Genomic DNA, 56,515 nt, shown 5'->3' with positions numbered 1-56,515 from the left:
GATCAGCCTGCGGTTGGTGAACAGCATCGCGTCGCGCACCAGGATGAAGGCCGAATAGACCTGCTCACCCTGGCCGAACAGCTTGGCGTACTCCTGCTGGGCGGCGGCCGGGTCGATCCGGCCCGCGTTGCCCATCATCCCGTCGAGTAGTCCCATGCCGTGCTCCCCTCGCGCGTTCCCCGGCCGCCGGGGACCCAGCATCATTGTCCCCCAAGCGAACCCGCTGTGGGTGGCGTGTGCGAGTGAATTCCCGGTGCCGGGAGCGGGCACGGATGGGCCGTCGCGGTCGGGCGGCCGCCGCCGGATATCCCGACCGGGCAGCAAGCCGGGGCGTGCGAAGTACGCGCGAAGTGCGCGACTAATCTGTCACGCGTGCGCGTACTCGTCATCGGTTCCGGAGCCCGTGAACATGCCCTCGTCCTGGCGCTGCGCCGGGATCCGTCGGTGACGGCGGTGATCGCCGCCCCCGGTAATCCGGGCATCGGCCAGCACGCCCAGCTGCGTCCCGTCGATCCCTGCTCGGCCGAGGCCGTGGTCGCGCTGGCCACCGACGTCGCCGCCGACCTCGTGGTGATCGGGCCCGAGGTGCCGCTGGTGCTCGGGATCGCCGACGCCGTGCGGGCCGCCGGATTCCCGGTGTTCGGCCCGTCCGGTGACGCGGCGCGGATCGAAGGCTCCAAGGCGTTCGCCAAGGACGTGATGGCGGCCGCCGGGGTGCGGACCGCGCACAGCGAGATCGTCGACAACCCGGCCGACCTGGACGCCGCGCTCGACCGCTTCGGCCCCACCTGGGTGGTCAAGGACGACGGCCTCGCCGCCGGCAAGGGCGTCGTGGTGACCGACGACCGCCGCGCGGCCCGCGATCACGGCGCCGAGCTGCTCGAACAGGGGCACCCGGTGCTGCTGGAGTCCTTCCTGGACGGCCCGGAGGTGTCGCTGTTCTGCCTGGTCGACGGCGAGACCGTGGTCCCGCTGCTGCCCGCCCAGGACCACAAGCGCGTCGGCGACGGCGACTCCGGTCCCAACACCGGCGGCATGGGCGCCTACACGCCGCTGCCGTGGCTGCCCGAGGAGACGCTGACCGAGATCGTCGAAGACGTGGTGAAGCCGGTCGCGGCCGAGCTGGTCCGCCGGGGCAGCTCGTTCTCCGGCCTGCTGTACGCGGGCCTGGCCGTCGGCACCAACGGTCCCGCGGTCGTCGAATTCAACTGCCGCTTCGGCGATCCCGAGACTCAGGCCGTGCTGGCGCTGCTGGACAGCCCGTTCGCCGAGCTGCTGCACGCCACCGCCACCGGCCGCCTGGCCGAGGTCGAGCCCCCGCGCTGGAAGGACGGCTCGGCGATCACCGTCGTGCTGGCCGCCGAGAACTACCCGGCCCGCCCGCGCACCGGTGACGTGATCACCGGCGCCGAAGACGGTGCGCTGGAAGGCGACACCCTGGTGCTGCACGCGGGCACCGGGCAGCGCGAGGACAAGGCGCTGGTCTCCGCGGGCGGCCGCGTCCTCAACGTCGTCGGCGTCGGCGCCGACCTCGCCGAGGCCCGCGAACGCGCCTACGCCCGCCTGGCCCAGATCAAGCTGCCCGGCAGCCACTTCCGCACCGACATCGGCGCCACCGAGGTCGTCGTCCCGGAGCGCAAGGGGTAGTACCCCCGGGCTATCGGTCGTTCGGGTTCGGCATCCGGACACGGTCGGACACCGTGCGTGACAACTGGCCCTGGGCGCGGTCGGCTTCGGTGATCCGCGCCTGGGCTACCCGCTGTGCCGCGCGCAGAGCGGCGTAGTGGGTGTCGGCTTGCGCGGCAGCGTTCTGTGCGGCGACCGCGGTCAGTTCGACGATGGTGCGCGCGAGCCACTCCCGATTCGCGCCCGAGGTGGTCGGACCGAGCTTGATGTCGACCAGGACGCCCATCGCGTTGACCCGAACCCGGACAGCGCGGTCGGGCGTCCCTGCTTCCCCGATGATGCGGTCGATCTGCGCGCTCTCGGCTTTGATCTGCGCGAGCCGTGCTTCGAATTCGTCGGCGGCGGCTTCGAGCTCGCCGGAGTTCCACGTCATTCGAGCTGTTCCATCGCTGTGCGGACCCAGGTGCGAACCTGCTCGCTCTCGTCGTCGGCGTAGCGGGCGATGAGCGGCAGTGTGCCGTCGGCTTCCGCGAGGATGAGGGCTTGCACAGCCCACTGGCGGGTGCCGCGATCAGCGAGTGCGTCGACGGCGATCCGGATGGCCTCCGGTGTCTTCGATCGCCCGAGGTAGGGGAGCAGCGCGGCCCGTGGATTGTCGTCGGTGAGCTCGTGGAACAGTGCGAGGATCTCGGCATAGTTCTGCGGGCCCGCGATCTTGTCCAGTGCTTCCGCCGCCCACCACTGCACATCGGACGGCATGGGTGGATTCCGCCGCAGCTGGGCGATCAGTGCCGCGATCGCGTCCTGATCCCCGTACGCGGCCGGATCGGCCAGATTGTGCAGCAGATGAGCCCGAATACCCTCCCGGTGCCGTGATTCGGGTCCCGGAATCTTCTCGTCCAGGTTGGCGAGCCAGTCCGTGTAGACCGGAATCGCCTGCGGATCGGTCCCCGCGTAGTTGTCGAGGTCGGTGAGTCGATAGCAGCGAACTCCGACGGCGGCGAGGTCGTGGGCAAGCCGCAATTCGAAGCCGCCGGTACCGTCCCGATACTGCGCCGGCACGTCGGCCAGCCAGTCGTCCCCCTCGGGCATCCCGGGATAATTCGATCCGGACCAGGTCGGCTTCGCCGGTTCCTCCGCCTCCTGCACACGGGCCTTCGCTCGTGCCGCGGCGGCGGCCTCGGCGATGTCTTCGGTGCCCGACTCGATTCGATTGATCTGCTCGCGGAGCCGTTGCAGATTCAATTCTCTATCGTGGTTTGGCGTCATTGTTGTCGTCGAGCTCCTTTCGCACCAGCTGGATCTGCCCCGTATCGATCATATGCTGAATATCTGGGTCGTTTATCACCGTGCGATGGTCGGTGACCAGGATCATCGTGTAGCCCTGGCTCTGGGCGTACACTGTTTCGAGTTTGATCTGATTCCGTGAACGATCGTCCAAATCGTTCGCGTTCTTGACCTCGACTACCTGCTTATTGGTTACATCTATGTAGTCGGGGTAGATGGTTTCACCGTTGACGTTCACTCCCCTGCGGCCGGCGGGTAATGGGATCCCCGCACGCTCTTCGCCCCGGTCACCGGCCTCGTCGTTATCGTCTCTGTTGCGAAATCGAATCGGCTGGGCGTTGCGAGGCGTACGGTTCAGGATGGGTGCCAGGAACTGGACGTCGCCGTTCGCCGCGGCATAGATGCCCTCGCAGTTCCCGATCGCTTCGTCAACCTTGTCGTTGATCTCTTTCAGCAGTCCATCGATAGCTGTCGCGTAGTCCTTCTTCGTCTTCTCTTCGAGCTTCTCTATTGCTCTCTTGAGCGGGCCCGAGATGAATCCAGGCAAGCGATTGAGGGCGATCTTATCGGCTTCGTAGGAAAGGAGAATCAATCGTAGAAGATTCAGTGAGAAGATGATCATCGATCGGTTGTCTTCGCTTATCTTACCGACCGATTTGCATGCCGTCTCCAGATATGTTCCGAGTTCGCCGGAATCATGCAGCGCGGTGTGCACATTGTTGATCTCGTCGATTATTCCGCTGACCTCGACGTCGGTCTTCTCCGCGTCCGACCACTTCAATACCGCGAAGTTCCGCATCGTATCTGCGGTTCGTTTGGTGGCTCGACCCCAGTCGCCGAAATCCATGCCGGCCTTGGATATTCGTACAGGATCGCTGTCCGCCCACGGGCGGGTGACCAGACCCCGCAACAGATCCCAGTTGGACGGGGTGTCGTGCTGCCCACCTGCCGCGAACTCGCCGGGTTGCAGATTGATCGCGAGGGTGGTGCCTTCCTCGGCCGGTGGCGTCGGCTGGTTCGCGCCGGGGTTGTTCGTGTTTTCGGCGTTCGCGTGGTTGAGGCCCGCCTGGTGTACCTGGTATCCCAGCTCGCGTGCCGCCATCGCGCTGGTCGAGGCGACCTCGAAGATATCCGTGGCGGCCTGGTCGAAATTCTGGCCCCACTTGGTTCCGCCGGAGAAGTAGCTGCCTGCCGAATTGGCGACGGTCAGCTTCGTGTTCAGGGCTCTGAGATCGCGCTCGACGTCTCGGCTGGTGCCGGTGAGCTGGCGTGCCGCGTTGTAGTAGGACTCTGGGTCGAGGTCCGTCATCCGCCGGACCAACCGAACATCTGGCGATTGGCCTCGCGTGCGTCGGCGTAGTTCTGGCGGCAGCGATCGATCTGCTGGCGGAGCTCACGCAACTCGACGAGGTAGGCCGCGGCGGTGGTCTGCCAGGTGGTATGCGCTTCGACGAAAGCGTCCGACGCTTGCCCGGTGAAGTCCTGAGCGAGGGTGTCGGCGGTGGTGCGGGCATCGGCGAGATAGGTTTCCACCGTAGCGATGCGGGTGTCGAGGTCGGTGACGAACTGTGCCATCGCAGTCAGGTCGTAGGAGAACAGTGCCATCGGTGAACCGCCTGTCAGAGGTTCAGCGTGTACGGGCCATAGCCCGCGGCTCCGGTGTCGTCCTGGTCGGTGAAAGCCTGAGCGGCGGTTCGCAGGTCTTGTGCGTAGCCGTCGAGACGGCCCGCATGCGCGGTGACCCGCGAGTTGAGCGACTGCCAGGTAGTGGCGACCAGGTCGGCGGCCGAGCCCCGCCAGCTGTTCTGGAGATCGGTGTGGGCCAGATGAATTCGATTGAGTTCGTACAGCAGATCGCCCTGATGGTTCTGCAACGCGGTCGCCGCTTGCCGTAGCTTCTCCGGGTCGACGCCGAGCGTACTGTCGTCCATAGTTTTCCCTCCCCGTTCCAGACCGTCCCGAATGGAGGAAGCGCACATGAACTGGCGTAGTGCCGCGTCGCAACGAGATCAGGACGACCTGGACAACCTGCTACACGACAGTATAGGTGTCGCTGGTGAAATGCTCGGTGGTGCAGCGGGTTTCGCTCCCTTCATGCTGGTCATCGGCACGGATGGAGAGAGAGCGATGCGTCGGCTGGGCGGAGCGTTCAGCGGTGAGGACTCGATTCTGGACAGCCTCACCTTCGATGACGACCGGCGCGATCTGCGTGCCAGGGCAACGGTGTACGCCGTGACCGTCCGGCAGCCGTTCGTCGGAGACGCGATCAAGGTCGCCGCCGAGCACGCGGGCGGTATCGCGATCGACATTCTCGTTCCATACGCGATGGACGACGAGTCGGTGAACATCGATATGAACGGCGCGAATGCGACAAGGGGCGTGCGGCGACTCTGGTCCTGAGTGGTTTCGGGTCAGGTGAGTTGGAGGCCGTGCATGGCGAGCCAGGCCTGGGGGTCGACGTGGTTGCCGTTCTGGACTATTTCGAAGTGCAGGTGGGGGCCGGTGGAGTCGCCGCGGTTGCCGATGCGGGCGATCTGCATGCCCGCGGGGACGCGTTCGCCGGGGGAGACGAAGAAGTCGTACATGTGGCCGTAGATGCTGATGGTGCCGTCGTCGTGGCGGATGCGGACCCACAGGCCGAAGCCCTGGGCGGGCCCCGCTTCGACGACCGTGCCGTCGGCGACGGCGTAGATGGGGCTGCCGATGGGGGCGGCGATGTCGATGCCGCGGTGCATGGTGCCCCAGCGGGAGCCGAAGCCCGAGGTGAACGCACCCTTCGCGGGCAGGCTGAAGCCGCCGATGGAGGGGGTCGACCCGGGCGTCACGACGCCGGGGACCACCGGCGCCCGCGTCCCCATCCAGTCCTGCCACTCGCCGGAGGCCGCGGCCGCCGCCTCGGCCTTCGCGCGCTCGAGGGTGGCGCGGGCCGCCGCCGCGACCACCGCCGCCTCGCGCCGCTTCTCGCCGTTGGCGATGGCGGCGAGCAGGCGCGTCGTCGACTGCGGATTCGGCGCGAGCTCAGGTACGTAGGCGATCGCGACGCGCTGCGCCTCACCCGGGGCCAGCGGGCCACCTTCGACGTCGCCGCCGATCCGCCCGTCCGCCGCGACGAACACCGCGACGATCGCCACGCCCGCGATCAACACGCGCTGCTCGATCAGTGTCCGCCGCACCAGATCCCGGCTCGGCCGCCGCTCCCACAGCGCCTCGGCCCGCGCCTTGGGGCGCAGCCAGAACACCGTGCGGACATCGCCGTCGCGCAGTTCCCCGGCGATCGCACCGACCGTCGGATGCTCGCCGAGCCAGGTCGTCACGCGCTCGCGCACACCGACTTTCGCCGGCAATTGCGCACGCCAATTCGCCCGCAGCACACGGCCGTTGATGCCGACGACGCGCTTGCTCGCGGTCGTCTCCGAGTTGTCTTCGGCACCAAGGGATTCCGGAGACGCCGAGTCCGTACCGTCGGGTCGGTCGCGGACCGACGGGTCCCCCTCCGGCTCGCGGCTTTCCCCGACCGCGGACCCGGCGCGGTCCGCGGCGGCCCGCTCGCGAGTCCCGCCCGCAGCTGCCTCGGCATCGTCCTCGACCGGCGACGCGGCGGCACGATCGACCGTGTCCGCCTTCGTCCGCCGCACGCGCCCCGCCGTCCTTACCCACTCCATGGTGCCCCCGCGGCCCTGCCCCGACGCGGCCTGACCCGCTGCGCCGGTGGCTGCGTATTCGCTGTCGGAGCCATTGTGCCGACCATATCTGTCAACGCCCGCAATCGGGTGCTCTACCGTCAGTCGGGTGTCCAGAGAATCGCGCCGGTCGACCATTCCCCCCTTCTATGTGATGGATGTGTGGAAGGCGGCCGCGGAACGGGCCAGGTCGCACGGGGACGTGCTGGTGCTGGCGGCGGGGCAGCCATCGACCAAGGCGCCCGCGCCGGTGTTGCGGGCGACCAAGGCGGCGATCGACGACGAGCTGCTGGGGTACACCGAGACGTTCGGGATCCTGCCGCTGCGGGAGGCGATCGCAGAGCACCACCGGCGGACCTACGGGTACGACGTGCACCCGGACGAGGTCGTGGTGACCACGGGCTCGTCGGGGGCGTTCACGCTGATCTTCCTGGCCGCGTTCGACGCGGGCGACACCGTGGTGGTGGCCCGGCCGGGCTACCCCGCCTACCGGAACACGCTCACCGCGCTCGGCTGCGAGGTCGTCGAACTCGACTGCGGCCCGCAGACCCGGTTCCAGCCGACGGTGGCGATGCTCGAGGCTCTGCCCGAGCCGCCCGCCGGCCTGGTGGTGGCGAGCCCGGCCAACCCGACCGGCACGATGATCGATCCGGCCGAGCTGGCCGCGCTGGCGCGCTGGTGCGAGCAGCACGGCACCCTGCTGATCTCCGACGAGATCTACCACGGCATCACCTTCGACGACGCCACGCCGACCGCGTCGGCCTGGGAGACCTCCCGGCAGGCGGTGGTGATCGGCTCGGTGTCGAAGTACTTCTCGATGACCGGCTGGCGGCTGGGCTGGATGCTGGCCCCGGCCGACCTGCGCCCAGCGCTGCAGCGGCTGGCCTCGAACATGACGGTGTGCCCGCCCGCCATCTCCCAGTACGCCGCCGTGCACGCGTTCGGCGCGGAAGCCAAGGATGAGCTGGACGGCCACGTGCGCCGGTACGCGCGCAACCGCGCGCTGCTACTGGAGGGGCTGCCGAGTATCGGCATCACCGAACTCGCCCCCGCCGACGGCGCGTTTTACGCCTATGCCGATATCGGTCATCTGACCAACGATTCCCGGGCCTGGTGCGCCGAGGTACTCGAGCACACCGGCGTCGCGCTGGCACCCGGTCTCGACTTCGACACCGTGCACGGCATTCGCACGGTTCGCTTCTCCTTCGCGGGCTCGGGCGACGACATCGCCGCAGCACTGGACCGGTTGGGAAGGTTCCTGAAGGGTTGATCGGCACCGCTGTCAACAGTGATGTGCGACAACAACTTTGCCTAGTACGAACACTTCCGTGCCGGGATGCGGTAAAACTCAGTTATCCCGATTTCCCGCGTTTCCCCGATGACGATTGCGCACGGTTGAACTGATGATGACTGGCACGATGGCACGGTGACCACCGCGACGACCCCGAAAGGCGAACGGCGTCGCCAGGCCCTGGTGGCGGCGGCGGCTGAACTGTTGCTCGAAGGCGGCTTCGACGCTGTACGACATCGCTCGGTGGCGTCGCGGGCCGATCTTCCGCTCGCCTCGACCACCTACTACTTCGAATCCCTGGAAGATCTGATCGCCAGGGCCGTGGAATTCAGCGGCGCGATCGAGCTCGACGCGATGCGTCGCCGGGTCGGTGAGGTCAGCCATCGCAGGCGCGGTACCGACGCGACCGTCGACCTCGTTCTCGACCTGCTGGTCGGCCCCGACGACAGCGATCTGGACGCGCGCGGTCAGCTGATCGCCCGCTACGAGCGCTCGGTCGCCTCGGCTCGTCATCCCGAGTTACGCGAGGTCCAGCTCCGACTACGCACGCAGCTCGAAGAACTGCTCGCCGACGTGCTGCGCCGCTCCGATCGAGTGGTGCGCCCCGAGCAGTTGCGCAGGCTCGTCGCGGTGGTGGACGGCGCCGTGGTCGCCGCGCTGATCGAGGGTCACCCGGAGCCGAGGCGGCCCGCACGGGCCGGTCTGCTGGAGATGATCGACATCGTCGCCCCGCCGGTGGTGCCCAACATGATGCCCCAGCAGCTGGAACGGGCGCGGCAACTAGACTGAGTGTTCGTGAGCCTTGTCCCGAACGTCCTCGCCACCCGATACGCCAGCCCGGAGCTCGTCGCGCTCTGGTCGCCCGAGAACAAGATCGTGCTCGAGCGCAAGCTGTGGCTCGAGGTGCTGCGGGCGCAGTCGGCACTCGGCATCGATGTCCCCGCGGGTGTGCTCGACGACTACGAGCGCGTGCTCGAGCACGTCGACCTGGCCTCGATCGCCGAGCGTGAGCGGGTCACCCGCCACGACGTGAAGGCGCGCATCGAGGAGTTCAACGCGCTGGCCGGGCACGAGCACGTGCACAAGGGCATGACCAGCCGCGACCTCACCGAGAACGTGGAGCAGCTGCAGATCCGGCTCTCGCTCGAGCACGTCTACGACCACGGTGTCGCCATCGCGGCCCGGCTGGCCGAGCGCGCCGCCGAGTACCAGACGCTGGTGATGGCCGGCCGCTCGCACAATGTCGCCGCGCAGGCCACGACGCTGGGCAAGCGCTTCGCCTCGGCCGCCGACGAGGTGCTCGTCGCGCTGACCCGGCTGCACGAGCTGATCGACCGCTACCCGCTGCGCGGCATCAAGGGCCCGATGGGCACCGCCCAGGACATGCTCGACCTGCTCGACGGTGACGCGGGCAAGCTGGCCGCGCTCGAGCAGCAGGTGGCCACGCACCTGGGCTTCGCGAAGGTCTTCACCAGCGTCGGCCAGGTGTACCCGCGCTCGCTGGACCACGACGTGCTCTCGGCGCTGGTGCAGCTGGGTGCGGGCCCGTCGTCGTTCGCGCACACCATCCGGCTGATGGCGGGCCACGAGCTGGTCACCGAGGGCTTCCAGCCCGGCCAGGTCGGGTCGTCGGCGATGCCGCACAAGATGAACACCCGCTCCTGCGAGCGCGTCAACGGCCTGCAGGTGGTGCTGCGCGGCTACGGCTCGATGGCGGCCGAGCTCGCCGGCGCGCAGTGGAACGAGGGCGATGTGTTCTGCTCGGTGGTGCGCCGCGTCGCGCTGCCGGACGCGTTCTTCGCCATCGACGGCCAGATGGAGACCTTCCTGACCGTGCTCGCCGAGTTCGGCGCCTACCCGGCGGTGGTCGCCCGCGAGCTCGACCGGTACCTGCCGTTCCTGGCCACCACCCGCATCCTGATGGCGGCGGTGCGGGCCGGGGTCGGCCGGGAGACCGCGCACGAGGTCATCAAGGAGCACGCCGTCGCGGTGGCGCTGGCCATGCGCGAGCAGGGCCGCGAACCCGACCTGCTCGACCGGCTCGCCGCCGACGACCGGATGCCGCTGGACCGCGCCGCGCTCGACGCCGCGCTGGCCGACAAGTCCGCGTTCATCGGCGCCGCGTCCGATCAGGTCGCCGAGGTCGTCGCCCAGGTGCAGAAGCTGGTCGAGGCCAATCCGGCGGCCGCGCGCTACACGCCGTCGCCGATTCTCTGAGTCCCGGTGCGGATCAGCCCGCCGCTGTCGCTGTGGCAGCACCGGCGGCGGGCGATCGCACGGCGGGTCCGGGCGGTGTTTCGCTACCGTACTCGGGTGAATCCGTACACGATCTTCGCCGACATCATCGCCGGGCAGGCGCCCGCCTCCAAGGTCTACGAGGACGATGATGTGCTGGCGTTCATGGACATTCGTCCGGTGACGCCGGGACATGTGCTGGTGGTGCCGAAGGCGGCCGCGCCGAGCCTGGCCGAGCTCGATCCCGCCCTCGGCGGCAAGCTGTTCCAGGTCGGGCAGCGGATCGCCGCCGCGTTGCGGTCCAGTGAGGTGGCCGCCGACGGGGTGAATTTCTTTCTCGCCGACGGGGTCACGGCCGGGCAGGAAGTCTTCCACGTGCACCTGCACGTGATCCCGCGGACGCCGGGTGACGGTTTCGGGCTGCGGGCCCGGCCGACCTCGCCCGCCCGTGCCGATCTCGATTACCTGGCCGGCTCGATTCGCGGCGCGCTGTCCCGCTGACCTGCCTTTTCGGGCGAACCGGGCATTGCATACCGGTAAGTTTGCTGAAGAAACGCCCGAAACGCCGAATGCTTCCAGTTCGTTCACCTCTGGGTTACTTTGGACTGTCATTGGCATGCGGTTATGGAGGGTGGATCGTGCGTCGTACAGGTGTTGCTGCTGCAGTGCTGGCTTTCGCCATCGCGGTGATCGGACCCACGGTGGTGCACCCAGCCCCCGCAGCCGCCGCGCAGATCATCGGGGTGAACAACCTCAGCCCCACCCGCACGGCGATCACCGTCGCCTCGCCCGCGATGGGCCGCAACGTCGACCTGCAGGTCCTGCACCCGGCGGGCGGCGGCTCCCGCCCCACGTACTACCTGCTCGACGGCCTCGATCCCGGCGTCGGCCAGAGCACCTGGACCAACGCGACCGACGCCGAGGCCTTCTTCCGGAACAAGAACGTCAACGTGGTGATGCCGACCGGCGGGCAGGCCAGCTACTACTCCGACTGGATCTCCGACGACCCGCGCTTCGGCCGGTACAAGTGGGAGACCTTCCTGACCCAGGAGCTGCCCGGACTGATCGACGCGGAGTTCGGCGGCAACGGCGTCAACGGCATCGGCGGCCTGTCCATGGGCGGTAACGCGGCCTACATCCTGGCCGCGCGGCACCCCGGTCTGTACCGGGCCGTCGCCGGCTACAGCGCGTGTCCCGACAGCGCGATGGCGGCGGGCGCGATCATGTTCTCCATCGCCAACCGCGGCGGCAACCCGCTCAACATGTGGGGCGCGCCCGGCAGCCCCGAATGGGCCTCGCACGACCCGGCCCTGATGCTCGAGGGGCTGCGCGGCAAGGCGCTCTACATGTCCACCGGCACCGGCATTCCCGGCCCGCACGAGGCCGAACTGAAGCCGCAGCTGGCGGAGAACATCTTCCTCGGCGGCCCGATCGAACTGGGCGTCAACACCTGCATGGTCGCCTTCGACCAGCGTCTGCGTGGCGCGGGTATCGGCGCGAAGATCGACTACCACCCGGTCGGCACTCACTCGTGGTCCTACTGGCAGGACGCGCTGCACGCCTCCTGGCCGACCATCGGTCCCGCACTGGGGGCCTGACAGTTCTTCCCAGCGGCCCGGTTCGACGGCTTCCACAGCCCGCGAGCCGGGCCGCGGTGCGTCCGGGGCTACCTGGTCCGGCGCCGGAGTACGACGCCCGCGAGCACACCGATCACCGAGAGCCCGGCGACGAGCAGCACGTAACCCGCGGGGAAGCCCAGGATCTCGACGTACTCCCGGCTCACCACCCGGTCGCGGACGATGTCGTCGTTCGCGGCGGGGCCGAAGGCGAAATCGGTGGTGATGGTCGCGGGCCGGGGGATGGAGACGGCGAGCTCGGTGAGGTAGGTCCGGCCCGCCGCGAGCGCGGTCAGGTCGGGATCGGTGAGTTCGGCGACGGGGGCGGCGAATTCGGTGATGGTGGATTGGGTGGCGGTGTCGGCGTCGGTGCGGGTCACCCGGTGGTCGCTGAAGACGTAGAGGTGCACCGACTGGTGCCCCGTGGCGGCGGCCGACATCCGCATCGGATACACGAGCCGGTCGGAGTCGAAGGTCAACCGGACCGGATCGAGGGCGCCGGAGAGGGGCTTCGCGCTGGTCAGTCGCATGGCGACGAAGGACCAGCCCTCGCGGAGATAGGGGTCGAGGGTGGCGCTGACCTCGGGACGGAGCTGATAGCCGTTGGTATCCAGCCATTCCCGGACGCCGGTGAGGTCGCCGCCGCGCAGGGTGGTCGCCTCCAGCGGGCCGAGCTGCACCTGCCCCAGCACCTCGGGCCCGGCACCGGGCGCGGCGCCCGAGGTGTCGCCGGAGGAGTAGTCGCTGCCGAACCAGTGGTACTCGGTGACGACCTCGGGCGCGGTGAGCCGCGACAGCTCGCTGAACGAGGCCGCGGTGCCCGCCGAGACGGTCGCCGGTGTCGGCGTCGGCACGATCAACGCCGCGTCGGCGCCGTCGAACCGCATGCCGAGGCGCATGAGCACGGTCTCGCGGGTGCCGTCCCACCCCAGCACCGCTGTTTCGCTGTCGACCCGCGCCGAGTTCCCGCCGCTGATCACCCCGCCGCACGCGCACGCTGTCGCCGGTGTCATCGCCGCGGACCCCGCCGCCAGCACCACCCCGACAGTCACGACGAACGATCGAACCGCGTACCGCATCCCCATGCGAGCAGGCTACGGACTCGCCGCCGCGCGCACATGCGCAGAAATACTCACCGAGCGGGCCCGGCCCGGCCGCCGCCCCGGCCGAGTTGGCGGGCCCGGCCGCAAAGGTCCGGCTACGGTGGACCCATGGCTGGCGAGAATGAGACGGTGTCGGCGCCGATCGCGAAGAAGGTGCCCTTCGAGCGGGTGCATCACGGCGACACGTTCGTCGACGAGTACGAGTGGCTGCGGGACAAGGAGAACCCCGAGGTCATCGCGTACCTGGAGGCCGAGAACGCCTTCACCGAGGCGCAGACCGACCAGCTGCAGCCACTGCGGGACAAGATCTTCGACGAGATCAAGGCGCGGACCCAGGAGACCGACCTCTCGGTGCCGACCCGGCTCGGCGAGTTCTGGTACTACTCGCGCAGCTTCGAGGGCAAGCAGTACGGCGTGCACTGCCGCTGTCCCATCGACGCGAACGCCGACGGCATCGACGCGTGGACCCCGCCCCAGCTCGAGGTCGACACGGTGATCGAGGGCGAGGAGGTGCTGCTCGACAGCAACGTCCTGGCCGAGGGCCTGGACTTCTTCGCGCTCGGCGCGTTCTCGCTCAGCCACGACGGCACCCTGCTGGCCTACTCGGTCGACAGCACCGGCGACGAGCGCTACACCCTGCGGATCAAGGATCTGCGCACCGGCGAGCTGCTGCCCGACGAGGTGGCAGGCGCCGCGCCCGGCGCGACCTGGTCGCTGGACGGCACGCACATCTTCTATCAGACCGTCGACGAGTCCTGGCGGCCCGACACCGTGTGGCGGCACCGCGTCGGCACAGCGTCCGACGCCGATGTGACGGTGTTCCACGAGCCCGACGAGCGCTACTGGGTCAGTGTCGGCGCGACCCGCTCCGAGAAGTACCTGATGATCTGGCTCGGCTCCAAGATCACCACCGAGGGCTGGGTGCTGGAGTCCGACAATCCCGAGGGCGAGTTCCGGGTGCTGCTGGAGCGGCGCGAGGGCGTGGAGTACTCGGCCGAGCACGCGGTGATCGGCGGCGAGGACCGCTTCCTGATCCTGCACAACGACGTGGTCGACGGCGTGAAGGCGGAGAATTTCGTGCTCGCCGAGGCGCCTGCCACCGATCCGTCGAACATGACGATCCTGATCGGGCACCGCGAGGACGTGCGGCTCGAGGACATCGACGCCTTCGCCAACCACCTGGTGCTCGGCTACCGCCGCGACGCGCTGCCCCGCCTGTCGGTGTGGCCGCTCACCGCCGACGGCTACGGCGAGCTCACCGAACTCGACTTCGGGCTCGAATTGTTCTCCGCCGGTGCGGGTTCCAGCCCCGAGTGGGAGCAGCCGACGCTGCGGGTCGGCGTCACCTCCTTCATCACCCCGATGCAGGTGTTCGACTACGTGCCCGCCACCGGTGAGCTGCTGCTGCGCAAGGAGCAGCCGGTGCTCGGCGGCTACGACGCGAACGATTATGAACAGCACCGGGATTGGGCGGTCGCGCACGACGGCACCCGGATCCCGATCTCGATCATCAAGCGCCGCGGGCTCCCGGCGGGCCCGAAGCCGACGCTGCTCTACGGCTACGGCTCCTACGAGGCCAGCATCGACCCGTCGTTCTCGGTCTCGCGGCTGTCGCTGCTCGACCGCGGCATGGTGTTCGCGGTGGCGCACGTGCGCGGCGGCGGCGAGATGGGCAGGCTCTGGTACGAGCATGGCAAGACGCTGCTGAAGAAGAACACCTTCACCGACTTCGTCTCCTGCGCGAGCCATCTCATCGACACCGGGGCCACGGCGGCCGACCGGCTGATCGCCGACGGCGGCAGCGCGGGCGGTCTGCTGATGGGCGCGGTCGCCAACCTGGCGCCGGAGCTGTTCACCGGCATCCTCGCCAACGTGCCGTTCGTCGACCCGCTCACCTCCATCCTCGACCCGTCGCTGCCGCTGACGGTGATCGAATGGGACGAGTGGGGAAACCCGTTGGCCGACAAGGACGTCTACGAGTACATGAAGTCGTACTCGCCGTACGAGAACGTCGAGGCCAAGGACTACCCGGCCATCCTGGCCATCACCAGCCTCAACGACACCCGCGTGCTCTACGTCGAGCCCGCCAAGTGGATCGCCAAGCTGCGCGACACCAAGACCGGTGACAGCGAGCTGCTGCTCAAGACGGAGATGAGCGCGGGCCACGGCGGCGTGAGCGGGCGCTACGAGAAGTGGAAGGAAGTCGGCTTCGAGTACGCCTGGGTACTCGACAAGGTCGGCCTGGCGGACGCGTAGGGGATGAGCGAGGACGACGCGCTCGGGACGAAACGACCGTCCCGAGCCCTGCCGATGGTGATCATCGCCCTCATCCTGGGGTTCATCGTGCTGGCCCTGCTCAATCCGTGGTTCTGGATCGGCGAGGCGCTGGTCCTGGCGTCGCTGCCAGTCCTGGCGCGATGGGAGAAGCGCAAGCTCGCTCGGTAGTGAGCTGGCTGAGCTGCGGTTCACCGCCGTGGGGTGCAGCGGCTGCCGGGCACAGCGGACGATCGGATATCTCCGGTCGGATCGATGAGATCCTCCGGCAGCTCCAAACCCATCGCGGTTCACTGGTCGTGCCCACTTTGGTCATTACCGAAGCCGCCTATCTGATCGGGACCCGGCTCGGCGCTGAGGCGGAGGTGCGTTTCCTGGGTGATTTCGCGGCAGGCCTGTTCGCTGTGGAGCCGGTGCATCCCGCCGACTGGCTTCGCATTGCCGAATTGGTCGCGAAGTACCGCGATCTGCCGCTGGGGACAGCGGACGCCTCGGTGGTGGCTGTGGCCGAGCGTCGTGGACCACCGCGCAGGCGCCGCTGGAGCGGGAACTCGCTGCGGCCCTTGATGTCCCGTATGACGAGGTGATGCTCGCCGCGTTCCTGCCGCTGGCCTACACGATCGGTACGGATTTCCGGCCGGCGGTGCGCGTGCCTCGCGCGCAAACACTGCACTGGCAGCGGTGGTGAGGCGAGCGCGGATGTTCGTCGGGGCGTCATCGGTGGAGCACGCGGGTGTCACCTGGGGCTGACACCGTAGGTTCATGAACGCTGAGCTGATCGTTTCCGTATCCGGGATCCGGGACACGACCCGCGACGCCGCGATCGAGTTCGCGGCGGAGATGGACCAGCGGGATGTGCGGCTGTCCCTGCTGGTCGCGCCCCGGTTGAAGAACAAGTACCGGCTGGTCGACGATCCGGCGACGCAGTCGTGGTTGCGCGGCAGGCGGCTCGAGGGCGACGCGATCGTGCTGCACGGCTACGACCAGGCGGCCACCAAGACCCGTCGCGCGGAGTTCGCGAGCCTGCCGAGGCACGAGGCGACGCTGCGGCTCAAGGCGGCCGACCGGGTGATGGAACAGGTGCAACTGCGTACCCGGCTCTTCGCCGCGCCGCGCTGGGACGCCTCGGCGGGCGCGCTGGCCGCGCTGCCCGATGTCGGCTTCCGGCTCGCGCTCGGCCTGACCGCCGTCCTCGATCTGGAACGTGATGTGGCCCAGCGCGCCCGGGTGTACGGAATCGGTGAGGGATTCCGTGCCGAGCCGTGGTGGTGCCGGGCGCTGGTGATGGGCGCGGCGCGCACCGCCCGGCGCGGCGGCGTGCTGCGGCTGGCGATCTCGGCCGCGCAGTTGCAGCGCTCTGGTCCGCGCCAGGCGATGCTCGACGCCGTCGACCTGGCGCTGTACCACGGCGCCCGCAGCGACGTGTACCGCTGGGAGCCGTTCGCCGCGGCCAGGGCTGCCTGACCGGCCACCGTCGCGCGCGTCGGCGATCAGGCGCGCGACGGTGGCCTCTGTCACGGCTGGGTGTGCGGCAGAGCCACTTCGGGCGCGGCGTCATGGGTGAACCCGCCCGCTTGCTCGCGGGTCAGTGGTGTCCGCCACGGGTTGTCTTCGAGCTGGCGCAGGCCGCGCCGGATATCGGCGAGCAGGAGTTCGGCCATGTCCACGGTGAAGCCGTGCCGGAACACCGCGCGCATGATCGTCTCGTCCTGACGGTCGGCGGGCAGCGGATAGGCGGCGATGAGCCAGCCGCGGGCGCGGAGCCGATCGGACAGATCGTAGAGGTTGTAGTCGGCGCCCTCGGTGAGCCGCCAGGCGACCGCGGTGATTCCGCGATCGGGTTCGGCCGCGTGGATCAGCTCGAACGGGCCGGCCGCGGCCAGGCCTTTCGCGAAGTGCCGGGCGACGAGATAGATCGCCGACTGCACGCGGGTGTAGCCCTCGCGGCCGAGCCGGATGAAGTCGTAGTACTGGGTGATCACCTGCCCGCCCGGCCGGGAGAAGTTGAGGTTGAAGGTGGGCATGTTGCCGCCGAGGTAGTCCACGTCGAAGACCAGCTCGCGGGGGAGATCGGCGGCTTCGCGCCAGATCACCCAGCCGACCCCGAGCGGCGCGAGACCCGTCTTGTGTCCGGAGGCGTTGATGGATTTCACCCGGGGCAATCGGAAGTCCCACACCAGCTCCGGCGCGGTGAACGGGCCGAGGAAGCCGCCGCTGGCCGCGTCGACGTGGATCGGGATGTCCGGGCCGCCCGCGGCGTGCATGCGGTCCAGTTCGGCGCTGATGGCGGCGACGTCCTCGAACAGACAGGTGAAGGTCTGACCGAAGGTCGGCACCACCGCGATGGTGTTGTCGTCGCAGTATTTCGGCAGATCGTCGGGGTGCAGGGTGTAGCGGTTCGCGCGCAACGGCACCTGCCGCAGTTCCACGTCGAAGTAGCGGGCGAACTTCTCCCAGCAGACCTGGACCGGGCCGCTCACCAGGTTGGGCACGCCGGTGCCGCCACGGGCTCGCCAGCGGAATTTCGCCGCGAGGCCGCCGAGGATCGCGGCCTCGCTGGAGCCGGTGGTGGAGGTGCCGAGCGTGGCCGCGGGATCGGGGGCCTGCCACAGGTCGGCGAGCATGCGCACACACCGCTTCTCCAACTCGGCGGTCTGCGGGTACTCGTCTTTGTCGACGATGTTCTTGTCGATCGATTCGGCCATCAACCTGCGCGCCTGATCGTCGATCCAGGTCGTGCAGAAGGTGGCCAGGTTCATCCGCGCGACGCCGTCGAGAATCAATTCGTCGTGCACGATCTCGTAGGCGACGTCGCCGGGTAGTTCGGCGGCGGGAAAGCCGCCGTGCGGAGCGGGGCGGGTGAATCCGGGAAGGCTGAAAAGGTCTTGGGATCGGAGATTCTCGGCCACGGTTCCTCCAGTCAGGAGCTGCACTGCCAGGTGATAGCTCTGATGGCATTCTGCAACGATTGCGTAGCGTATGCCCTCGATTCGAGCCTACTGGTCGGATGCTGAACAGTTACTATGCTTGGGCAGTTGGTCAAGGGTTTCCGCTAGTTGTGTAGACACAGCAGGAGGCAGCGCTGATGACGGGCTCCGCGACGAAAGCCGCGACGACGACGAAGTATTTGTCCTGGGTGACATTGGCGCTGATGACCACGAGTTCGGTGGCCAGCCTCCGCTCGGCGCCCACGATGGCGGTCTACGGACTCGCCTGTGTATTCCTCTACATCATTCCCGCGATTCTGTTCCTGCTACCGACCTCGCTGGTCGCCGCGGAACTCGCCTCGGGCTGGCAGGGCGGCGTCTACAAATGGGTCGGGGACGGGCTGAACAAGCCGCTCGGCTTTCTCGCCGTCTGGTGTCAGTTCGCCATGACGATTTTTTATTACCCGAGCCTGCTCGCTTATGTGGCAAGTACTTTCGCGTACATCATCGATCCGTCGCTGGCGTCCAACGGCCTGTATGTGGCGATCGTGATCATCACCGTCTACTGGGCAGGCGTTTACGTATCCTCGCAGGGCACCAAGACGGTGGCCGGGCTGTCGAGTATGGGCCTGGTGATCGGCACGCTGATTCCCGGCACCGTGCTGGTTGTGCTCGGTCTGGTGTTTCTCGCGCAGGGTAATCCGTCTGCGGCGCCGATGGATTCGAGCCACCTGCTGCCCGCCTGGACCGGTCTGGCCAGCCTGGTGCTGATCGTGAACAACTTCCTGTCCTACGCGGGCATGGAGATGAACGCGGTGCACGTGTCGTCGCTGAAGAACCCGGCCAGGGAATTCCCGAAGGCGATGTTCCTGGCGATGGGGCTGGTGCTGGTCATCTTCATCCTGCCCGCGCTGGCGATCAGCTGGGTCGTCCCGTCCGCGAGCCTGAGTCTCACGGCCGGTGTGATGCAGGCGTTCGACGGATTCTTCAGCCACTTCGGCGTCGGCTTCCTCACCCCGATCGTCGGCATCGCGCTGGTGGCGGCCGCGGTCGGCGGCATGCTCACCTGGCTGGCCGGACCGTCCAAGGGGCTGTTGCTGATCGGGCGCAGCGAGGGTTATCTGCCGCCCTGGCTGACCACGATGAACAAGCACGGCGTGCAGCAGAACATGCTGGTGGCGCAGGGTGTGTTCACGACCTTCATCGCGCTGCTCTACGCCTTCATCCCGAATGTCTCCAGCGCGTACTGGATTCTGTCGGTGATCACCACGCAGGTGTATCTGATCATGTACGTGCTGATGTTCGCGGCGGCCGCCAAACTGCGCCGCGACGATCCCGATCATCCGCGCGGCTATCGGGCGCCCGCCCTGTTCGCGCTCTGCGGTCTCGGCGCCGCGTCCTCGATCGCGGCCTTCGCGATCGGCTTCGTGCCGCCCTCGCAATTCGGCGCGGGCAGCCCGTGGGTGTATCTGCTCATCGTCGGCGGTGGCATGGGCGTCGTCGGTCTGCTGATCCCGTACCTGTTCTACCGAAATCGCAGGGACAGCTGGAAACTCGCCGTTCCGGAAGGGGAACAGGTATGACGACCGGAGACGCCCCCGAACACAAGCGCCGCTGGATCTACATCACCGCGGGTGTGCTGCTGGTGGTCTTCGCCCTGATCGGTCTGCTCACCTTCAGCGAGATCCGCGAGAGCACCCAGGCCACCACCAAAGCCGAACAGCTGCACAACGATCTGGTCGCGGCGGGCCTGCCCGCACCGGAGCCGCAGGTGATCGCCGACGCGCTCGGCGAGGACGGCGGCTCGGTCTGCCAGGATCCGAGTTCGCCGCTGATCAAGGCGAAATACCAGGCCTCGATCACCAACGGCGCGGCAGGGCCGGGGCAGCGCCCGGTGATCGGCCCGCGCGACACCACCCAGGCGGTGGCCCTCACCATCGCCGTCTACTGCCCGGATCGCCTGTCGGACTATCTTTCTCATCTCGACACCCTGAAGCTGGACGACACCACGAAGTGAGGCGCGAGCGATGACGGATACTCCCGAAGTGGCTGCGTTGCGCACCACGATCGCCGGGCTGATGGGCCGGGCGAAAAAGGATCTCACCGAGCTGGTTTCGCTCAAATCGGTCGCCGACCCGCGCCAGTTCCCGCCCGAGGGCTGCGAGCAGACCGCGCAGTGGGTGGCCGACGCGTTCGCCGCGGCCGGGCTGACCGAGGTGGGCCTGCACGAGACGCCCGACGGCAGCAAGGCCGTCATCGGGCACAAGCCGGGCCCGCCCGGCACACCGACGGTGCTGCTCTACTGCCACTACGACGTGCAGCCGCCGCTGGGCGACGACGCCTGGAACACCCCGGTCTGGACGCTCACCGACAAGGATGGTCGCTGGTTCGGCCGCGGCGCCGCCGACTGCAAGGGCAATATCGTCACCCACCTGACGGCCCTGCGCGCGATCGGGCCGGACTTCCCGATCGGGATCAAGGTGGTGTCGGAGGGTTCCGAGGAGCAGGGCACCGGCGGGCTGGAGAAGTTCGTCGTCGCCAATCCCGACCTGCTCGCGGCCGACGTGATCCTGGTGGCCGACTGCGGCAACTTCGCGGTCGGCGTGCCCACCTTCACCCAGACCCTGCGCGGGAACGTCAATGTCGTGGTCACGGTGAAGACGCTGGCGGGGCCGATGCACTCGGGCATGTTCGGCGGCCCGGCGCCGGACGCGCTGGCCGCGATGATCCGGCTGCTGTCGTCGCTGCGGGACGAACACGGCAACACCACCATCGACGGGCTCACCGACGATCAGAAGTGGACCGGCGTGCAGTACCCGGTCGAGGACTTCCGGGCCGACGCGGGCGTGCTCGACGGAGTCGACCTGCTCGGCAGCGGCACCGTCTCGGACATGGTGTGGGCCCGGCCCGCGCTGACCGTGCTCGGCATGGACGTGCCCGCCGTCGTCGGATCGTCGGCGGCGATCCAGCCGAGCACCAGGGCCCGGCTCAACCTGCGCATCCCGCCGGGCACCGAACCCAAGCAGGCCCTCGACCTGCTGGAGAAGCACCTGCGCGCGCACCTGCCGTGGAACGCCCAGCTCGAGATCGAGGTGGAGGCGCTCGGCGAGCCGTTCGTCGCTTCTGAACAGGGACCGGCGCGCTCGGCGCTGGAGCAGGCGATGGCGACCTCCTACGGCAGGCATGTGACCACCGAGGGGCAGGGCGGCTCGATCCCGCTGTGCAATGTCTTCGCCGACACCTACCCGAAGGCCGAGATCATGCTGATCGGCGTCGAGGAGCCGAAGTGCCTGATCCACGCGCCCAACGAGAGCGTCGACCCGACCGAGATCGAGCACATGGCGCTGGCCGAGGCGCTGTTCCTCAGCACCTACCACTGATCAGAACTGCGCCTGGTCCTCCGGCTGGATCACCCGGAATTCGGTCCCGGCCGGGGCCATCTCGGTCAGCCTGCCGAAGTAGATGCCCTGCGCCGCCGGCTCGACGATCCCGAAATGGACCGGGACGGCGGTGCGGGGATTGACCGCGCGCAGGTAGTCGACGGTATCCCAGATCCGCATCCACGGCGCGACGGCCGGGATGGCGAGCACGCCGACCGGGACCGGCGGCACCCACAGCGAGTCGCCGGGGTGCACCAGCTGGGCCGGATCGGCCGCGGTGCCGAGCTGGAAGACCGTGTTGTCGATCACCGGGATGTCCGGGTGGATCACGGCGTGACGTCCGCCACCGCCGGTGATCTGCAGGTCGCCGATGTCGAGCACCTGGCCCGCCGAGACCGGCTCCCAGCCCTCGCCGCGCTGCTGGGCGGTCTGCGGGTCCGACAGCAGGCGGGCGGTCGGGTTGGCCTCGATCAGCGCCTCGATCCGGGTCGGATCGATGTGGTCGGGATGCTGGTGGGTCACCGCGATCGCGTCCAGTCCGGTGATGCCCTCGAAGCCGTGCGCGAAGGTGCCGGGATCGAACAGCACTTTCACGCCGTGCAGTTCCACGAGGATGCAGGAATGACCGAAGTGGGCGATGCGCATACCCGATGCTATCGCCGCCGATCCCGGTGGGCCCGGAGGCGGAAGCGGAGTGTGGCCACGCAGGGCCCTCGGGGGTCGGCGCCATCGAACACAGCCGCCGCTACCCCGGAAGGCGGGTACGACGGCCGGGTCAACTAGGATTTCCGAGGTAACCCCCCACACCACATGAGGAGCAACGCGTGGCACGAGTCGTGGTCGAGGTCATGCCGAAGGCCGAGATCCTGGACCCCCAGGGACAGGCCGTGGTCGGCGCGCTCCCGCGTCTGGGATTCGCTGGAATCTCGGATGTGCGGCAGGGCAAGCGATTCGAGCTCGAGGTGGACGAGAGTGTCTCCGACGCCGAGCTCGAGCAGATCGCCGAGGCGCTGCTGGCCAACACGGTGATCGAGGACTGGAAGGTCGTTCGGGTCTCGTGAGCGCACGCATCGGCGTTATTACTTTTCCGGGCACGCTCGATGATGTCGACGCCGCCCGCGCGGTGAAGCTGGCGGGCGCCGAGGCCGTGAGCCTGTGGCACGCCGACGCCGACATCAAGGGCGTCGACGCGGTGATCGTGCCCGGTGGCTTCTCCTACGGCGACTACCTGCGCTGCGGCGCCATCGCCCGGTTCGCGCCGGTGATGGGCGAGGTCGTGCGCGCGGCCGGTCAGGGCCTGCCGGTGCTCGGCATCTGCAACGGCTTCCAGGTGCTGTGCGAGGCCGGGCTGCTGCCGGGCGCGCTGACCCGCAACGAGGGCCTGCACTTCATCTGCCGCGACGAGTGGCTGCAGGTCGAGGCGACGAACACCGCCTGGACCTCCCGCTACGAGCAGGGCGCGCAGATCCTCATCCCGCTGAAGTCGGGCGAGGGCCGCTACCAGGCGTCGCAGCAGGTGCTCGACGAGCTCGAGGGCGAGGGTCGCGTGGTGTTCCGCTACGCGGGCGACAACCCGAACGGCTCGCAGCGCGGCATCGCGGGCATCTCCTCGGCCAACGGCCGGGTCGTCGGCCTGATGCCGCACCCCGAGCACGCCACCGAGGCGCTGACCGGCCCGAGCGACGACGGTCTCGGCATGTTCTTCTCGGTGATCGACAGCCTGATCAACGCCTGAGTTCTCCCGCACCGACGCCCCGGCCTCGCTTCGAGGACCGGGGCGTCGTCCGTTTCAGGGCAGCCGGTCGATGATGTCGAAGTCGACGCCGTCGGTGCGGGCCAGGTGGGCCGGGCCGACGGCCTGGTTGCCGAGGAAGCCGTTGCGGGTGGACGGGCCGTCCAGGACGATGCCGTCGGCGAGCCTGGCCGAGATGGTCGGGACGTCCAGGGTGCCGACGGTGTCGGCCAGCGTGCGCAGCAGGTGGACGGCCTCGTAGGCGGAGTTGCTGAAGGTCGTGAGCGCGGGGGCGAAGGCGCCGTGGTGCTCGCGGTAGCGGGTGCGGCGGTCGCGGCCGTCGGCGGTGTGCTCGTCGACGAAGAAGCTCGACGCGACGAACATGTTGGCATTGGCCGCCGGGCCCGCGCTCAGCAGCACGTTCTCGTCGACGGCCGGACTCAGTCGCGGCATGATCGCGGGCAGGCCGGTCGCGGTGAACTGGCGATTGAAGCGGGCGGTGTCGGCGCCGACCATCAGGATCAGCACCGCGTCGGCGCGCAGCAGGGCCGGGCTGTCGAGGAACACGTGGAAATCGGTGGTGCCGAGCGGCACGTACTGCTCGAGCACGAGGTCGGCCGGTGAGGGCAGCGCGCGGCGCAGCGCGTTGACGGTCTGCCGCGGCCAGATGTAGTCGTTGCCGATCACCGCCCAGCGGCGTACGCCCAGCTCACGGGCCATCCAGGCGACGGCGGGCACGGTCTGGTGATCGGGATGCTCGCCGACAAGCAGGACGCCGGGGCGCTCGTCGGGCAGGCCCTCGTGATCGGTCGCGTAGAGGTAGGGAACCCGGCCGTCGACGGCGTCGGCGACGGCGCGGCGCACGGCGGAGGTGTGCCAGCCGGTGATCGCGCCGACCATTCCGGTCGCCAGGAACGCGTCGACTTCGGCGGCCACCTCGTACGGCGGACGGCCGCCGTCGAGGGTTGTCAGCCGAATTTCCCGGCCCAGAATTCCTGTCCCACTATTGATTTCATCGACAGCCAGGGAAATGGCGGCGGTGCACGACGGTGCGATGATGCCACCGGGGCCCTGAGTGGGCACGATCGAGAGAATCTCGATCGTTTCGTCCCGACTCTCGTCGAACGTGGGCATTCTGTACTCTAACGCCTAGTGCGAACAGGTTTGTTCGAATGAATGTGTCGGCAGGTGGGAATGCAATCGGTGTCCATCATAAGTGGGTGTTCCACGCTGCACGGCGCGCTGCGCTCGGCAGAACGTAACTGGGTGCGCCAGCTGGAATCGGCGTTGTCGGCCGACAATCTCACGGCCGACCACTGGGCGATTCTGTCGCAGTTGTCCACCGACGACGGCATGACCATGTCGGAATTGGCGGCGGCCGCGCGGCTGGCGCCGTCCTCGGCCACCCGGCACGCCGATCATCTCGCCGAGCGCGGGCTGATCTTCCGGGTCGCCGCCACCGACGACCGCCGCCGGATCCTGATCGGGCTCAGTAGTCTCGGGGCGAAGCTGGTCACCAAGATCCGGGCCGAGGAGCAGCTCGCGGAGGAAGAGCTCCGTGCCCGCTTGGGCGCGCGGCGCTACAGCGAGCTGGCCGCCGCGCTGTCCGTCATCGCCGAGCTCTAGCCGGAATTCGCCGGGCGCTGGACGAATCTTCCCCAGGCCCGGTAGCGGTCCCGGGCGATGGTGGGCAGATAGGCCGGGACCAGCGCACCCGGTGTCTGGTCGGCGAAGGCCGACACGTCCCGGCACAGGTGGGCCTGATCGGTGTACCCGCAGGCCGCCGCGACCTCGGCGGCCGGTGTGCCCGCCAGCAGCTCGTCGACCGCGGACCGGAAGCGGACCAGCATGGCCGCCCGCTTGGGGGTCAGGCCGATCTGGGACTCGAACCGCGCCCACAGCCGCTTGTGGCTCCAGCCGAGCGAGGCGGCGAGCGCACCGATCCGCACCTGGCCGCCGGTGCTGAGGATGCGGCTCCAGCCGGCGAGCACCTCCGGGTCGGGCGTTCGCGTCGGCCGATCGCCGTGCGCGAGAAACGATCTGGTGATCGCGAAGCGGTCGTCCCAGGTCGGGGCGGACGCGAGTTGGGCACGCAGCCGCCGGGCTCGCGCGCCCCACAGGTCCTCCAGGTCGACCGCGCCCCGGCCCAGCTCCGCCGGGGACACACCGAGCAGCGAGTACGCCCGCACCGGTGACAGCCGGACCTCGACGCACGCCGCCCGCGCGGCCCGCACCCGCATGGCCTCGATGGGCAGTCCGGCGACGAAGCCGCCGAGGGTCCGGCTGCCGAACGCGTCGTCGACGCGCAGGTCGCGATCCCCGAATCCGATCAGCACGGTGACCGACGCCGCGCCGGCGACGCGCAGATCCAACCCGGCCCCGGCCGCGTCGCGGTAGCCGATGATCCCGGTACCCGGCGTCATCACCGCGGCCGGACCTGCGAATTCCCAGTCACCGTCGGACCGCCGGTCGACATCCACACTGCCCACTCGTCCAGGCTACGGACCCGCGTGGCAGGCGACCCTGGGGCTAGGATCGCGGCTGTGCCTGTATCCCTGACTGCGGCCACGGCGAGTGGCTTGTGCGCGTTCATCGATGCCTCGCCCTCGCCGTTCCACGTGTGCGCGACGGTCGCCGCCGAGCTGGCCGCCAACGGGTTCACGCCGTTGACCGAGGCGCAGGCGTGGGACAGCGCGGGTGGGAAACACTATGTGGTGCGCGGTGGTTCGCTGATCGCGTGGGCCGACTTCGACGCGGCGCCCGCCGACCCGTTCCGGGTGGTCGGCGCGCACACCGACAGCCCGAACCTGCGGGTGAAGCAGCATCCCGACCTGGCGACGGCGGGCTGGCAGCTGGTCGGGCTCGAGCCCTACGGCGGTGCGTGGCTGAACTCCTGGCTGGACCGCGAACTCGGTCTCTCCGGGCGGTTGAGCGTGCGCGACGGCGCGCGGATGAGCGACGTGCTGGTCCGCATCGACGACCCGATCCTGCGGGTGCCGCAGCTGGCGATCCACCTGTCCGAGGACCGGCGCGGGGTGACGCTGGACCCGCAGCGGCACGTGAACGCCATCTGGGGCATCGGCGACGCCCCGGCCTCCTTCCTGGATTTCGTGGCCGACCGCGCCGGCGTCGACGGTGCCGACGTGCTCGGCTGGGAGCTGATGACCCACGATCTCGCGCCGAGCACGCTGGTCGGCCGGGACAACGACCTGGTGAGCGCGCCGCGCCTGGACAACCAGGGCACCTGCTACGCCGGGCTGCAGGCGTTCCTCGCCGCCGTCGACGAGCCGGGCGCCGCGACGCCGGTGCTGGTGATGTTCGACCACGAGGAGGTCGGCAGCCAGTCCGACCGGGGCGCGCAGTCGGACCTGCTGCCCGCGGTGCTCGAGCGCATCGTGCTGGCGCGCGGCGGCGGCCGGGCCGATTACCTGGCCGCGCTGGCCGGTTCGGTGGTCGCCTCCGGTGACATGGCCCACGCGACCCACCCGAACTACCCGGACCGGCACGAGCCCGCGCATCGGATCGAGGTCGGCGGCGGCCCGGTGCTCAAGGTCAACCAGAACCTGCGCTACGCCACCGACGCGGCGGGGGCCGGTGCGTTCGCGCTGGCCTGCGCCCAGGCGGGAGTTCCGTTGCAGCGCTACGTGCATCGCGCGGATCTGCCGTGCGGGTCGACCATCGGGCCGATGACCGCGGCGCGCACCGGCATCTCGACGGTCGACGTCGGCGCACCGCAATTGGCCATGCACTCGTGCCGCGAACTCATGGGCGCTGCCGACGTTCCCGCCTACGCCGCCGCGCTCGCCGCCTTCCTCACCCCGGCTGCCCTGGACTGAGCGAACACCGAAGGACCGCACCGTCGGCGGGGCCACGGGCGGGTCGCGACGTGTCCCCGCGTGGCAGCCTGCCGGTCCGGTGTGAGCCGGGCCGCCGCGCGAATCCCGCCGTCAGGCGGTCGCGAGTTCCGGTGCGGCGGGGGCCTTCTTGGCGGGGTGGTAGGTGATCACGGCGTAGACGATCACCGCGAAGGTGGTCCAGACGTAGGCGCTGCCGATGATCTGCTGCCACCACGCCCAGTCGAGTTCCTTGCCGCCGGAATGCGGCAGCACCCACTGCGGGCCGATGATGAACATCACGGTGAACAGCGCGACCACGGTGGTGAACGCCCGCGAGCGACGCCGGGTGACCTGATCGACGGCGACGACCAGCGCCGGCGCGACCCACACCCAGTGGTGCGACCACGAGACCGGCGACACCAGCAGCACGGCGGCCGCGTTGACCAGCAGCGCCGAGACGTCCTTGCCCGCGCCGATCAGCCGGTACATCCAGATCGCGGCCAGCGCGACCGTGACGGCCGACAGCGCGATCCACAGCCCGGTGGCGACCGACTCGTCCATCCCGAGGCGGAACAGCGTGCCCTTGATCGACTGATTGCCCGCGAAGTACGGGGTGCCGATGCGGCCCGTATCGGTGACGGTGTCGAACCAGTACTCCACCGAATCGGCCGGGAACAGCAGGAAACCGAGCCCGACCGCGCCGACGGCCGACACGACCAGGGTGATCGCGGCCTTCCAGTCCCGCTTCAGCAGGAAGTAGAGCAGGTAGGCCGCGGGGATGAGCTTGATCGAGACCGCGATGCCGATCAGCATGCCGCGCGGCCAGAACGGTTTGCGCACCAGGATGTCGAGGGCGATCGCGGCCATCAGGATCAGGTTGATCTGGCCGAAGTTGAAGGTCTGGCGGACCGGTTCGAGGAATTGGGCCAGGCCGAGACCGGCGATCACCACGGTCAGCACCGCGATCCGGTCGAGCTCGGGACGCACCCGGACCAGGACCAGCCACAGCGCGATCCCCAGGCTCAGCAGCGAGGTCACCAGCACGACGACCTCGGCGACCGGGATCGGCATCAGCGCCAGCGGCACGAAGAACGCCGCGGCCAGCGGGGGATAGGTGAACGGCAGACCCAGCCCGTAGACCGGCGGCATCGGCCCGTACAGATCGCCGCCGTCGAGCCAGACGCGGGCGCCGTTGCGGTAGACCCGCAGGTCGATGTAGCCGTGCCACCAGTGCGCGAGCAGCGCGATCGCGGCCGAGACGACGAACAATCCGATCGCGGCGGCCAGCCAGCGCAGCCGCCGGTCCCGGTCGGTCCGCGCGGGTGGGGGAGCCGACGGTCCGGCCGGAGTGGAACTCGGCACCGCGTCATGCGCGGGAGCAGTCGACTCGACCTGCTCGGCAACCCCCGGACTCTCGTTCACGGCGTCAGACTAACGGGTAGGTAGCGAGGCGAAGCGTAGGTGTGACCAGGCCGGGTGCGAGGTCTGTCACTTGTTCGCAACACAGGCCCTGGGCGGGCGGCTTCCGCGTAGCCAACTAGACTCTGGTGGCAAGTCCCCCGGCCGAAAGGACCCTGGTCTCCCGTGACACTGCAGGTCGACACCGTCGCCACCGCCGTAGCCACCCCGGATGCTCCGCAGCCGTACAAGGAACTCGGTCTCAAAGACGACGAGTACGCCCGCATCAAGGAGATCCTCGGCCGTCGGCCCACCGACGCCGAGCTGGCGATGTACTCCGTGATGTGGAGCGAGCACTGCTCCTACAAGTCCTCCAAGGTGCACCTGCGCTACTTCGGTGAGACGACGACGCCCGAGATGAAGGCCTCGATGCTGGCCGGCATCGGCGAGAACGCCGGTGTGGTCGACATCGGCGACGGCTGGGCCGTCACCTTCAAGGTCGAGAGCCACAACCACCCGTCCTACGTCGAGCCGTACCAGGGCGCGGCCACCGGCGTCGGCGGCATCGTGCGCGACATCATGGCGATGGGCGCGCGCCCGATCGCGGTGATGGACCAGCTGCGCTTCGGCGCGGCGGACGCGGCCGACACCCGTCGCGTGGTCGACGGCGTCGTGCGCGGCATCGGCGGCTACGGCAACTCCCTCGGCCTGCCCAACGTCGGCGGCGAGACCGTCTTCGACGCCTCCTACCAGGGCAACCCGCTGGTGAACGCGCTGTGCGCGGGCGCGATGCGCGTGGAGGACCTGCACCTGGCCTTCGCCTCCGGCGCGGGCAACAAGATCATCCTGTTCGGCGCGCGCACCGGCCTCGACGGCATCGGCGGCGTGTCCGTGCTCGCCTCGGACACCTTCTCCGGCGAGGAGACCGGCACCGGCCGCAAGAAGCTGCCCGCCGTGCAGGTCGGTGACCCGTTCACCGAGAAGGTGCTCATCGAGTGCTGTCTCGACCTGTACAAGGCCGGCCTCGTCGTCGGCATCCAGGACCTCGGCGGCGCCGGGCTGTCCTGCGCCACCTCGGAACTGGCCGCGGCGGGCGACGGCGGCATGCACATCGACCTGACCAAGGTCCCGCTGCGCGCCAAGCACATGACCCCCGCCGAGATCCTGTCGAGCGAGTCGCAGGAGCGCATGTGCGCGGTCGTCACCCCCGAGAACGTGGACGCCTTCATGGCCGTCTGCAAGCGCCACGACGTGCTGGCCACCGTCATCGGTGAGGTCACCGACGGCGACCACCTCGTCATCACCTGGCACGGCGAGACCGTCGTCGACGTGCCGCCGCGCACCGTCGCCCACGAGGGCCCGGTCTACGAGCGCCCGGTGCAGCGTCCCGACACCCAGGACGCGCTGATCGCCGACACCACCGCCACGCTGCCCCGGCCCAAGACGGCCGACGAGCTGCGCGAGACCCTGCTGCAGATGGTCGCCAGCCCGCAGCTGTGCAGCCGCAAGTGGATCACCGAGCAGTACGACCGCTACGTGCGCGGCAACACCGTGCTGGCCGAGCACGCCGACGCCGGCGTGGTGCGCATCGACGAGGAGTCCGGCCGCGGCATCGCCCTGGCCACCGACGCCTCGGGCCGCTACACCAAGCTCGACCCGTACACCGGCGCGCAGCTGGCGCTGGCCGAGGCCTTCCGCAATGTCGCCACCACCGGCGCCACCCCGAAGGCCGTCACCAACTGCCTGAACTTCGGTTCGCCGGAGGACCCGGGCGTGATGTGGCAGTTCCAGCAGGCCGTGCGCGGTCTCGCGGACGGCTGTGCGGCCCTGGGCATTCCGGTGACCGGCGGCAACGTCAGCTTCTACAACCAGACCGGCAAGGACGCCATCCTGCCCACCCCGGTGGTCGGCGTGCTCGGCGTGATCGACGACGTGCACCGCCGCATCCCGACCGGCCTCGGCCTGGAGCCGGGCGAGTCGCTGATCCTGCTCGGCGACACCCACGACGAGCTGGACGGCTCGATCTGGTCGCAGGTCGTGCACGATCACCTCGGCGGCGTGCCGCCCAAGGTCGACTTCGCCCGCGAGCAGCTGCTCTCGGAGGTGCTCACCTCGGGCTCGCGTGACGGCATGATCTCCGCCGCGCACGACCTGTCCGAGGGTGGCCTGGCGCAGACCGTCGTCGAGGCCGCGCTGGCAGGCGAGACCGGCTGCCGCATCGTGCTGCCCGAGGGAACGGATGCGTTCGTGCAGCTGTTCTCCGAGTCGGCCGGGCGCGTGCTCGTCGCGGTGCCGCGCTCGGAGGAGACCCGCTTCACCAAGATGTGCGACGCGCGGCAGCTGCCGTGGGTGCGCATCGGCGTGGTGGACCAGGGCTCGGATTCGATCGAGGTGCAGGGCCAGTTCTCGGTGACACTCGCCGAATTGCGCGAGGCGTTCGAGGGCACGCTGCCTAAGCTGTTCGGAGCGCACACCGCCTGAAACGTCGGATGAGGAGTCGAGCTTGACCACAGAGGACACGAGCTCGACTCCCACTCCGGCCGCGCCCGACACTCCGGCCGCGCCCGACACTCCGGCCGCGCCTGATACGGCTGTGCCCGACAAGACGACCGCGCCGGACAATCTGGTCCTGCGCGGAATCCATCTGGTCGAGCGGTTCTTCCACCCGAACTACACCGGCCTCGTCGTGGCCACGATCTTCTTCTGCTGGTCGCTGACACCGTCGCTGCTGCCGCGTGACTGGTTCTTCCAGGGCCTGGTCAGCGGCATCAACGCGACCATCGGCTACGGCATCGGCTCGGCCCTGGCCTGGGCCTGGGGCAAGTGGGTGCGGCCCAGGATCACCCTGCCCGCCCGGGTCGCCGAGCTCTGGGCGCAGCGCCCGAGCTGGACGTCGATCGCGGTGAAGTCCGTGATCGTGCTGGCCTGCCTGATCGTCTCGATCGCGCTGAGCGTCCAGTCCGCGCACTGGCAGCATCAGATCACCGACCTGATGGCGATGGAACCGATCTCCGACTCCGGCTATCCGCGCACCGTGCTGGTCGGCGCGGTGGTCGTCGGCCTGCTGATCTGGCTTTCGCGCGGCGTGGTCCGGCTGGTGCGGTTCGTGGCGCGCGGCCTGAACCAGTGGGTCCGGATCCCGGCCTCGTTCGCGCGGCCGCTCGGTGTGGTCATCGTGATCATCGCCGCCGTGCTGCTGTTCAACGGCGTGCTCGCGAAAGGCTTCTTCACCGTGGCGAATTCGGCGTTCAGCGCCCGCAACAGCCACACCTCCCCGCACGCGATCCAGCCGACGCTGCCCGAACGCTCCGGCAGCCCCGAGTCGTTGGCGAAGTGGGACACCCTCGGCTCGGAGGGCCGGTGGTTCGTGTCCAACGCGCCGACCGCGCTGGCCATCGGGGAGGTCACCGGAAAGCCGGCGCGCGAACCGATCCGGGTGTACGCGGGGCTGGAATCGGCCGACGGCTTCGAGGCGCAGACCGATCTGGCCGTCGCCGAACTCGACCGGACGAAGGCCTTCGAACGGGAAGTGCTGGTGGTGATCAGCACGACCGGCACCGGCTGGGTCGACTCGACCAGCGCCGAGTCGATCGAGCTGATGTACAACGGCGACAGCGCCCTGGTGGCGACGCAGTACTCGTATCTGCCCAGCGCCCTGTCGTTCCTGTCCGACCGCGACAAGTCGATGACCATGGGGCGGCTACTGTTCGACAAGGTGTACGAACGCTGGTCGGCGCTGCCCGCGGACGCCAGGCCCAAGCTGCTGGTCTACGGCGAGAGCCTCGGTTCGCAGGGCTCCGAGGGCGCGTTCTCCGGCCTGGCCGACATCCGCAACCGCACCGACGGTGTGCTCTGGGTGGGTCCGCCCAACTCGAACCGGCTGTGGTCGGAATTCGTGCGCAGGCGTGATCCGGGCACCGAGGAGATCACCCCGATCTTCGCGGACGGGCTCTCGGTGCGCTTCGCCGCGAGCGCCGATCAGCTGGGCAGTCCATCGGACAACTGGACCGACCCGCGCATCGTCTACCTGCAGCACGCGTCCGACCCGGTGGTGTGGTGGTCACCGGATCTGCTGTTCTCCGAGCCGGACTGGCTGCGCGAGAAGCGCGGACCGGATGTGTCCCCGGCGATGTCGTGGTATCCGATCGTCACGTTCTGGCAGGTCGCGGCGGATCTGCCCCGCGCGCAGACGGTGTCCAACGGGCACGGCCACAACTACGGCAACGTGGTGCCCGATGCGTGGGCCGCGGTGGCCGAACCACCGGACTACACACCGGAACTGGCGGAGCGGATCAAGGCGTATCTGGTCGAGTCTGCCGCCACCGAGCATCAGCTGAAGTAACCGGGCCGGGCAGCACCGAACCCCTCGATCGGGGCTGCCCGGACCCGGCTACGACACCGATCGGAACGGATTGTGCTCGGCGATCAGCTGTTCCAGCCGCGCCTCGTCGATCCGGCCGATCAGGGACTGGGCCTCCTGCTGGTCGCGCACGACCTTGGCGAGGGTGAAGCAACTGGTGACGAGGAACAGCCCCGACATCGCGAGGAAGCCGCGCTGCCAGGCGTCCAGCGGCAGGTAGGCGATCCCGGCGCCGGTGCCGATCAGGCTGACGCCGAACGCGATCGCGGCCTGGACCATGTACGCCGAGGTGTTCTTCGGCTTGGCATTGGGTGTGCTCATGTCCATCAGTGTGCTGACCGGGGGATTCTCGCGGGCGCGTGAAACTACTCGAGTGCGATGGGTAGTTGCCGGACCCGGCCGGGAGTGACCGACCCGCCATCCACAACGGCCCGCCGGGCGAAACCGGCCAGCCATACTGGTCTGGTGTCCGCGACAGGCTCGACCCTCGTGACGCTGCGTGCGCGCGGCGCCCGGCTGCTGCGCCGGGTCGAGGACGTCGTCGACCTCAACTACCCCGGCCTGGTCCTGGCGACGCTGTTCTTCGCGCTGTCGGTGACGCCGTCGCTGGTCCCGCGCGACTGGCTGTTCCAGGGCCTGATCAGCGGGATCAACGCGGCGATCGGGTACGGGCTCGGCTGTGTGCTCGAGTGGCTCTTCCGGCGCTGGGTGCGCGCGCGGATCCCGATTCCGAGCCCGTCGGACCGGCTGCGCTACGCGATCAAGGCGACCGTGCTTGTCGTCTGCGCGCTGGTCGCGGCGGTGATGCTGGTGCAGTCGGCGCGCTGGCAGCGCGAGATCACCTCGCTGATGGGGATGACGGGCACGACGACGCCCGCCTACCTGCGGACCGGGCTGCTCAGCGTGGCCGTCGGGGTCGCGGTCGTCGCCGTCTACCGGACGCTGCGGATCCTGGTGCTGGTGCTGGCGCGCCAGCTCAACCGCTGGGTGCGGGTGCCGCGCGAGCTCGCGCCCGCCGCGGGCGCGCTGGTGCTGGTGGTCTTCGCGGTGACGGTGTTCAACGGTGTCGCCTCGCGGGCGTTCTTCGCGGTCGCCAACTCCGCGTTCAGCGTGCGCAACGACCACACCTCCGACTACGCGCTCCAGCCGGCGAAACCGGAGCGCTCGGGTAGCCCGGAATCGCTCGCGCCGTGGCAGACCCTCGGGTTCGAGGGCCGCTGGTTCGTCGCCAACGGGCCGAGCGCCGACGACATCACCGAGGTGACGGGAAAGACCGCGCGCGAACCGATTCGGGCCTACGTCGGGCTGGAATCGGTGACCGGCGAGCAGACCGCCGCGCAGCTGGCCGTCGCCGAGCTCGAGCGGACCGGCGCGTTCGACCGTGAGGCCATGGTGGTGGTCACCACCACCGGGACCGGCTGGGTCAACGCGACGGCGGCGGGCGCGGTGGAGTACCTGTACGGGGGCGATACGGCCATCGTCGCCACGCAGTACTCGTATCTGCCCAGCGTGCTGTCGTTCCTGTCGGACCGGGAGAAGGCGGCCGCGGCGGGCAGGGAGCTGTTCGACGCGGTGTATGAGCGGTGGCTGGCGCAGCCGCCGGAGCATCGGCCGAAGCTGTTCGTCTACGGGGAGAGCCTGGGGTCGCAGGGCTCGGAGGAGGCGTTCGGCGGGCTCGGTGACCTGCGGGAGAAGGTCGACGGGGCGCTGTGGGTGGGGCCGCCGAATTCGAATCGGCTGTGGCGGCAGTTCGTCGACCGGCGCGACCCCGGTTCGCCCGCGGTGGCGCCGATGTACGCGGACGGGCTCGTCGTCCGATTCGCCGATGACGCGGTCGATCTCGGTCCCGCCGCGACCTGGCGCGAACCCCGCATCGCGTATCTCCAGCACCCGTCCGACCCGATCGTGTGGTGGTCGGCCGATCTGATCCTCACCCAGCCGGACTGGCTCAGCGAGCCGCGCGGACCGGATGTGTCCACCCAGATGCGGTGGGCGCCGTTCGTGACGTTCTGGCAGGTCACCGCGGATCTCACCAATGCCCAAGGGGTTTCGGACGGGCACGGGCACCGCTACGGGAGTCTGGTGCTGGACGGGTGGCTGGCGGTCGGGGCGCCGCCGGGGGTGAGCCCGGAGGTCGTCGAGAGCATCCGTGCCGCACTGGAATCGGCGGACGAGTACGAGCGGGCCGTCAAGTGAGCCGGGTCGCGTCGGCGCTCACGTACCGCGCGCCTCGCGGTGGGCGGTGCCGCCGGTGGGCTGTGGCGGGCGCGGATCGCGGGTGCGAGGGGCGGTCGTGAGGCTCGGCGGAGTACGCGCCCTCGGTCTGCGCGAGCGGGCGCGGGTGGGTTTCGCGCTGAGTCTGCCACCGCTGTGGAGCAATTGGCTGCTGCCCGCGTCGCGCCTTCGGCTGCGTGGCCGCACCGTGGCGAACCTCGGCTTCGCGGCGAGCTACGCGATGGTGTTCGGGGGGAGGCCGAACTGGTCGTCGGCCAAGGGATTTCGCTGGGGCCTGGGTGGTGCCGCGCTGGTGTTCGCCGGTTACGGTGTGGCCCTGGCGGTTCCGGCGCTGCGGAAGCTGCCGCTCGAAGTGGCCGAGCGAGTGCCCGAGACGTCAACGCTCGAATGGATCGCCCTGCACATCCCCGTCGGCACCGTGCTGGCCGAGGAGGCGATGTTCCGCGGCACCCTCGACCCACTGCTCGACGAGACCACCGAACCACGCGCCGCGGCCCTGGCGGGAGCGCTGGATTTCGGGCTGTGCCACATCCGCCTCGCCCAGGCCACCGGCGAATCGGTGCCAGGAACCGTCGCCCTCACCACCCTCGCCGGTCTGGTTTTCAGCGCGCTGCGCAGACACACCGACAGCGCGACCGCCCCCGCGCTGCTACACCTGGCGATCAACGCCGGGGGAGCGGTGCTTCCCCTGGTGGCCCAACGAATCGAACTCAGGTCGGGTCGCGGGGCCTGACCGCCGTCGTTTCCCGGTCAGGAATTCGTCGTCGCGTGCTGGTCAGGCCGTGGCGACGAAGCCTGCTACGGCGTCGGTGAAGGCGTCGTTGTCGTCGCCGGCGGCGGTGTGGGCGGCGGCGGTGATCTCGGCCAGGCGGGCGTGCGGGGCCAGGGCGAGGAAGGCGGCGGCGCCCTCGTCGCTGACCACGTCGGACTTGCCGCCGCGGACCAGCAGGACCGGGATGGTGAGGGCCTCGGCGGCGGCTTCCATGTCGTCGATGCGGGCCTGCGGGTTGTCCTCGAGGCCGGTGAGCAGGTCCGGGTCCCAGTGCCAGTACCAGCGGCCCTCGCGCTGGCGCAGGTTGCGCAGCAGGCCGTCGGCGTTGTCGGGGCGCGGGCGGTGCGGGAGATAGGCGGCGACCGCGTCGGCGACCTGGTCGAGGGTGTCGAAGCCGTCGCGGTGCCTGCCGAGGAAGTCCATGACGCGTTCCACGCCGGCGGATTCCGAGCGCGGCACGATGTCGACCAGCACCAGCGCGCGGATGGCGGCGCCGCCGGGCGCGGCGGTGGCGAGCAGGCCGGTGATGCCGCCCATGCTGGCGCCGACGACGACCGCGCCGTTGCCGGGGGTGGCGCCGAGCTGGTCGAGCACGGTGAGCAGGTCGCCGACCATGGCGTCGCGGGTGTAGTCGCGGGTGGGCGACCAGTCGCTGTCGCCGTGGCCGCGGGCGTCCACCGCGACGACGTGCATGCCCGCCGCGGCCAGGGCGCGGCCGGTGCGCTTCCACGAGTGCCGGTTCTGGCCGCCGCCGTGCAGCATCACGACCAGCGGGCCGCCCGGGGTGCCGAAGCTGTCGGCCACCAGGGTCAGCTCGTCGGAGCTGCGCAACCGCAGGGTCGTCGGTTCGGTCGGCTCGGTGGAGCTCGGCATGACACCTCCTGAACGTGGTTCACTGTGCTGAACGTTGTTCAGAATGTAGCGTGAGGCCCCGATCGAAGGGAAGTGGGGACCAGTGGCCGAATCGAGCCGGGCGGGGCGTCGCGACGAGATCGCCGAGGCCAAGCGCGCGATCATCCTGCGCGCGGCCAGGACGATCTTCGAGGAAGACGGCGTCGACGCGGCCAATATCCGGGCCATCGCCACCGCCGCCGGCTACACCCCCGGCGCGCTCTACGCCTACTTCCCGAGCAAGGAGCACATCTACGCCGCCCTGCTCGGCGAATCGCTGGCCCGGCTCTCGGCCGAGGTGGCGGCGGTGACCGTCCTCGACGACCCCGCCGCCCGGTTCCGGGCTGCGGGCCTGGCCTTCTTCGACTTCTACGACGGCAACCCCCGCGACCTGGACCTGGGCTTCTATCTCTTCCGCGGCGGCATCCGCCCGCACGGCCTCGGCGCCGAACTGGACGCCGGTCTCAACGCGGCCATGCTGAGCGGCCTCGGTCCGATCGTCTCGGCGGCGGTGGAACTCGGCGCCACCGAGGAGCGCGCCCGCGTCATCACCGCCGACGTCCTGGCGCACCTGTCCGGCCTGCTCCTGCTCGCCCACACCAAGCGCCTCGCCCTGCTCGGCGGGGCCGACGCCCGCGCGATGATGGTCGAGTACCTCGACCTGCGCATCGATGCCCTCCGCGCCGGACGCGGCTGACCCGTCGCACCCCCTTCGGTAGCGTTCCCGGGATGGCTGGACGGAAGACGGTGGAGCCCGCGCAGGTGCGGGCGGCGGTGCTCGCGGTGGCGGACTGGCTGCGGTCGGCGGCTGCGGCGGCGCCGGAGCGGTCCCAGGTGGCCGCGGCGGTGCGGGGCACGGCCAGGGCACTGGCGGCGGACGCGCCGGGACACTCGGTGGAGGTCCGGGTGCCACCGTTCGTCGCCGTGCAGTGCATCGAGGGTCCACGGCACACCAGGGGAACCCCACCGAACGTCGTCGAGACCGACCCGCGAACCTGGTTGCTGCTGGCCACGGGCCTGCTGGAATTCGACGACGCGGTGGCATCCGGTGCGCTGTCGGTCTCGGGACTGCGCGCGGCCGAGATCGCCGGATGGCTGCCGATCGTCCCACTGGCGGAGTGAGCCGCCGGTCGCGCACCTCGTCGTCCCGCGCACGCCATCTCGCCCGCGGTTACCGGCACTGACCTGCGCTGTTCCGGCGTTCCTCGACTACTTGCCCGGAGTCGCGAAGAACCCACACAATGGCTGTAGGAGTGCCAGGCTTCGAATCCTGGGCCTGCCCGCTCTGCTCAGCGGCACCGCCGGATGCTGGGCGACAACAAGCGGTCCCCTTGCGCGGGAGGAGCCGGATGGCGTCGAACGAGCGAACGATGTTGCGGGTCGTGCGGACCGATGCCAGGGAGTGGGCGGGCGAGCACGCCGAGGAACTCGCGAACGAGAAGTTCCCCAAATTCATCAGGGCCGATCGGGTGGTGGACCAGTACATGAGCAGAGTGCTGGAATTCTTCCCTGAACTCAGCCTGATGCTGCTGGACGAGCAGGAGGTGCCTGTCGCGTCGGGCTCGGGAGTGCCGATCCGATGGGACGGGCGGACAGCCACGCTCCCCACCGGGTACACCCAGGCTCTCGTCCAGGCCGTCGAGGGCCACGAGCGGGGCGTGCCGCCGGACACCCTGGTGATCTGCGGCGCTGTCGTCGTTCCGTCGCTGCGGGGGCGCGGATACGCGGGCCAGGCGCTGATGGCCCTGCGGCGGGTCGCCGAGGCGGCCGGGCTCAGCCGGGTGATCGTGCCGGTCCGTCCGACGACGAAGGCCTTCTACCCACTCACGCCGATCGAGAGCTTCATGACGTGGCGCCGCGACGATGGAACGGCGTTCGATCCCTGGGTCCGCACCCATGAGCGGTTGGGCGCGAAAATCCTCACCGCTGCCCCCGCCTCGCAGACGATGACGGGCACGGTGTCCGAATGGGAACGCTGGACCCGCCTGCCGCTGCCGGAGTCCGGTGACTACGTGATCCGGGGCGGACTGAGCGTGCTGCGCGTCGACCGCTCCGCCGATCAGGGCGTGTACCACGAACCCAACATCTGGATGCGACACGTCTGAGGCCGGACGGGGTCAGGCGGCGGTTTCCTTCTTGCCGACCATGTTCTCCCGGTGCAGTCCCTTGAAGTCGTAGTACTTGGTGATCGACACGCCGCCGACCAGCGCCAGGAACAGTCCGAGCAGCGACATCCAGATCCCCCGGCCCAGTCCCGCGGTGTAGTCGGATTCGAAGTACAGGATCGAGCGCATGCCCAGGTACACCTGATGCATCGGCTCGAACTCGGCCAGCCAGGCGATGTAGGTCGGGACCGCCTGGATCGGGACGGTGCCGCTCGACGAGGGCAGGCCGAGGATCACGAACACGGCCAGGTTGATCAGCAGGCCCGCGGTGCCGAAGGCGGCGAGCGAGGCCATGCAGGTCATCCCGACCGCGATCAGCGCGAGTATCGAGAACAGCAGCAGCTGCGTCGGCTGGTCACCGGCCACGCCGAGGACCTTCGCCACCGCCAGGTAGAGCAGCGAGACCACGACGGCGACGACGACCATCACGCCCCACTTGATCAGCAGGGTGTGGAACCGGGAGATCGGCGTCGGCGGATAGTGCACGTACCAGGGGCCGTACTCGGTGGGCTGGAAACCCAGCTGGGCATCGACCATCGTATGGATGACCATCGCGCCGACCACGCCCGCCATCAGGATCAGCAGCGCGTAGAAGAAGGCGGTCAGGCCGAGTCCCGAGCCCGCGCGCAGCGGTCGCCAGTCCTGCTCGACGACCTGGATCGGCTGGGCCAGGGTCAGCTGGGCGGCGCCGGAGATCTCGGGTGCCGGTGCGCCCGCCGGCGTCGCGGCGATGGTGTCGCGGACCCGCGTGGTCAGCTGCTGCCCGACCTGTTCGTTCACCTCGGCCATCGCCTGCGCGCCGATGCGGGTCACGATGCCCGCGGAGTACGGGCCCATGCCGGGGTTGGTCTGCACGGTGATGATCGGGCGCTCGATCTCGCCGCCGACCACGCTGCCGACCCCGAGAATTCCCAGCCGTTTGCTGAAGTCGCTGGGGATGATGATGGCGCCGTAGATCTGGGCGGTGCGCATCAGCCGTTCGGACTCGCTGATCCCGACCACGCGCAGGTCGACCTGATCGGCGGGAACACCGGCGACCAGTCCGTCGGCCACCTGCTTGCCGAAGTTGACCTGCTCGGTCCGCCCGCCGACGTCGATGGTGTCACCGACATCCTGGTTGACCAGGACGATCGGGAAATCGTGCAGGTTGCCCTCCGGATCGGCGATGTAGGCCAGGTACATGATGCCGAGCAGGGACAGCACGACCGCGAGAACGGTGGTCGGCGCCACGATGATCCTGACCCACTGCCGGGGGGAGATCCGGACTGTGGCCGATGTCGCATCGGTCCGCGGTGATGTCCCGGAATCCCCCGGTTCCGAATCGGTGTTGACCGTAGGGGAATCAGCGGGTTCGTGCGCACTGCCATCGGTGGTCACGATCGGCACGGTAGCAGCTGTGCCTCCCGGAATCCGTGTGATCGCCCGCGGTCGATTGCGCGAGGTTTGCGCCGCGGTGTACGTCGCGGTGCGAATCACCCGTAGAATGACGGGTGCCCCCAGCCCGCCCGAACAGGGAGCAAACGGTGAATGACCCCCTAGAGCCCGAGAACGAGCCCCGTGAGGAGTGCGGCGTCTTCGGCGTCTGGGCTCCCGATGAGGACGTCGCCAAGCTCACCTACTACGGCCTGTACGCCCTGCAGCATCGCGGGCAGGAGGCGGCCGGTATCGCCGTCTCCGACGGCTCCCAGATCCTGGTCTTCAAGGATCTCGGCCTGGTCTCCCAGGTCTTCGACGAGCAGACCCTCGGCGCGATGCCGGGGCATATCGCCGTCGGTCACTGTCGCTACTCCACCACCGGTGGCGTCACCTGGGAGAACGCACAGCCGATCTTCCGCACCACCGCCGTCGGCTCCGGCCTGGCGCTGGGGCACAACGGCAACCTGGTCAACACCGCCGAACTGGCCGGTCGCGCGCGCGAACTCGGCCTGATCGGGGCGGGCGTCATCGACGGCCGCCCGCAGATGACCGGCGCGACCTCCGATTCCGATATCGTCACCGCGCTGCTGGCGCACGCCGCCGCCGACTCGTCCATCGAGCAGGCCGCGATGGAGCTGCTGCCGCAGCTGCGCGGCGCGTTCTGCCTGACCTTCATGGACGAGCACACCCTCTACGCCGCGCGTGACCCGCACGGCGTGCGCCCGCTGGTGCTGGGCAGGCTCGACCGCGGCTGGGTGGTCGCCTCCGAGACCGCCGCGCTCGACATCGTCGGCGCCGCGTTCGTCCGCGAGATCGAGCCGGGCGAACTGCTGGCCATCGACTCCGACGGCGTGCGCTCCATGCGCTTCGCCAACCCCGAGCCCAAGGGCTGCGTCTTCGAGTACGTGTACCTGGCCCGTCCCGACACCACCATCGCCGGGCGCTCGGTGCACTCCACCCGCGTGGAGATCGGCCGCAAGCTGGCCAAGGAGCACCCGATCGAGGCCGATCTGGTGATCCCGGTGCCCGAGTCGGGCACGCCCGCCGCGGTCGGCTACGCCCAGGGTTCCGGCATCCCCTACGGCCAGGGCCTGATGAAGAACGCCTACGTGGGCCGCACCTTCATCCAGCCGAGCCAGACCATCCGTCAGCTGGGTATCCGGCTCAAGCTGAACCCGCTGCGCGAGGTGATCCGCGGCAAGCGGCTCATCGTCGTCGACGACTCGATCGTGCGCGGCAACACCCAGCGCGCGCTGATCCGCATGCTGCGGGAGGCGGGGGCGCTGGAGATCCACGTCCGCATCGCCTCGCCGCCGGTGAAGTGGCCCTGCTTCTACGGCATCGACTTCGCCTCGCGCGCGGAGCTGATCGCCAACGGCACGGGCGCCGACGACAGCTACGCCGACATGGTGGAGAACGTGCGCCGTTCGATCGGCGCCGACAGCCTCGGCTACATCTCCACCGAGGGCATGATCGCCGCCACCGAGCAGCCGGCCACCCGGCTGTGCACCGCCTGCTTCACCGGCGACTACCCGATCCCGCTGCCGCAGGAAGCGGCCATCGGCAAGAACGTCCTCGAGGGCATGCTCTCGGGGCAGCCGGAGTCGAAGCTGCTGGGCGAGAACGTGAATGTCGACGCGCTGAGCAGGCCGTAGCGCCGCAACGCTTTTCAGGAGGGGCCGGTCAGGATAAACCTGATCGGCCCCTTTTGCGCTGTGTACGTGAATATTTCCGGTAACCGATAATTACGTAAGATTAGTTCATAACATCCCCGCAATTTTTCGCCCGATTTGAAACTGGGCGGTAATGGTTCGCCTGTACGGTCCCCCGATATATCGCTGGCTCACCGTGTGGTCGCCGCTCCCGTGATCCGGGCGCGGCGGCGACGTGGCGTTCGAGAATGGGACCTGATGTTGAACAGTGCATTGAGCGCTCGCAAGAATCGCGCGAAACAAGTTGCCGCAGTTGGTGTCGCGGCGGTGGTCGCGGCCGCGCTGGCGGGTTGCGGTTCGGGGCGCACCGATGAGGCGGGGTCCGGGGCGGGGCTGGTCGTCGGCACGACGGACAAGATCTTCTCGCTCGACCCGGCGGCCGCCTACGACAACGGCTCGCTGCTGGTGGAGAACCAGATCTATTCGTATCTGCTGAATTTCGCGCCCGGCGACACCACGCCCAAACCCGACGCGGCGGAGAAGTGCGAGTTCAGCACGCCCACCGTGTACACCTGCAAGATCAAATCCGGGCTGAAATTCGCCAGCGGAAATCCGTTGACCGCCAAGAGCGTCAAGTTCTCCTTCGACCGGATGCTGAAGATCAACGATCCGCACGGTCCCGCATCGCTGCTCGGTAATCTCGACAAGACCGATGTGGTCGACGATCTCACCGTCGCGTTCACGCTCAAGGTCGCCAACGACCAGACCTTCCCGACGATCCTGCCGACCCAGGCGGGCCCGATCGTCGACGAGAAGGTGTTCCCGGCCGACAAGGTCGCCACCGACGACGAGGTCGTCGCGGGCAAGGGCTATTCCGGGCCGTACACGATCACCAGCTACGACAAGAACAAGCTGGTCGAGTACAAGGCCAACCCGGACTACCAGGGCATCCTCGGCACGCCGAAGAACTCCACGGTCTCGACCAAGTACTACGCCACCTCCGACAACCTCAAGCTGGACCTGCAGAACGGCGCCATCGACGTCGGCTACCGCTCGTTCACGCCCACCGACATCGATTCCCTGCGTGCCGATTCCAAGGTGAAGGTCACCGACGGGCCGGGCGGCGAGCTGCGCTACATCGTGTTCAACATGAACACCATGCCGGGCAACACCCCCGAGCAGAAGCTGGCAGTGCGCAAGGCGTTCGCGTCCTCGGTGGACCGTGAGGCGCTGGCCTCGGCGGTGTACAAGAACACCTATCAGCCCGCGTACGGCTATGTGCCGCAGGGCATGACGGGTGCGGCCGAGCCGCTCAAGCAGCTCTACGGCGCCAAGCCGGACAAGACGGCGGCGGCGAAGTTCCTGGCCGACGCGGGCGTGGCCACCCCGGTGACGCTGAACCTGCAGTACAACCCGGACCACTACGGCTCCAGCTCGTCCGAGGAGTACGCCGCGGTGAAGTCGCAGCTCGAGGCGTCGGGCCTGTTCAAGGTGAACCTGCAGTCCACCGAATGGGTGACCTACCAGAAGGAACGGGCCTCCGACGGCTACCCGATGTATCAGTTCGGCTGGTTCCCGGACTTCCCGGACGCCGACAACTACCTCTCGCCGTTCTTCGGCCCGAACAACTTCCTGCAGTCGCACTTCGAGAACCCCGGCATCAACGCCCAGCTGACCGCCGAGACCACCGAATCCGATCCGGCCAAGCGGGTTGAGCTGCTGCAGAAGATCCAGACCGACCTGGCGCAGAACTTCCTGCCCACGCTCCCACTGCTGTCGGGTAAGCAGGTCGCGGTGTCCAAGCCCGGCGTCTCGGGAGTCGATCAGACCCTCGACGGCTCCTTCAAGTTCCGGTTCACGGTACTGAGCAAGTGAGTGACGTACCCGCCGCGCCCGGATTGCTGATCCGGGCGCGGCGTTTCGGGTGGACGCGCGGCGGGGGTTCCCGCCAGGTGGCGCTGCTGCGGTACCTGCTGATCCGGCTGCTGCTGATTCTGCCGACCGCGTGGTTGCTGGTGACGGTGGTGTTCTTCCTGATGCGGGTGATCGGCGACCCGATCAGCGCGGCCATGGGTGGCCGGCTGACCCAGGACCAGATCGAGCAGCGCAAGGAGGCGGCCGGCCTCAATCGTCCGATCCTGACCCAGTATTGGGAGTACCTCACCGGCTTCCTGCACGGTGACTTCGGGCGGACGCAGGACAACCAGGCCATCGGCGAGGTGGTGATCACCTACGGCGCCGCCACGTTCGAGCTGGTCTTCTGGGGTCTGCTCGTGGCGTTCGCCGTGGGCGTGCCGCTGGGCAGATATGCCGCGACACACCGGGATTCGACCTCGGACGCGGTGCTGCGGTTCTCGGCGGTGCTGGCGTACGCGGCGCCGGTGTTCTTCGTCGGCATGCTGCTCAAGCTGATCTTCTCGGTGTGGCTCGGCTGGTTCCCGGTCGGCGGGCGGGCGAGTACCGATGTGGAACTCGCGCTGCAGCACGTCTCGCCGAAGACGAACATCCTGATCATCGATTCGATCCTGTACGGCGAACCGTCCTATGTGCTCGATGTGCTCGAGCACGCGGTCCTGCCCGCCGTGGCCCTCGGCCTGCTCACCGGCGGCATCTTCCTGCGGCTGGTGCGGGTGAACCTGATCCAGACGCTGCGCAGCGACTACGTGGAGGCGGCCAAGGCGCGCGGACTGTCCCAGCGCGTGGTCACCGGCAGGCACGCGGTGCGCAACGCGCTGATCCCGATCATCACGGTGATGGGCATGTGCATCGCGATGATGCTCGGCGGCGCGGTGCTCACCGAGACCACCTTCGAATGGAAGGGCCTGGGCTATCAGCTCGCCGAGTATCTGCGGGCGCGGGACTTCATCGCGGTGCAGGGCATCGTCGCGTTCATCGCGCTGGTGGTCGCGGTGATGAGCTTCGTCGTCGACGCCATCGTCGCGCTGATCGACCCGAGGGTGAGGTTCTGATGAGCACCGCAACGGTGAAGCGGCGCCGGATACCGGGCGCCGGGCTGCTGTCGATGACCGCTGGGCTGCAACGGATCACGCTCGTCACGGGGCTGGTGCTGGTCGCGGGCTTCGTGTTCGTCGCGGTGTTCGCGCCACTGCTCGCGCCCTACGGGCTGGCCCAGAACAGCGCCGACGGTGTCGCTTTCGTGCCGCAGCAGGGGCCGTCGGCCGAGCACTGGTTCGGTACCTCGGTGCGCAGCGAGGACGTGTTCAGCCGGGTGCTGTTCGGCGCGCGCACCGCGCTGCTGGTGATCGTGATCGCGGTGGTGCTCTCGCTGCTGGTCGGCGTGCCGCTCGGGCTGCTGTCCGGCTTCGTCGGGCGCTGGGTCGACCGGGTGCTGGTGCTGGTCATGGACGCCATCTACGCGTTCCCGTCGCTGCTGCTGGCCATCGTGGTGTCGATCGTCGTCGCTGGCGGCACGTCGAGCAGTCTCGGCGGCATGCTGTCGGCGGCCATCGCGATCACGGTCGTCTATGTGCCGCAGTACTTCCGGGTCGTGCGCAACGCGACGGTGGCGGTGAAGACCGAGCCGTTCGTGGACGCGGCGCGGGTCACCGGCGCCTCGACGGCGCGGATCATGTTCCGGCACATCCTGTCCAACGTCACCGGCTCGCTGCCGGTGATCATCACGATCAACGCCGCCGACGCCATCCTCACGCTGGCCGCGCTCGGTTTCCTCGGCTTCGGCATCGAGCCGACCCAGGCCGCCGAATGGGGCTACGACCTGAACAAGGCGCTCAACGACGTGTCCAACGGGATCTGGTGGACCTCGATCTTCCCCGGCACCGCGATCGTGCTCGTCGTCCTCGGGATGACGCTGGTCGGGGAGAGCATCGACGAGACGCTGAACCCGCTGCTGCGCACCCGGCGGGCGGTCACCACGGTGGACGAGAAGGAGACGACCGATGACTGAGACGGCGATCCGCACCCCGGCGCTGTCGGTGTCGGGGCTGTCGGTGACCTTCGCCACCGACAGCGGGCCGGTCGCGGCCGTGCGGGAGGTGTCCTACGAGGTGTTCCCCGGCGAGGTGCTCGCCATCGTCGGCGAGTCCGGGTCGGGCAAGTCGGTGAGCTCGCGCACGGCGATCGGGCTGCTGCCGCACACCGCGCAGGTGCGCGGGCTGGTCACCCTGGGTGACCGCGCGGTGACCTCGATGACCGAGAAACAGCTGACCGCGCTGCGCGGCGGCGAGGTCTCGATGGTGTTCCAGGAGCCGGCCCGCGCGCTCGACCCGCTGTTCACCGCGGGCTTCCAGATCTGCGAAGCCCTGCGCGCGCACAGCGGGATGGGCCGCAAGGACGCCAGGGCCAAGGCGATCGAACTGTTGCGCACGGTCGGGCTGCCCGATCCGGAGCACCGGGTCGACTACTACCCGCACCAGCTCTCCGGCGGGCAGAAGCAGCGGGTGATGATCGCCATCGCCATCGCGTGCGAGCCCAAGGTGATCATCGCCGACGAGCCGACCACCGCGCTCGACGTCACCGTGCAGGCCGAGATCCTGGAACTGCTGCGCGACCTGCGCGACCGGCTGGGCAGCGCGATCGTGCTGATCACCCACAACATGGGCGTGGTGGCAGACCTGGCCGACCGGGTGGTGGTGATGCGGGCGGGCGAGGTCGTCGAGCAGGCGCCGGTGCACGAGCTGTTCGCGAGCCCGCAGGCGGAGTACACCAGGGCGCTGCTGGCCGCCGTCCCGCATCTGGGGGCGGCGACCAGCGCGCGGCCCGCCATCGACCCCGACGCCGAGCCGGTGCTCGCGGTGCACGATCTGGTGGTCCAGTTTCCCGGGCCGTTCGGGCGGCCGGCGTTCCGGGCCGTCGACGGGGTCAGCCTGCGGATCCGGCCGGGGGAGACGCTGGGGCTGGTGGGGGAGTCGGGGTCGGGCAAGTCGACCATCGGCCGGTGCGTCGCGGCACTCCAGCGGCCCACCTCGGGGCGGGTGCTGATCCGTGGGCAGGACATCGCGGAGCTGTCCCAGCGCAAGCTGCGGCCCATCCGGCGGCGCTTCGGGTTCGTCTTCCAGGACCCGGCTGGCTCGCTCAATCCGCGCCTGACCATCGGCGAGTGCGTGGCCGAGCCGATGGTGGTGCACCGCACCGGCAACCGGGACGCCGTCCGGGCCAGGGTCAGGAAGCTGCTCGACGACGTCCAGCTCCCCGCGGGCACCGAGCAGCGGTACCCACACGAGTTGTCCGGCGGGCAGCGGCAGCGGGCCAGTCTGGCCAGGGCGCTGGTGCTCGATCCCGACCTGCTGGTGGCCGATGAGCCGACCAGCGCGCTCGACGTCTCGGTGCAGGCGGCGGTGCTCGAGCTGTTCGCGCAGCTGCAACGTGAGTGCGGCTGGGCCTGCCTGTTCATCAGCCACGACCTCACCGTCGTCGACCAGCTCGCCGATCGGATCATGGTGCTGCGCGAGGGATCCTGCGTCGAGGAAGGCGACAACGAACAGATCCTGCGCCACCCGAACCACGAGTACACCCGCCGCCTGGTCGCCGCGGTCCCCGTCCCCGACCCCGTGCGGCAGCGCGGGCGCCGGGCTGAGATCGCCGCCACTTTCGCCACGGAGCTGGAACAATGAGTTAGGAGCCGCCAGCGGGCTGAACCGGCGGATCACTTAGAGTTACTAGGCATCTGTCCGCCGATTCGGTTTGGAGCTTTCCCCCACAATGACTGAACAGACCCCCAGCGGTGCCGGCGCTTCCTACGCCGCGGCAGGCGTGGATATCGAAGCGGGTGACCGCGCCGTCGAATTGTTCGGACCATTGGCGAAGAAGGCCAGCCGGCCCGAGGTGCAGGGTGGGCTAGGTGGCTTCGCCGGCCTGTTCGCCCTCAAGGGCGGATACCGCGAGCCGCTGCTGGCCGCGTCCACCGACGGTGTCGGCACGAAGATCGCCGTCGCCCAGGCGCTGGACAAGCACGACACCGTCGGCCTCGACCTGGTCGCCATGGTCGTCGACGACCTGGTGGTCTGTGGCGCCGAGCCGCTGTTCCTGCAGGACTACATCGCCATCGGCAAGGTCGTCCCGGAGAAGGTCGCCGAGCTGGTCTCCGGCATCGCCGAGGGCTGCATCAAGGCCGGTTGCGCGCTGCTCGGCGGCGAGACCGCGGAGCACCCGGGCCTGATGGACCCGGACGACTACGACCTGTCCGCCACCGGCGTCGGCGTCGTGGAAGCCGACTCGGTGCTCGGCCCCGACCGCGTCCGCCCGGGCGACGTCGTCATCGCGATGGGCTCCTCGGGCCTGCACTCCAACGGCTACAGCCTGGCCCGCAAGGTCCTGCTCGACATCGACCGGATGTCGCTGACCGGCTACGTCGAGGAGTTCGGCCGCACCCTCGGTGAGGAACTGCTCGAGCCGACCCGCATCTACGCCAAGGACTGCCTCGCGCTGATCGCCGAAACCGATGTGCGCACCTTCTCGCACGTCACCGGTGGTGGCCTGGCCGCCAACCTGGCGCGCGTGCTGCCCGCCGGCCTGGTCGCCGAGCTGGACCGCGGCACCTGGAACCCGGCGCCGGTGTTCAAGCTGATCGCCCAGCGCGGTCGTGTCGAGCGCGTCGAGATGGAGAAGACGTTCAACATGGGCGTCGGCATGGTCGCCATCGTCGCGCCCGAGGACGCCGACCGCGCGCTGGCGGTGCTCACCGCTCGCCACATCGACTGCTGGACCCTGGGCCAGGTCAAGAAGGCCGCCGACGCCGACGCCCCGCGCGCCGTGCTGCTGGGCGATCACCCCAGGTTCTGACGCACTGTCTCCACCACGTGAGCCGGGTCGCTGCTGCGGCCCGGCTCACGTCTTTGCGGCGGTTTGTTTGTTCGCCGTAGAAACGGCTATCCCGAACGGGTGGGGTAGGTGCCCGTCGGCTCGGGGCGGTCGGGGCCTCGAGGCGGCGAACACGACGAGCGTCCTGTGTGTGCACAGGACGCTCGTCGTCTATTCGGATGTTCGCCGTACTCCTGCGAGCCTGGCGCCGTGGACCGGACAACGGCTGAAGGGGGAGGCCGCGGTGGCCTCCCCCTTCACCGGCGTTCGGTCAGCGGCGCCAGCTGTCGTAGTCGTCGTCCTCGTTGTTCCAACGGGATGCCGACTCGTCTGCGTCGTGCTCATCGGAAATCACGCCGCCACTTCTCGGTTGAGAGTGCGGAGTGCTATCCGACAGCTCGCGCTGAAGGCTCGCGAAGTCGGTCGGCGCGGAGCTGTACTTGAGCTCACGTGCGACTTTGGTCTGCTTTGCCTTAGCCCGGCCACGGCCCATGGCTGACCCCCTCGCGTCACTGCGGGGCGGCCTGGGGTTTGTTGGCGGCCCCGTTCGAATTAATACTCTTCCTGACAGACACTTTAGCGTGTGTTAGACGGTCGCGCTCCCAGGAGTGGGTGAAGAACTACCGAACCGCCGCCGTTTGCCCCTTCTTCGCCCGAACCGCCTGGTCTCAGAGCACTCCCGGGATCGCCCGGATGACGCCGACTCTGGCATCGCCGCCGAGCACCGCGGTGGCCGCGAGGTCGGTGTGCCGGTCGGTCCAGTCGACCCCGAGCCTGCGCAGAATCGCCAGCGTCAGCGGCATCCTGGCCCGGTCGTGACCGTCGTCGATCTTGTACGCGAAGGCCCGGCCGTCGGGGAGCGCGCCCGCGTGCACGCCGTCCGCGCCGATCTTGCAGAACAGGCCGGGGGTCGCCGCCATGGCCAGCAGGTCCGGGCCCTTCGTGCCCGAAATCACTCGCGGATTCGCCCGAACGGCATCGGCGATCCGGCGCGGCGCGGTACCGGGCTCGGCCGTGGTGAAGCCGGCGAACGCGCGCGCGAGATTGATCAGCGAGACGGGCACTATCGGCAGGCCGCAGCCGTCGATGCCCAGGTCGGTCTCCGGTTCGCCGGTGACGTCGGCGACGGTGGCGAGCACGGCCTGCTGCAACGGGTGCTCGACGTCGAGATACCCGGTGCGCGGCCAGTCGTTGATCACGCAGGTGGCCAGCATCGCCGCGTGTTTGCCCGAGCAGTTCATGTACAGCGGGCTCGGACCCGAGCCGGTGAGCGCGGCGGCGCGGGCCCGCTCCTCGAAGGGCAGGTCGGGCGGGCAGGCGAGGTCGGTCGGGCTGAAGCCGTAGCGGTCGAGCAGCCTGCGGACCAGGGCGATGTGGTCGGGCTCGCCGAAATGCGAGGCGGTGGCCACGGCCAGTTCGTCGTCGTCGACGGGGTCGAAACCGTTGCGCAGCAGGGTCAGCGCCTGCATCGGCTTGTTGGTCGAACGCGGGAAGATCGGGCCGTGCACCTCGCCGAGTTCGAGCGTCGGGGTGCCGTCGGCGTCGAGCACCACCACCGACCCGCGGTGCACGCACTCACGGAAGCCCGAGCGAACGACCTCGACCAGTTCCACGCTCATGACCGCACCTCCAGGTCGACGTCGGCGCGGGTTCTGGTGTGCCGGTCGATCTGCCTGCGGACGTCGTCGGAGATGGTCGGCTCCTCGGTCCGCAGGCGTTCGAGCAGGACGGGGTCGGCACCGGTGAACAGGTCGCGCACGGTGATGCCGTGCGCGGGGACGTGCACGACGCGCGCCTCGTCGCCCGCGCCGATCGTGCCCTCGGTCAGCACCCGGAAATAGGCGCCGGTGTCGGAGCGCAGCGTGAAGCGCTTCACCCACTGCCGTTCGCCCGTCCACTGCTGGAAGCTCGAACAGGGCACCCGCGGCGCGCTGACCTCGAGCAGGGTGTCGCCGATGGTGAGATGCGCGCCGAGTACCGCGTCGCTGATCGGCAGCCCGCTCAGCCGCAGGTTCTCGCCGAACCAGCCGGCGGGCAGGTCGCGGTCGAGTTCGCCGCCCCAGCGGCGGGCGTCGTGCTCGTCGTAGGCGTAGACGGCCTGGTGCACGCCGCCGTGATTGACGGTGTCGCAGACGTGGTCACCGGCCAGGCCGAGCGTGCTCACCGCGACCCGGCCGTCGACGGGACGCTTGTCGATCGCGCTGCGGCCGACCCGGCCGCGGACCTCGATCTCGGCGTGCACGACGCACACGGCCTCGACCCGGCCGGTGTCACCGACACGCAGGAGCGGGCGGCTCATCGCCCGCGCAGCCGGTCGACGGCGGCCCGGCCCGCCTGCACGACGTCGTCGGCGGGGATCGAGTCGGGGTCGATGGCGGCGGCCATGGTGCCGACCACCAGTTCGGTGCCGGCGGGGACGGACCGCTTGACCAGCGCCAGCGCGATCGGGCCGAGTTCGTAGTGGTCGACGACGGTGCCGAGCCTGCCGACGGTGCGCCCGCCCGCGGTGACGTCGTCGCCGGTGGCCGGGCGCTCGTCGGCGGAACCGTCCAGGTGCAGCAGCACCAGGTTGCGCGGTGGCTTGCCCAGGTTGTGCACCCGGGCGACCGTCTCCTGGCCGCGATAGCAGCCCTTGTTCAGGTGCACCGCGCCGTGCTCGTCGACGCCGCCGATCCAGCGGGCCTCGTGCGGGATGGTGCGCTCGTCGGTGTCGACGCCGATGCGCGGCCGCAGCGCGGCCACCCGCAGCGCCTCGAACGCCCACATGCCCGCGGGGGCAGCCCCGGCCTGGGTGAGCTTGCTCCACCACGCGGTGAGGTCGGCGCGCGGGACGACGAGGTCGAAGGCGTCCTCACCCGGCCACGGCATCCGGCGCAGGAAGCCGCCGCCCGGCAGCGCCACGGCGACGTAGACCTCGGGCAGCGCGTCGATGCCGAGCGCGCCGAGCAGCGTGCCGACCTGCGGGCCGAGCAGGCTCAGTACGGCGTAGTCGGGCGCGGCCACGGGCTTGGCGTCGGCCCAGAAGACCATCTTCTGCAGGAACGACAGCAGTTCGGCACCGCGCTCGGCCTCGGTGTCGAGCCAGGCGGTGCCGTCGAGGTCGGTGAGCACGAAATGGTGCTGCACGCGGCCGTTGAGATCGAGGTCGAGATTCTCGGCGCTGTGCCCGTCGGGCAGCGCGGCGATGTGCTGGCTGGTGATGGTGTGCAGCCAGCTCAGGCGCTCGGCGCCGGTGATCGTGGCGACGGCGCGATGGGAGCGATCGACCACCGCGACCCGCTGCACGGCGGCCTTCTGTTCACCGAACGGATCGCCGTAATGCCAGGCGACGGCAGCGTCCGGGGAACCCGGCGCGCCCGCGACAGCACCCGGAGTGTGGAGAACAGGACTGGGGGCGACGACCACCGACACATCACCCACTGTAGGCGCGTCCACCGACACGCGCCGCAGCCGGGCGTCCGAATTGGAGCAGCCATAGGCATAACGGACCGATAACGCCTACGCTCGTCACATGGGAGAACGGGTTCTTGTGACACTCGACGGCGCGGTCGCTGATGCGGACGCGCCGTCGCTTTATGCCGACGACATAGGCGCACTGCGCGGCGATGGCGTCTTCGAAACTATTTTGGTGCGCGGCGGCACGGCGACCGCGCTGGAATTCCACCTGGCCAGGCTGCGCCGCTCGGCGCAGGCGCTGGATCTGCCGGAGCCGGGACTGTCGAAGTGGCGCGCTGCCGTCGAGGTCGCGGTCAAGGAATGGGGTTCCGAGGAAGAGGGCTTGCTGCGGCTGATCTACACCCGCGGCCGCGACTCGGAATACGACGCGCCGACCGGCCTGACCTCGACGGACCCGAAGCCCACCGCGTATGTGCTCGTCTCCCCGGTCCCGGCCCGCGTCGCGACCGCCCGCGCCGAGGGCGTCAAGGTGATGTCGCTGGCCCGCGGCATCTCGGTCGACCTCGCGCAGGCCGCGCCGTGGCAGCTGCTCGGCGCGAAGACGCTGTCCTACGCGACCAACATGGCCGCGCTGCGCTTCGCCCGGCGGATGGGCGCCGAGGACGTGATCTTCCACAGCACCGAGCACCGCGTGCTCGAGGGCCCGCGCTCGACCGTGGTGATCGCGCGCGACAAGCAGCTCATCACCCCGCCCGCGAAGAGCGGTGTGCTGCCCGGGGTGACCCAGCGTTCGCTGTTCGCGGTCGCCGAGAAGCAGGGCTGGGAGTGCAAGTACCAGTCGCTGTTCACCGCCGACCTGTTCGACTGCGACAGCATCTGGCTGCTGTCGAGCATCACGCTGGCCGCGCGGGTGAACCAGCTCGACGGTGTGCGCATGTCGGCACCGGACAACGCGCAGGAAATCATCGATATGGTGGATCTGGGGATCGAGCGGCCGGGGACCATCGGCGACTGGTGAGTCGTGTGAGGGGCACGGGTGGGCGTGCCCCTGCGGCGCCGGGGTTGCCCGGTCGGACCGCGTATATCCAATCGTGCAGCAACTTTTCGGCGTGTCGTGGCGGTTGTCACGCGCCACGGGGGTAAATCCGGGCGTACGATCTACTACGACTTGTCGTAGTAGAAGCTGGAGGGTCGGATGGACATTGTGGACGTCTCCCGGTGGCAATTCGGTATCACCACCGTCTATCACTTCATCTTCGTACCGCTGACCATCGGTCTCGCGCCGCTGATCGCCATGATGCAGACCGCCTGGGTGATCACCGGCAAGGAACACTGGTACCGCCTCACGAAGTTCTTCGGCAAACTGTTCCTGATCAACTTCGCCATCGGCGTCGCGACCGGCATCGTCCAGGAATTCCAGTTCGGGATGAACTGGAGCGAGTACTCCCGCTTCATCGGTGACGTCTTCGGCGCGCCACTGGCGCTGGAAGCGCTCATCGCGTTCTTCATGGAGTCGACGTTCATCGGCCTGTGGATCTTCGGCTGGACCCGGCTCCCGAAACTGGTGCACCTGGCCACGATCTGGATCGTCGCGTTCGGCGTGAACGCCTCCGCCTACTTCATCGTCGCCGCGAACTCGTTCATGCAGCACCCGGTCGGCGCGCACTACAACCCCGAGACCGGACGCGCCGAGCTGGAGAGCATCTGGGCGCTGCTCACCAACAACACGACGCTGGCCGCGTTCCCGCACGTCGTCGCGGGCGCGTTCCTCACCGCGGGTACCTTCGTCGCCGGTATCGCCGGCTGGTGGATGGTGCGCAACGCGCGCAGCGGCGACCCGGCGAAACTCGACGAGGCGCGCACGATGTGGCGCCCGGTCGGGCGGGCCTCGCTGGTGGTGGTCGCGCTGGCCGGCGTCGCGGTGATCTTCACCGGCGACATCCAGGGCAAGCTGATGTTCGAACAGCAGCCGATGAAGATGGCCTCGGCGGAATCGCTGTGCCACACCCAGACCGACCCCGACTTCTCCATCCTGACCGTCGGCACGCACAACAACTGCGACAGCGTCACCCACGTGCTCGAGGTGCCCTACGTGCTGCCGTACCTGGCCGAGGGCCAGTTCACCGGCGTCACCCTCGACGGCGTCGTCGACCTGCAGCAGACCTACACCGTCAAGTACGGCCCCGGCGACTACCGGCCGAACCTGTTCGTCACCTACTGGTCCTTCCGCGCGATGATCGGCCTGGCCGCCGGTTCGGTGCTGCTGCTGCTCGTCGGCTTCTGGGTGACCCGCGGCGGCCGCGTCCCCGACCAGCGCTGGTTCTCCTGGCTCTGCCTGATCGCGATCCCCACGCCCTTCCTGGCCAACAGCGCGGGCTGGGTGTTCACCGAGATGGGGCGTCAGCCGTGGGCGGTGGTGCCCAACCCGACCGGCGACCCGAACATCCGGATGACGGTGCAGCAGGCCGTCTCCGACCACGCGCCGGCGACGGTGGTGTTCTCGCTGATCGTGTTCACCCTGCTCTACGGCGTGCTGGCGGTGGTGTGGTTCTACCTCATCCGCCGGTACACGATCGCCGGGCCGGACGCGCCGACGCCGCAGGCCCCGGACGACGGGCCCGACGGCCCGGACACCGGCAGGCATCGCAAACCGGAAGAGCCTGCCGTCGAGCAACTTTCCTTCGCTTACTAGGAGCCGGTGATGGATCTGCAGCAATTCTGGTTCGTCCTGATCGGCGTGCTCTTCACCGGCTACTTCGTGCTGGAGGGCTTCGACTTCGGCGTCGGCATGCTGATGCCGATCCTCGGCAAGGGCTCCGATACCCGTAAGCGGGTCGTGCTCAACACGATCGGACCCGTGTGGGACGCCAACGAGGTGTGGCTGATCACCGCGGGCGGCGCGATGTTCGCGGCGTTCCCCGAGTGGTACGCGAGCATGTTCTCCGGGTTCTACCTGGCGCTGTTGCTCCTGCTGGTGGCGCTGATCCTGCGGATCTGCGCGATCGAGTACCGCGCCAAGATCAACGATCCGAAATGGCGGGCCTGGTGCGATATCGGCATCGGGATCGGCTCCTGGATTCCCGCGCTGGCCTGGGGCTGGGTGTTCGCGAACCTGGTGCGCGGCGTGCCGCTGGACGCGGAGCGGCAGATCGTCGGCTCGGTGTGGGATCTGCTCAGCCCGTACGCCCTGCTCGGTGGCCTGGCGACCGGCATCCTGTTCGCCCTGCACGGCGCGGTGTTCCTGGTCCTCAAGACCGGCGGCGAGGTCCGCGACGACGCGCAGCGCATCGTCCGGCTGCTGCTGGTGCCGACCGCGGTGGTCGTCGGCGCGTTCGGGCTGTGGACCCAGCTCGCTTACGGCACCGGCTGGACCTGGGCGGTGCTGGTGACGGCGGTGCTCGGCCTGGTGCTCACCGGTGCGGCGAACGTGGCGGGCCGCGACGGCTGGGCCTTCGTCGGCACCACGGTCACCGTGGCCTCGGCGACCGTGCTCATCGTGGGCTCGATGTACCCGACCGTGCTGCCCTCGACCATCAGCCCGCTCTACGACCTGAACATCTACAACGCCGCCTCCAGCGCGTACACGCTGAAGGTGATGAGCTGGGCCGCGGTGCTGGCCACCCCGGTGGTGCTGGTCTACCAGGGCTGGACCTACTGGGTGTTCCGCCAGCGGCTGACCGTCGAGCAGATCCCGGCACCGACCGGTCTGCCGCTGCGCAGCAAGGACTGAGCGATGACACGGGCGGACGCGGCCGCGGACGGATCGGCCGCCGAGCGGCAGCGGCCGGGCAGGCGTCCGCCCGTCGACCCACGGCTGTGGAAGTACGCCCGCTCGGCCCGGCCGCATCTGGTGGTGTCGGTGCTGCTCGCGCTGGTCATCACGGCGACGATCGTGGTGCTGGCGGTGCTGCTCGGCCGGGTGCTGGCCGGGGTGATCACCGATCCCGGCAAGCGTGAGTTCGGCGCGTGGACAGGCGAATTGATCGGCCTGTCGATCGCGGTCGCGGTGCGCGCCGTGGCGAGCTGGTGGCAGGCGCGGCTGGCCCACCGGGCCGGTGCGACGGTCGTCGCCGAACTCGAATCGGCGGTGCTGCGGGCCGGTGCCGAACTGCCGCCACGGGAACTCGACGCCCGGCGCACCGAGATCGCGGTGGTCGTCGGCAACGGCCTCAGCGGGCTGCGCGGGTGGTTCACCGGCTATCTGCCCGCCCTGCTGCTGGCCTGCCTTGTGCCGCCGATCGTGCTGGTGGTCATCGCCTTCCACGATCCGACCTCTGCCATGATCGCGATCATCACGGTGCCGCTGATCCCGGTGTTCATGATCCTCATCGGGCTGCTCACCCAGGGCCGCGCCGAGGCGACCCTCGCCGCCACCACCCGCCTGTCCGATCAACTGCTCGACCTGTTCGCCGGTATGCCGACGCTGCGTGCCCTCGGCCGCGAGGGGCCCGACGGGCCCAGCATGG

At 69.2% G+C, this 56,515-nt stretch carries 55 protein-coding genes (2 of these 55 running past the window's edge); 35 read left to right on the top strand and 20 right to left on the bottom strand.

Annotated elements, in window-relative coordinates; all coding sequences use genetic code 11:
* On the bottom strand, window positions 1-156 hold the 5' end (the start) of the coding sequence (locus ACFYWJ_RS02725) for a PH domain-containing protein (RefSeq protein WP_355270903.1). It extends 222 nt beyond the left edge of the window; only the first 156 of its 378 coding nucleotides appear in the window; the start codon lies at window positions 154-156; the stop codon falls past the left edge of the window.
* A gap of 216 nt (window positions 157-372) precedes the next feature.
* Here ACFYWJ_RS02725 and purD point away from each other — a divergent pair, with 216 nt between their 5' ends.
* Window positions 373-1,647, top strand: coding sequence for a phosphoribosylamine--glycine ligase (gene purD, locus ACFYWJ_RS02720; RefSeq protein ID WP_355270904.1), 1,275 nt, complete (start codon window positions 373-375; stop codon window positions 1,645-1,647).
* A gap of 10 nt (window positions 1,648-1,657) precedes the next feature.
* On the opposite strand, the gene ACFYWJ_RS02715 is transcribed toward purD, so the two are convergent.
* From ACFYWJ_RS02715 to ACFYWJ_RS02695, 5 genes are read right to left on the bottom strand one after another with little or no spacing between them, the layout of a single operon-like run.
* Entirely contained in the window at window positions 1,658-2,059 is a 402-nt protein-coding gene (locus tag ACFYWJ_RS02715; RefSeq protein ID WP_355270906.1) for a hypothetical protein, read from the bottom strand.
* Window positions 2,056-2,871 carry a HEAT repeat domain-containing protein gene (locus ACFYWJ_RS02710; protein WP_355270908.1) on the bottom strand — a complete coding sequence of 272 codons (816 nt, stop codon included), beginning with the start codon at window positions 2,869-2,871 and terminating at the stop codon, window positions 2,056-2,058. Before ACFYWJ_RS02710 ends, ACFYWJ_RS02715 begins: the two co-directional genes overlap by 4 nt.
* A 4-nt stretch (window positions 2,872-2,875) precedes the next feature.
* Window positions 2,876-4,222, bottom strand: coding sequence for a putative toxin (locus ACFYWJ_RS02705; protein WP_355270909.1), 1,347 nt, complete (start codon window positions 4,220-4,222; stop codon window positions 2,876-2,878).
* On the bottom strand, window positions 4,219-4,518 hold the full coding sequence (locus ACFYWJ_RS02700; RefSeq protein WP_355270910.1) for a WXG100 family type VII secretion target: 300 nt from the start codon (window positions 4,516-4,518) through the stop codon (window positions 4,219-4,221). Before ACFYWJ_RS02700 ends, ACFYWJ_RS02705 begins: the two co-directional genes overlap by 4 nt.
* Before the next feature lie 14 nt (window positions 4,519-4,532).
* Entirely contained in the window at window positions 4,533-4,844 is a 312-nt protein-coding gene (locus ACFYWJ_RS02695; RefSeq protein WP_355270912.1) for a WXG100 family type VII secretion target, read from the bottom strand.
* 46 nt (window positions 4,845-4,890) lie between these two features.
* Here ACFYWJ_RS02695 and ACFYWJ_RS02690 point away from each other — a divergent pair, with 46 nt between their 5' ends.
* Window positions 4,891-5,313 (top strand): hypothetical protein, encoded by a 423-nt coding sequence (locus ACFYWJ_RS02690; protein WP_355270914.1) that lies wholly within the window; start codon window positions 4,891-4,893, stop codon window positions 5,311-5,313.
* 11 nt (window positions 5,314-5,324) lie between these two features.
* Here ACFYWJ_RS02690 and ACFYWJ_RS02685 read toward each other — a convergent pair whose 3' ends face one another.
* Window positions 5,325-6,548, bottom strand: coding sequence for a M23 family metallopeptidase (locus ACFYWJ_RS02685; protein WP_387160658.1), 1,224 nt, complete (start codon window positions 6,546-6,548; stop codon window positions 5,325-5,327).
* A gap of 154 nt (window positions 6,549-6,702) precedes the next feature.
* Here ACFYWJ_RS02685 and ACFYWJ_RS02680 point away from each other — a divergent pair, with 154 nt between their 5' ends.
* The 5 genes from ACFYWJ_RS02680 to ACFYWJ_RS02660 all read left to right on the top strand — a co-directional run bounded on the left by ACFYWJ_RS02680 (window position 6,703) and on the right by ACFYWJ_RS02660 (window position 11,717).
* Window positions 6,703-7,863: a pyridoxal phosphate-dependent aminotransferase gene (locus tag ACFYWJ_RS02680; protein ID WP_355270916.1), complete on the top strand. Its 1,161-nt coding sequence runs from the start codon at window positions 6,703-6,705 to the stop codon at window positions 7,861-7,863.
* A gap of 156 nt (window positions 7,864-8,019) precedes the next feature.
* On the top strand, window positions 8,020-8,673 hold the full coding sequence (locus ACFYWJ_RS02675) for a TetR/AcrR family transcriptional regulator (protein ID WP_218718730.1): 654 nt from the start codon (window positions 8,020-8,022) through the stop codon (window positions 8,671-8,673).
* Window positions 8,674-8,679: 6 nt separating this feature from the next.
* Window positions 8,680-10,101 (top strand): adenylosuccinate lyase, encoded by a 1,422-nt coding sequence (gene purB / locus ACFYWJ_RS02670; RefSeq protein WP_355270918.1) that lies wholly within the window; start codon window positions 8,680-8,682, stop codon window positions 10,099-10,101.
* Window positions 10,102-10,197: 96 nt separating this feature from the next.
* Window positions 10,198-10,620: an HIT family protein gene (locus ACFYWJ_RS02665; RefSeq protein WP_355270920.1), complete on the top strand. Its 423-nt coding sequence runs from the start codon at window positions 10,198-10,200 to the stop codon at window positions 10,618-10,620.
* Window positions 10,621-10,784: 164 nt separating this feature from the next.
* The gene (locus ACFYWJ_RS02660; RefSeq protein WP_355270922.1) at window positions 10,785-11,717 is read left to right on the top strand and encodes an alpha/beta hydrolase family protein; all 933 of its coding nucleotides are present in this window, start codon (window positions 10,785-10,787) and stop codon (window positions 11,715-11,717) included.
* Between the two features lie 68 nt (window positions 11,718-11,785).
* Here ACFYWJ_RS02660 and ACFYWJ_RS02655 read toward each other — a convergent pair whose 3' ends face one another.
* A complete protein-coding gene (locus ACFYWJ_RS02655) occupies window positions 11,786-12,820 on the bottom strand; it encodes a DUF2330 domain-containing protein (protein WP_355270924.1) in 1,035 nt (344 codons plus the stop codon).
* Window positions 12,821-12,946: 126 nt separating this feature from the next.
* Between ACFYWJ_RS02655 and ACFYWJ_RS02650 the strand changes: the two genes are divergently transcribed.
* From ACFYWJ_RS02650 to ACFYWJ_RS02635, 4 genes are all read left to right on the top strand, one after another.
* Window positions 12,947-15,094: a S9 family peptidase gene (locus tag ACFYWJ_RS02650; protein ID WP_355270925.1), complete on the top strand. Its 2,148-nt coding sequence runs from the start codon at window positions 12,947-12,949 to the stop codon at window positions 15,092-15,094.
* A gap of 3 nt (window positions 15,095-15,097) precedes the next feature.
* Window positions 15,098-15,283: a hypothetical protein gene (locus tag ACFYWJ_RS02645; protein ID WP_355270926.1), complete on the top strand. Its 186-nt coding sequence runs from the start codon at window positions 15,098-15,100 to the stop codon at window positions 15,281-15,283.
* Window positions 15,283-15,699: a PIN domain-containing protein gene (locus ACFYWJ_RS02640; RefSeq protein WP_355270927.1), complete on the top strand. Its 417-nt coding sequence runs from the start codon at window positions 15,283-15,285 to the stop codon at window positions 15,697-15,699. Before ACFYWJ_RS02645 ends, ACFYWJ_RS02640 begins: the two co-directional genes overlap by 1 nt.
* Before the next feature lie 175 nt (window positions 15,700-15,874).
* Window positions 15,875-16,576 (top strand): DUF2334 domain-containing protein, encoded by a 702-nt coding sequence (locus ACFYWJ_RS02635; RefSeq protein WP_355270929.1) that lies wholly within the window; start codon window positions 15,875-15,877, stop codon window positions 16,574-16,576.
* A 50-nt stretch (window positions 16,577-16,626) separates the two neighbouring features.
* Here ACFYWJ_RS02635 and ACFYWJ_RS02630 read toward each other — a convergent pair whose 3' ends face one another.
* The gene (locus ACFYWJ_RS02630) at window positions 16,627-18,021 is read right to left on the bottom strand and encodes a glutamate decarboxylase (RefSeq protein ID WP_355270931.1); all 1,395 of its coding nucleotides are present in this window, start codon (window positions 18,019-18,021) and stop codon (window positions 16,627-16,629) included.
* Between the two features lie 176 nt (window positions 18,022-18,197).
* Between ACFYWJ_RS02630 and ACFYWJ_RS02625 the strand changes: the two genes are divergently transcribed.
* From ACFYWJ_RS02625 to ACFYWJ_RS02615, 3 genes are read left to right on the top strand one after another with little or no spacing between them, the layout of a single operon-like run.
* The gene (locus ACFYWJ_RS02625; RefSeq protein ID WP_355270933.1) at window positions 18,198-19,622 is read left to right on the top strand and encodes an APC family permease; all 1,425 of its coding nucleotides are present in this window, start codon (window positions 18,198-18,200) and stop codon (window positions 19,620-19,622) included.
* Window positions 19,619-20,056 carry a hypothetical protein gene (locus ACFYWJ_RS02620; protein WP_355270934.1) on the top strand — a complete coding sequence of 146 codons (438 nt, stop codon included), beginning with the start codon at window positions 19,619-19,621 and terminating at the stop codon, window positions 20,054-20,056. Before ACFYWJ_RS02625 ends, ACFYWJ_RS02620 begins: the two co-directional genes overlap by 4 nt.
* A 10-nt stretch (window positions 20,057-20,066) precedes the next feature.
* Window positions 20,067-21,419, top strand: coding sequence for a dipeptidase (locus ACFYWJ_RS02615; RefSeq protein WP_355270936.1), 1,353 nt, complete (start codon window positions 20,067-20,069; stop codon window positions 21,417-21,419).
* Here ACFYWJ_RS02615 and ACFYWJ_RS02610 read toward each other — a convergent pair whose 3' ends face one another.
* Window positions 21,420-22,064: an MBL fold metallo-hydrolase gene (locus tag ACFYWJ_RS02610; RefSeq protein WP_355270937.1), complete on the bottom strand. Its 645-nt coding sequence runs from the start codon at window positions 22,062-22,064 to the stop codon at window positions 21,420-21,422.
* 179 nt (window positions 22,065-22,243) lie between these two features.
* Between ACFYWJ_RS02610 and purS the strand changes: the two genes are divergently transcribed.
* Both purS and purQ read left to right on the top strand, forming a co-directional pair.
* Complete coding sequence (gene purS, locus ACFYWJ_RS02605) at window positions 22,244-22,480, top strand: phosphoribosylformylglycinamidine synthase subunit PurS (RefSeq protein ID WP_022565847.1); 237 nt, start codon at window positions 22,244-22,246, stop codon at window positions 22,478-22,480.
* Window positions 22,477-23,154: a phosphoribosylformylglycinamidine synthase subunit PurQ gene (purQ, locus tag ACFYWJ_RS02600; RefSeq protein ID WP_355270938.1), complete on the top strand. Its 678-nt coding sequence runs from the start codon at window positions 22,477-22,479 to the stop codon at window positions 23,152-23,154. Before purS ends, purQ begins: the two co-directional genes overlap by 4 nt.
* A gap of 54 nt (window positions 23,155-23,208) precedes the next feature.
* Here the strand turns inward: purQ and ACFYWJ_RS02595 are convergent, their stop codons facing one another.
* Window positions 23,209-24,285 carry a substrate-binding domain-containing protein gene (locus ACFYWJ_RS02595; protein WP_355270940.1) on the bottom strand — a complete coding sequence of 359 codons (1,077 nt, stop codon included), beginning with the start codon at window positions 24,283-24,285 and terminating at the stop codon, window positions 23,209-23,211.
* A 60-nt stretch (window positions 24,286-24,345) separates the two neighbouring features.
* Between ACFYWJ_RS02595 and ACFYWJ_RS02590 the strand changes: the two genes are divergently transcribed.
* Window positions 24,346-24,777: a MarR family transcriptional regulator gene (locus ACFYWJ_RS02590; RefSeq protein ID WP_355270942.1), complete on the top strand. Its 432-nt coding sequence runs from the start codon at window positions 24,346-24,348 to the stop codon at window positions 24,775-24,777.
* Here ACFYWJ_RS02590 and ACFYWJ_RS02585 read toward each other — a convergent pair.
* Window positions 24,774-25,640: a helix-turn-helix domain-containing protein gene (locus ACFYWJ_RS02585; protein WP_355270944.1), complete on the bottom strand. Its 867-nt coding sequence runs from the start codon at window positions 25,638-25,640 to the stop codon at window positions 24,774-24,776. The genes ACFYWJ_RS02590 and ACFYWJ_RS02585 overlap by 4 nt on opposite strands.
* Before the next feature lie 54 nt (window positions 25,641-25,694).
* On the opposite strand from ACFYWJ_RS02585, the gene ACFYWJ_RS02580 reads away from it, so the two are divergent.
* Complete coding sequence (locus ACFYWJ_RS02580; protein WP_355270946.1) at window positions 25,695-26,987, top strand: M18 family aminopeptidase; 1,293 nt, start codon at window positions 25,695-25,697, stop codon at window positions 26,985-26,987.
* A 111-nt stretch (window positions 26,988-27,098) separates the two neighbouring features.
* Here ACFYWJ_RS02580 and ACFYWJ_RS02575 read toward each other — a convergent pair whose 3' ends face one another.
* Window positions 27,099-28,409, bottom strand: coding sequence for a glycosyltransferase 87 family protein (locus tag ACFYWJ_RS02575; protein WP_355270948.1), 1,311 nt, complete (start codon window positions 28,407-28,409; stop codon window positions 27,099-27,101).
* Window positions 28,410-28,571: 162 nt separating this feature from the next.
* On the opposite strand from ACFYWJ_RS02575, the gene purL reads away from it, so the two are divergent.
* Window positions 28,572-30,866: a phosphoribosylformylglycinamidine synthase subunit PurL gene (purL, locus tag ACFYWJ_RS02570; protein WP_355270950.1), complete on the top strand. Its 2,295-nt coding sequence runs from the start codon at window positions 28,572-28,574 to the stop codon at window positions 30,864-30,866.
* A 22-nt stretch (window positions 30,867-30,888) separates the two neighbouring features.
* The gene (locus tag ACFYWJ_RS02565; protein WP_355270952.1) at window positions 30,889-32,727 is read left to right on the top strand and encodes an alpha/beta-hydrolase family protein; all 1,839 of its coding nucleotides are present in this window, start codon (window positions 30,889-30,891) and stop codon (window positions 32,725-32,727) included.
* A gap of 48 nt (window positions 32,728-32,775) precedes the next feature.
* On the opposite strand, the gene ACFYWJ_RS02560 is transcribed toward ACFYWJ_RS02565, so the two are convergent.
* Window positions 32,776-33,066: a YiaA/YiaB family inner membrane protein gene (locus ACFYWJ_RS02560; protein WP_019044829.1), complete on the bottom strand. Its 291-nt coding sequence runs from the start codon at window positions 33,064-33,066 to the stop codon at window positions 32,776-32,778.
* Between the two features lie 141 nt (window positions 33,067-33,207).
* Between ACFYWJ_RS02560 and ACFYWJ_RS02555 the strand changes: the two genes are divergently transcribed.
* On the top strand, window positions 33,208-34,941 hold the full coding sequence (locus ACFYWJ_RS02555; RefSeq protein ID WP_387161391.1) for an alpha/beta hydrolase: 1,734 nt from the start codon (window positions 33,208-33,210) through the stop codon (window positions 34,939-34,941).
* A gap of 97 nt (window positions 34,942-35,038) precedes the next feature.
* The gene (locus ACFYWJ_RS02550) at window positions 35,039-35,713 is read left to right on the top strand and encodes a type II CAAX endopeptidase family protein (protein WP_355270954.1); all 675 of its coding nucleotides are present in this window, start codon (window positions 35,039-35,041) and stop codon (window positions 35,711-35,713) included.
* A gap of 42 nt (window positions 35,714-35,755) precedes the next feature.
* Here the strand turns inward: ACFYWJ_RS02550 and ACFYWJ_RS02545 are convergent, their stop codons facing one another.
* A complete protein-coding gene (locus ACFYWJ_RS02545; RefSeq protein ID WP_355270955.1) occupies window positions 35,756-36,625 on the bottom strand; it encodes an alpha/beta hydrolase in 870 nt (289 codons plus the stop codon).
* Window positions 36,626-36,707: 82 nt separating this feature from the next.
* Here ACFYWJ_RS02545 and ACFYWJ_RS02540 point away from each other — a divergent pair, with 82 nt between their 5' ends.
* From ACFYWJ_RS02540 to ACFYWJ_RS02530, 3 genes are all read left to right on the top strand, one after another.
* The gene (locus ACFYWJ_RS02540; RefSeq protein WP_355270957.1) at window positions 36,708-37,340 is read left to right on the top strand and encodes a helix-turn-helix domain-containing protein; all 633 of its coding nucleotides are present in this window, start codon (window positions 36,708-36,710) and stop codon (window positions 37,338-37,340) included.
* A 32-nt stretch (window positions 37,341-37,372) separates the two neighbouring features.
* Entirely contained in the window at window positions 37,373-37,765 is a 393-nt protein-coding gene (locus tag ACFYWJ_RS02535) for a sterol carrier family protein (RefSeq protein ID WP_355270959.1), read from the top strand.
* Window positions 37,766-37,992: 227 nt separating this feature from the next.
* Window positions 37,993-38,748, top strand: a complete 756-nt coding sequence (locus tag ACFYWJ_RS02530; RefSeq protein ID WP_355270961.1) for a GNAT family N-acetyltransferase — start codon at window positions 37,993-37,995, stop codon at window positions 38,746-38,748.
* Between the two features lie 12 nt (window positions 38,749-38,760).
* Here the strand turns inward: ACFYWJ_RS02530 and ACFYWJ_RS02525 are convergent, their stop codons facing one another.
* Window positions 38,761-40,038 (bottom strand): DUF3533 domain-containing protein, encoded by a 1,278-nt coding sequence (locus ACFYWJ_RS02525; protein ID WP_355270963.1) that lies wholly within the window; start codon window positions 40,036-40,038, stop codon window positions 38,761-38,763.
* A 293-nt stretch (window positions 40,039-40,331) separates the two neighbouring features.
* On the opposite strand from ACFYWJ_RS02525, the gene purF reads away from it, so the two are divergent.
* The 6 genes from purF (at window position 40,332) to purM (ending at window position 48,635) form a co-directional block, all read left to right on the top strand.
* Complete coding sequence (gene purF, locus ACFYWJ_RS02520) at window positions 40,332-41,879, top strand: amidophosphoribosyltransferase (protein ID WP_355270965.1); 1,548 nt, start codon at window positions 40,332-40,334, stop codon at window positions 41,877-41,879.
* Window positions 41,880-42,134: 255 nt separating this feature from the next.
* The gene (locus ACFYWJ_RS02515; RefSeq protein WP_355270967.1) at window positions 42,135-43,751 is read left to right on the top strand and encodes an ABC transporter substrate-binding protein; all 1,617 of its coding nucleotides are present in this window, start codon (window positions 42,135-42,137) and stop codon (window positions 43,749-43,751) included.
* Between the two features lie 83 nt (window positions 43,752-43,834).
* Window positions 43,835-44,845 (top strand): ABC transporter permease, encoded by a 1,011-nt coding sequence (locus tag ACFYWJ_RS02510; RefSeq protein ID WP_387161389.1) that lies wholly within the window; start codon window positions 43,835-43,837, stop codon window positions 44,843-44,845.
* Window positions 44,845-45,801: an ABC transporter permease gene (locus ACFYWJ_RS02505; protein WP_355270969.1), complete on the top strand. Its 957-nt coding sequence runs from the start codon at window positions 44,845-44,847 to the stop codon at window positions 45,799-45,801. The genes ACFYWJ_RS02510 and ACFYWJ_RS02505 overlap by 1 nt, the downstream gene beginning before the upstream one ends.
* Window positions 45,794-47,467, top strand: a complete 1,674-nt coding sequence (locus ACFYWJ_RS02500) for an ABC transporter ATP-binding protein (protein ID WP_355270970.1) — start codon at window positions 45,794-45,796, stop codon at window positions 47,465-47,467. Before ACFYWJ_RS02505 ends, ACFYWJ_RS02500 begins: the two co-directional genes overlap by 8 nt.
* An 88-nt stretch (window positions 47,468-47,555) precedes the next feature.
* Window positions 47,556-48,635 (top strand): phosphoribosylformylglycinamidine cyclo-ligase, encoded by a 1,080-nt coding sequence (gene purM / locus ACFYWJ_RS02495; RefSeq protein ID WP_355270972.1) that lies wholly within the window; start codon window positions 47,556-47,558, stop codon window positions 48,633-48,635.
* Between the two features lie 289 nt (window positions 48,636-48,924).
* On the opposite strand, the gene ACFYWJ_RS02490 is transcribed toward purM, so the two are convergent.
* The 4 genes from ACFYWJ_RS02490 to ACFYWJ_RS02475 all read right to left on the bottom strand — a co-directional run bounded on the left by ACFYWJ_RS02490 (window position 48,925) and on the right by ACFYWJ_RS02475 (window position 52,073).
* Window positions 48,925-49,146: a DUF3073 domain-containing protein gene (locus tag ACFYWJ_RS02490; RefSeq protein WP_355270973.1), complete on the bottom strand. Its 222-nt coding sequence runs from the start codon at window positions 49,144-49,146 to the stop codon at window positions 48,925-48,927.
* Between the two features lie 175 nt (window positions 49,147-49,321).
* On the bottom strand, window positions 49,322-50,272 hold the full coding sequence (locus tag ACFYWJ_RS02485; protein WP_355270975.1) for an asparaginase: 951 nt from the start codon (window positions 50,270-50,272) through the stop codon (window positions 49,322-49,324).
* On the bottom strand, window positions 50,269-50,952 hold the full coding sequence (locus tag ACFYWJ_RS02480; protein WP_355270977.1) for an MOSC domain-containing protein: 684 nt from the start codon (window positions 50,950-50,952) through the stop codon (window positions 50,269-50,271). Before ACFYWJ_RS02480 ends, ACFYWJ_RS02485 begins: the two co-directional genes overlap by 4 nt.
* A complete protein-coding gene (locus ACFYWJ_RS02475) occupies window positions 50,949-52,073 on the bottom strand; it encodes a folate-binding protein (RefSeq protein WP_355270979.1) in 1,125 nt (374 codons plus the stop codon). The genes ACFYWJ_RS02480 and ACFYWJ_RS02475 overlap by 4 nt, the downstream gene beginning before the upstream one ends.
* Window positions 52,074-52,164: 91 nt before the next feature.
* On the opposite strand from ACFYWJ_RS02475, the gene ACFYWJ_RS02470 reads away from it, so the two are divergent.
* The 4 genes from ACFYWJ_RS02470 to cydD form a co-directional block, all read left to right on the top strand.
* Window positions 52,165-53,067: an aminodeoxychorismate lyase gene (locus ACFYWJ_RS02470; protein WP_355270981.1), complete on the top strand. Its 903-nt coding sequence runs from the start codon at window positions 52,165-52,167 to the stop codon at window positions 53,065-53,067.
* Between the two features lie 177 nt (window positions 53,068-53,244).
* Window positions 53,245-54,741, top strand: coding sequence for a cytochrome ubiquinol oxidase subunit I (locus ACFYWJ_RS02465; RefSeq protein WP_355270982.1), 1,497 nt, complete (start codon window positions 53,245-53,247; stop codon window positions 54,739-54,741).
* 9 nt (window positions 54,742-54,750) lie between these two features.
* Complete coding sequence (gene cydB, locus ACFYWJ_RS02460; RefSeq protein WP_355270984.1) at window positions 54,751-55,779, top strand: cytochrome d ubiquinol oxidase subunit II; 1,029 nt, start codon at window positions 54,751-54,753, stop codon at window positions 55,777-55,779.
* 3 nt (window positions 55,780-55,782) lie between these two features.
* A protein-coding gene (cydD, locus tag ACFYWJ_RS02455; RefSeq protein ID WP_355270986.1) for a thiol reductant ABC exporter subunit CydD crosses the window boundary here: on the top strand, window positions 55,783-56,515 show its start. Its footprint extends 1,289 nt past the window's final position; 733 of the gene's 2,022 nt are visible here — the first part of the coding sequence; its start codon is at window positions 55,783-55,785; its stop codon lies beyond the right edge, outside the window.

Origin of the sequence: Nocardia sp. NPDC003269, assembly GCF_042888005.1 — a bacterium.
Taxonomy (GTDB): Bacteria; Actinomycetota; Actinomycetes; order Mycobacteriales; family Mycobacteriaceae; genus Nocardia.
The sequence above is the reverse complement of the archived record's forward strand: the minus strand, read 5'-3'. Positions and strand labels throughout refer to the sequence as shown.

Coding starts and splice junctions, on each gene's coding strand:
- ACFYWJ_RS02700 (WP_355270910.1), bottom strand. CDS start 4,518: ATGGCACTGTTCTCCTACGACCTGACTGCGATGGCACAGTTCGTCACC.
- ACFYWJ_RS02715 (WP_355270906.1), bottom strand. CDS start 2,059: ATGACGTGGAACTCCGGCGAGCTCGAAGCCGCCGCCGACGAATTCGAA.
- ACFYWJ_RS02620 (WP_355270934.1), top strand. CDS start 19,619: ATGACGACCGGAGACGCCCCCGAACACAAGCGCCGCTGGATCTACATC.
- ACFYWJ_RS02515 (WP_355270967.1), top strand. CDS start 42,135: ATGTTGAACAGTGCATTGAGCGCTCGCAAGAATCGCGCGAAACAAGTT.
- ACFYWJ_RS02545 (WP_355270955.1), bottom strand. CDS start 36,625: ATGCCGAGCTCCACCGAGCCGACCGAACCGACGACCCTGCGGTTGCGC.
- ACFYWJ_RS02465 (WP_355270982.1), top strand. CDS start 53,245: ATGGACATTGTGGACGTCTCCCGGTGGCAATTCGGTATCACCACCGTC.
- ACFYWJ_RS02535 (WP_355270959.1), top strand. CDS start 37,373: ATGGCTGGACGGAAGACGGTGGAGCCCGCGCAGGTGCGGGCGGCGGTG.
- ACFYWJ_RS02705 (WP_355270909.1), bottom strand. CDS start 4,222: ATGACGGACCTCGACCCAGAGTCCTACTACAACGCGGCACGCCAGCTC.
- ACFYWJ_RS02480 (WP_355270977.1), bottom strand. CDS start 50,952: ATGAGCCGCCCGCTCCTGCGTGTCGGTGACACCGGCCGGGTCGAGGCC.
- ACFYWJ_RS02645 (WP_355270926.1), top strand. CDS start 15,098: ATGAGCGAGGACGACGCGCTCGGGACGAAACGACCGTCCCGAGCCCTG.
- ACFYWJ_RS02650 (WP_355270925.1), top strand. CDS start 12,947: ATGGCTGGCGAGAATGAGACGGTGTCGGCGCCGATCGCGAAGAAGGTG.
- ACFYWJ_RS02595 (WP_355270940.1), bottom strand. CDS start 24,285: ATGCCCACGTTCGACGAGAGTCGGGACGAAACGATCGAGATTCTCTCG.
- ACFYWJ_RS02560 (WP_019044829.1), bottom strand. CDS start 33,066: ATGAGCACACCCAATGCCAAGCCGAAGAACACCTCGGCGTACATGGTC.
- ACFYWJ_RS02500 (WP_355270970.1), top strand. CDS start 45,794: ATGACTGAGACGGCGATCCGCACCCCGGCGCTGTCGGTGTCGGGGCTG.
- ACFYWJ_RS02695 (WP_355270912.1), bottom strand. CDS start 4,844: ATGGACGACAGTACGCTCGGCGTCGACCCGGAGAAGCTACGGCAAGCG.
- ACFYWJ_RS02530 (WP_355270961.1), top strand. CDS start 37,993: ATGGCGTCGAACGAGCGAACGATGTTGCGGGTCGTGCGGACCGATGCC.
- ACFYWJ_RS02655 (WP_355270924.1), bottom strand. CDS start 12,820: ATGGGGATGCGGTACGCGGTTCGATCGTTCGTCGTGACTGTCGGGGTG.
- cydB (WP_355270984.1), top strand. CDS start 54,751: ATGGATCTGCAGCAATTCTGGTTCGTCCTGATCGGCGTGCTCTTCACC.
- ACFYWJ_RS02625 (WP_355270933.1), top strand. CDS start 18,198: ATGACGGGCTCCGCGACGAAAGCCGCGACGACGACGAAGTATTTGTCC.
- ACFYWJ_RS02490 (WP_355270973.1), bottom strand. CDS start 49,146: ATGGGCCGTGGCCGGGCTAAGGCAAAGCAGACCAAAGTCGCACGTGAG.
- ACFYWJ_RS02615 (WP_355270936.1), top strand. CDS start 20,067: ATGACGGATACTCCCGAAGTGGCTGCGTTGCGCACCACGATCGCCGGG.
- ACFYWJ_RS02610 (WP_355270937.1), bottom strand. CDS start 22,064: ATGCGCATCGCCCACTTCGGTCATTCCTGCATCCTCGTGGAACTGCAC.
- ACFYWJ_RS02485 (WP_355270975.1), bottom strand. CDS start 50,272: ATGAGCGTGGAACTGGTCGAGGTCGTTCGCTCGGGCTTCCGTGAGTGC.
- ACFYWJ_RS02635 (WP_355270929.1), top strand. CDS start 15,875: ATGAACGCTGAGCTGATCGTTTCCGTATCCGGGATCCGGGACACGACC.
- ACFYWJ_RS02470 (WP_355270981.1), top strand. CDS start 52,165: ATGGGAGAACGGGTTCTTGTGACACTCGACGGCGCGGTCGCTGATGCG.
- ACFYWJ_RS02505 (WP_355270969.1), top strand. CDS start 44,845: ATGAGCACCGCAACGGTGAAGCGGCGCCGGATACCGGGCGCCGGGCTG.
- ACFYWJ_RS02690 (WP_355270914.1), top strand. CDS start 4,891: ATGAACTGGCGTAGTGCCGCGTCGCAACGAGATCAGGACGACCTGGAC.
- ACFYWJ_RS02590 (WP_355270942.1), top strand. CDS start 24,346: ATGCAATCGGTGTCCATCATAAGTGGGTGTTCCACGCTGCACGGCGCG.
- purM (WP_355270972.1), top strand. CDS start 47,556: ATGACTGAACAGACCCCCAGCGGTGCCGGCGCTTCCTACGCCGCGGCA.